This window comes from Vicinamibacterales bacterium (assembly GCA_035699745.1).
Classification (GTDB): Bacteria; Acidobacteriota; Vicinamibacteria; order Vicinamibacterales; family 2-12-FULL-66-21; genus JAICSD01.
Genome location: DASSPH010000099.1, coordinates 57,216 through 113,976 on the forward strand (window position 1 = coordinate 57,216; position 56,761 = coordinate 113,976).

Annotated in this window: 54 protein-coding genes and 1 tRNA gene (2 of these 55 only partly in view); 29 read left to right on the plus strand and 26 right to left on the minus strand. The window is 69.4% G+C overall.

The features are described from left to right. The 8 genes from VFK57_22750 to VFK57_22785 form a co-directional block, all read left to right on the plus strand. Positions 1–890, plus strand: the 3' portion of a protein-coding gene (locus VFK57_22750; protein HET7698553.1) for a histidine kinase. It extends 244 nt beyond the left edge of the window; 890 of the gene's 1,134 nt are visible here — the last part of the coding sequence; its start codon lies beyond the left edge, outside the window; it ends in the stop codon at positions 888–890. 7 nt (positions 891–897) lie between these two features. Beyond that, a complete protein-coding gene (locus VFK57_22755; GenBank protein ID HET7698554.1) occupies positions 898–1,677 on the plus strand; it encodes a LytTR family DNA-binding domain-containing protein in 780 nt (259 codons plus the stop codon). Positions 1,678–1,778: 101 nt separating this feature from the next. Further along, the gene (locus VFK57_22760) at positions 1,779–3,629 is read left to right on the plus strand and encodes a winged helix-turn-helix domain-containing protein (GenBank protein ID HET7698555.1); all 1,851 of its coding nucleotides are present in this window, start codon (positions 1,779–1,781) and stop codon (positions 3,627–3,629) included. A gap of 104 nt (positions 3,630–3,733) precedes the next feature. Continuing rightward, positions 3,734–7,126, plus strand: coding sequence for an acyl-[ACP]--phospholipid O-acyltransferase (locus VFK57_22765; protein ID HET7698556.1), 3,393 nt, complete (start codon positions 3,734–3,736; stop codon positions 7,124–7,126). Position 7,127: 1 nt separating this feature from the next. Then, positions 7,128–9,311 (plus strand): DUF2339 domain-containing protein, encoded by a 2,184-nt coding sequence (locus VFK57_22770; protein HET7698557.1) that lies wholly within the window; start codon positions 7,128–7,130, stop codon positions 9,309–9,311. Between the two features lie 105 nt (positions 9,312–9,416). Continuing rightward, complete coding sequence (locus VFK57_22775; GenBank protein ID HET7698558.1) at positions 9,417–10,049, plus strand: carboxypeptidase regulatory-like domain-containing protein; 633 nt, start codon at positions 9,417–9,419, stop codon at positions 10,047–10,049. After that, entirely contained in the window at positions 10,049–11,737 is a 1,689-nt protein-coding gene (locus VFK57_22780) for an HD domain-containing phosphohydrolase (GenBank protein HET7698559.1), read from the plus strand. Before VFK57_22775 ends, VFK57_22780 begins: the two co-directional genes overlap by 1 nt. After that, positions 11,734–12,780, plus strand: a complete 1,047-nt coding sequence (locus VFK57_22785; protein HET7698560.1) for a hypothetical protein — start codon at positions 11,734–11,736, stop codon at positions 12,778–12,780. The genes VFK57_22780 and VFK57_22785 overlap by 4 nt, the downstream gene beginning before the upstream one ends. Before the next feature lie 156 nt (positions 12,781–12,936). Here the strand turns inward: VFK57_22785 and VFK57_22790 are convergent, their stop codons facing one another. The 5 genes from VFK57_22790 to VFK57_22810 all read right to left on the minus strand — a co-directional run bounded on the left by VFK57_22790 (position 12,937) and on the right by VFK57_22810 (position 17,536). After that, a complete protein-coding gene (locus VFK57_22790; protein ID HET7698561.1) occupies positions 12,937–14,931 on the minus strand; it encodes a C39 family peptidase in 1,995 nt (664 codons plus the stop codon). Between the two features lie 3 nt (positions 14,932–14,934). Beyond that, the gene (locus tag VFK57_22795) at positions 14,935–15,321 is read right to left on the minus strand and encodes a PA2779 family protein (protein HET7698562.1); all 387 of its coding nucleotides are present in this window, start codon (positions 15,319–15,321) and stop codon (positions 14,935–14,937) included. Positions 15,322–15,355: 34 nt separating this feature from the next. Beyond that, positions 15,356–16,531, minus strand: a complete 1,176-nt coding sequence (locus VFK57_22800) for a PilT/PilU family type 4a pilus ATPase (GenBank protein HET7698563.1) — start codon at positions 16,529–16,531, stop codon at positions 15,356–15,358. A gap of 94 nt (positions 16,532–16,625) precedes the next feature. Beyond that, on the minus strand, positions 16,626–17,060 hold the full coding sequence (locus VFK57_22805) for a VanZ family protein (protein HET7698564.1): 435 nt from the start codon (positions 17,058–17,060) through the stop codon (positions 16,626–16,628). A gap of 44 nt (positions 17,061–17,104) precedes the next feature. Then, positions 17,105–17,536, minus strand: a complete 432-nt coding sequence (locus VFK57_22810; protein ID HET7698565.1) for a BON domain-containing protein — start codon at positions 17,534–17,536, stop codon at positions 17,105–17,107. Positions 17,537–17,606: 70 nt separating this feature from the next. Between VFK57_22810 and pdxH the strand changes: the two genes are divergently transcribed. Continuing rightward, the gene (gene pdxH, locus VFK57_22815; GenBank protein HET7698566.1) at positions 17,607–18,197 is read left to right on the plus strand and encodes a pyridoxamine 5'-phosphate oxidase; all 591 of its coding nucleotides are present in this window, start codon (positions 17,607–17,609) and stop codon (positions 18,195–18,197) included. Positions 18,198–18,279: 82 nt separating this feature from the next. Here pdxH and VFK57_22820 read toward each other — a convergent pair whose 3' ends face one another. From VFK57_22820 to VFK57_22830, 3 genes are all read right to left on the minus strand, one after another. Next, the gene (locus tag VFK57_22820) at positions 18,280–18,927 is read right to left on the minus strand and encodes a hypothetical protein (GenBank protein HET7698567.1); all 648 of its coding nucleotides are present in this window, start codon (positions 18,925–18,927) and stop codon (positions 18,280–18,282) included. A 106-nt stretch (positions 18,928–19,033) separates the two neighbouring features. Next, positions 19,034–20,473, minus strand: a complete 1,440-nt coding sequence (locus VFK57_22825; GenBank protein HET7698568.1) for a glycosyltransferase — start codon at positions 20,471–20,473, stop codon at positions 19,034–19,036. A 187-nt stretch (positions 20,474–20,660) separates the two neighbouring features. Next, positions 20,661–21,260, minus strand: a complete 600-nt coding sequence (locus VFK57_22830) for a zf-TFIIB domain-containing protein (protein ID HET7698569.1) — start codon at positions 21,258–21,260, stop codon at positions 20,661–20,663. A gap of 15 nt (positions 21,261–21,275) precedes the next feature. On the opposite strand from VFK57_22830, the gene VFK57_22835 reads away from it, so the two are divergent. Together VFK57_22835 and VFK57_22840 are read left to right on the plus strand one after the other, a co-directional pair. Beyond that, complete coding sequence (locus tag VFK57_22835) at positions 21,276–21,599, plus strand: hypothetical protein (GenBank protein ID HET7698570.1); 324 nt, start codon at positions 21,276–21,278, stop codon at positions 21,597–21,599. 12 nt (positions 21,600–21,611) lie between these two features. Then, on the plus strand, positions 21,612–22,043 hold the full coding sequence (locus VFK57_22840; protein ID HET7698571.1) for a hypothetical protein: 432 nt from the start codon (positions 21,612–21,614) through the stop codon (positions 22,041–22,043). Between the two features lie 27 nt (positions 22,044–22,070). Here VFK57_22840 and VFK57_22845 read toward each other — a convergent pair whose 3' ends face one another. Next, a complete protein-coding gene (locus VFK57_22845; GenBank protein ID HET7698572.1) occupies positions 22,071–22,361 on the minus strand; it encodes a hypothetical protein in 291 nt (96 codons plus the stop codon). 323 nt (positions 22,362–22,684) lie between these two features. Between VFK57_22845 and VFK57_22850 the strand changes: the two genes are divergently transcribed. Together VFK57_22850 and VFK57_22855 are read left to right on the plus strand one after the other, a co-directional pair. Beyond that, entirely contained in the window at positions 22,685–23,290 is a 606-nt protein-coding gene (locus tag VFK57_22850) for a hypothetical protein (GenBank protein HET7698573.1), read from the plus strand. A gap of 643 nt (positions 23,291–23,933) precedes the next feature. After that, positions 23,934–24,605 carry a site-specific integrase gene (locus VFK57_22855; protein ID HET7698574.1) on the plus strand — a complete coding sequence of 224 codons (672 nt, stop codon included), beginning with the start codon at positions 23,934–23,936 and terminating at the stop codon, positions 24,603–24,605. Between the two features lie 72 nt (positions 24,606–24,677). Here VFK57_22855 and VFK57_22860 read toward each other — a convergent pair. Continuing rightward, positions 24,678–24,764, minus strand: a tRNA-Leu gene (locus VFK57_22860). Between the two features lie 103 nt (positions 24,765–24,867). Here VFK57_22860 and VFK57_22865 point away from each other — a divergent pair. Next, a complete protein-coding gene (locus VFK57_22865; protein ID HET7698575.1) occupies positions 24,868–27,282 on the plus strand; it encodes an ADOP family duplicated permease in 2,415 nt (804 codons plus the stop codon). Here VFK57_22865 and VFK57_22870 read toward each other — a convergent pair. The 5 genes from VFK57_22870 to VFK57_22890 all read right to left on the minus strand — a co-directional run bounded on the left by VFK57_22870 (position 27,279) and on the right by VFK57_22890 (position 32,935). Beyond that, positions 27,279–28,853, minus strand: a complete 1,575-nt coding sequence (locus tag VFK57_22870; GenBank protein ID HET7698576.1) for an amidase — start codon at positions 28,851–28,853, stop codon at positions 27,279–27,281. The genes VFK57_22865 and VFK57_22870 overlap by 4 nt on opposite strands. A 21-nt stretch (positions 28,854–28,874) precedes the next feature. Next, complete coding sequence (locus VFK57_22875; protein ID HET7698577.1) at positions 28,875–29,543, minus strand: response regulator; 669 nt, start codon at positions 29,541–29,543, stop codon at positions 28,875–28,877. Between the two features lie 119 nt (positions 29,544–29,662). After that, positions 29,663–30,022, minus strand: coding sequence for a hypothetical protein (locus VFK57_22880; GenBank protein HET7698578.1), 360 nt, complete (start codon positions 30,020–30,022; stop codon positions 29,663–29,665). Positions 30,023–30,029: 7 nt separating this feature from the next. Beyond that, positions 30,030–30,800 (minus strand): enoyl-CoA hydratase/isomerase family protein, encoded by a 771-nt coding sequence (locus VFK57_22885; GenBank protein ID HET7698579.1) that lies wholly within the window; start codon positions 30,798–30,800, stop codon positions 30,030–30,032. Next, a complete protein-coding gene (locus VFK57_22890; protein HET7698580.1) occupies positions 30,797–32,935 on the minus strand; it encodes a thioredoxin domain-containing protein in 2,139 nt (712 codons plus the stop codon). The genes VFK57_22885 and VFK57_22890 overlap by 4 nt, the downstream gene beginning before the upstream one ends. Before the next feature lie 6 nt (positions 32,936–32,941). Here VFK57_22890 and VFK57_22895 point away from each other — a divergent pair, with 6 nt between their 5' ends. From VFK57_22895 to VFK57_22910, 4 genes are all read left to right on the plus strand, one after another. Continuing rightward, positions 32,942–33,724, plus strand: a complete 783-nt coding sequence (locus tag VFK57_22895) for an ABC transporter ATP-binding protein (GenBank protein HET7698581.1) — start codon at positions 32,942–32,944, stop codon at positions 33,722–33,724. Beyond that, the gene (locus VFK57_22900) at positions 33,724–35,409 is read left to right on the plus strand and encodes a hypothetical protein (protein HET7698582.1); all 1,686 of its coding nucleotides are present in this window, start codon (positions 33,724–33,726) and stop codon (positions 35,407–35,409) included. Before VFK57_22895 ends, VFK57_22900 begins: the two co-directional genes overlap by 1 nt. Before the next feature lie 59 nt (positions 35,410–35,468). Next, a complete protein-coding gene (locus VFK57_22905; GenBank protein ID HET7698583.1) occupies positions 35,469–36,815 on the plus strand; it encodes an ATP-dependent DNA helicase RecQ in 1,347 nt (448 codons plus the stop codon). A 298-nt stretch (positions 36,816–37,113) separates the two neighbouring features. Then, entirely contained in the window at positions 37,114–38,646 is a 1,533-nt protein-coding gene (locus VFK57_22910) for an FAD-dependent oxidoreductase (GenBank protein ID HET7698584.1), read from the plus strand. Here the strand turns inward: VFK57_22910 and VFK57_22915 are convergent. The 7 genes from VFK57_22915 to VFK57_22945 all read right to left on the minus strand — a co-directional run bounded on the left by VFK57_22915 (position 38,643) and on the right by VFK57_22945 (position 43,237). After that, positions 38,643–39,434 carry a M48 family metallopeptidase gene (locus tag VFK57_22915; protein HET7698585.1) on the minus strand — a complete coding sequence of 264 codons (792 nt, stop codon included), beginning with the start codon at positions 39,432–39,434 and terminating at the stop codon, positions 38,643–38,645. The genes VFK57_22910 and VFK57_22915 overlap by 4 nt on opposite strands. A 10-nt stretch (positions 39,435–39,444) precedes the next feature. After that, positions 39,445–40,347, minus strand: coding sequence for a YihY/virulence factor BrkB family protein (locus VFK57_22920; protein ID HET7698586.1), 903 nt, complete (start codon positions 40,345–40,347; stop codon positions 39,445–39,447). Positions 40,348–40,356: 9 nt separating this feature from the next. After that, a complete protein-coding gene (locus VFK57_22925; protein HET7698587.1) occupies positions 40,357–40,599 on the minus strand; it encodes a hypothetical protein in 243 nt (80 codons plus the stop codon). 17 nt (positions 40,600–40,616) lie between these two features. After that, a complete protein-coding gene (locus tag VFK57_22930; GenBank protein ID HET7698588.1) occupies positions 40,617–41,012 on the minus strand; it encodes a YtxH domain-containing protein in 396 nt (131 codons plus the stop codon). Between the two features lie 22 nt (positions 41,013–41,034). Further along, positions 41,035–41,421, minus strand: coding sequence for a hypothetical protein (locus VFK57_22935; protein HET7698589.1), 387 nt, complete (start codon positions 41,419–41,421; stop codon positions 41,035–41,037). Between the two features lie 13 nt (positions 41,422–41,434). Continuing rightward, positions 41,435–41,683 (minus strand): hypothetical protein, encoded by a 249-nt coding sequence (locus VFK57_22940; protein HET7698590.1) that lies wholly within the window; start codon positions 41,681–41,683, stop codon positions 41,435–41,437. A 174-nt stretch (positions 41,684–41,857) separates the two neighbouring features. After that, positions 41,858–43,237 (minus strand): sigma-54 dependent transcriptional regulator, encoded by a 1,380-nt coding sequence (locus tag VFK57_22945; protein HET7698591.1) that lies wholly within the window; start codon positions 43,235–43,237, stop codon positions 41,858–41,860. A 121-nt stretch (positions 43,238–43,358) separates the two neighbouring features. Here VFK57_22945 and VFK57_22950 point away from each other — a divergent pair, with 121 nt between their 5' ends. The 5 genes from VFK57_22950 (at position 43,359) to VFK57_22970 (ending at position 48,691) form a co-directional block, all read left to right on the plus strand. Further along, entirely contained in the window at positions 43,359–44,966 is a 1,608-nt protein-coding gene (locus VFK57_22950) for a carboxyl transferase domain-containing protein (GenBank protein ID HET7698592.1), read from the plus strand. Positions 44,967–45,121: 155 nt separating this feature from the next. Next, positions 45,122–45,895 carry an enoyl-CoA hydratase-related protein gene (locus VFK57_22955; protein HET7698593.1) on the plus strand — a complete coding sequence of 258 codons (774 nt, stop codon included), beginning with the start codon at positions 45,122–45,124 and terminating at the stop codon, positions 45,893–45,895. Beyond that, positions 45,883–47,382, plus strand: coding sequence for an acetyl-CoA carboxylase biotin carboxylase subunit (locus tag VFK57_22960; GenBank protein ID HET7698594.1), 1,500 nt, complete (start codon positions 45,883–45,885; stop codon positions 47,380–47,382). The genes VFK57_22955 and VFK57_22960 overlap by 13 nt, the downstream gene beginning before the upstream one ends. Next, the gene (locus VFK57_22965; protein ID HET7698595.1) at positions 47,352–47,765 is read left to right on the plus strand and encodes a biotin/lipoyl-containing protein; all 414 of its coding nucleotides are present in this window, start codon (positions 47,352–47,354) and stop codon (positions 47,763–47,765) included. The genes VFK57_22960 and VFK57_22965 overlap by 31 nt, the downstream gene beginning before the upstream one ends. After that, a complete protein-coding gene (locus VFK57_22970) occupies positions 47,762–48,691 on the plus strand; it encodes a hydroxymethylglutaryl-CoA lyase (GenBank protein HET7698596.1) in 930 nt (309 codons plus the stop codon). The genes VFK57_22965 and VFK57_22970 overlap by 4 nt, the downstream gene beginning before the upstream one ends. Here VFK57_22970 and VFK57_22975 read toward each other — a convergent pair. Beyond that, on the minus strand, positions 48,688–49,869 hold the full coding sequence (locus tag VFK57_22975) for a hypothetical protein (protein ID HET7698597.1): 1,182 nt from the start codon (positions 49,867–49,869) through the stop codon (positions 48,688–48,690). The genes VFK57_22970 and VFK57_22975 overlap by 4 nt on opposite strands. Positions 49,870–49,990: 121 nt before the next feature. Between VFK57_22975 and VFK57_22980 the strand changes: the two genes are divergently transcribed. Continuing rightward, positions 49,991–51,766 (plus strand): L,D-transpeptidase family protein, encoded by a 1,776-nt coding sequence (locus tag VFK57_22980; protein ID HET7698598.1) that lies wholly within the window; start codon positions 49,991–49,993, stop codon positions 51,764–51,766. Here the strand turns inward: VFK57_22980 and VFK57_22985 are convergent. From VFK57_22985 to VFK57_22995, 3 genes are read right to left on the minus strand one after another with little or no spacing between them, the layout of a single operon-like run. Further along, positions 51,684–52,049 (minus strand): response regulator, encoded by a 366-nt coding sequence (locus tag VFK57_22985; GenBank protein ID HET7698599.1) that lies wholly within the window; start codon positions 52,047–52,049, stop codon positions 51,684–51,686. The genes VFK57_22980 and VFK57_22985 overlap by 83 nt on opposite strands. A 5-nt stretch (positions 52,050–52,054) precedes the next feature. Then, a complete protein-coding gene (locus VFK57_22990) occupies positions 52,055–52,453 on the minus strand; it encodes a response regulator (GenBank protein ID HET7698600.1) in 399 nt (132 codons plus the stop codon). 32 nt (positions 52,454–52,485) lie between these two features. Next, entirely contained in the window at positions 52,486–53,454 is a 969-nt protein-coding gene (locus VFK57_22995) for a hypothetical protein (protein ID HET7698601.1), read from the minus strand. A 22-nt stretch (positions 53,455–53,476) separates the two neighbouring features. On the opposite strand from VFK57_22995, the gene VFK57_23000 reads away from it, so the two are divergent. The 5 genes in view from VFK57_23000 to murJ are tightly spaced (at most 50 nt apart) and all read left to right on the plus strand, a layout consistent with a single transcriptional unit that may run on beyond the window. Then, positions 53,477–54,193: a hypothetical protein gene (locus VFK57_23000; GenBank protein ID HET7698602.1), complete on the plus strand. Its 717-nt coding sequence runs from the start codon at positions 53,477–53,479 to the stop codon at positions 54,191–54,193. Positions 54,194–54,204: 11 nt separating this feature from the next. Continuing rightward, on the plus strand, positions 54,205–54,927 hold the full coding sequence (locus VFK57_23005) for a hypothetical protein (protein HET7698603.1): 723 nt from the start codon (positions 54,205–54,207) through the stop codon (positions 54,925–54,927). 50 nt (positions 54,928–54,977) lie between these two features. Next, a complete protein-coding gene (locus VFK57_23010; protein HET7698604.1) occupies positions 54,978–55,283 on the plus strand; it encodes a hypothetical protein in 306 nt (101 codons plus the stop codon). Further along, positions 55,280–56,710 carry a M20/M25/M40 family metallo-hydrolase gene (locus VFK57_23015; protein HET7698605.1) on the plus strand — a complete coding sequence of 477 codons (1,431 nt, stop codon included), beginning with the start codon at positions 55,280–55,282 and terminating at the stop codon, positions 56,708–56,710. Before VFK57_23010 ends, VFK57_23015 begins: the two co-directional genes overlap by 4 nt. A gap of 6 nt (positions 56,711–56,716) precedes the next feature. Continuing rightward, positions 56,717–56,761, plus strand: partial view of a murein biosynthesis integral membrane protein MurJ gene (murJ, locus tag VFK57_23020; GenBank protein HET7698606.1) — the 5' portion only. It continues 1,491 nt past the right edge of the window; the window shows 45 of its 1,536 coding nt (coding positions 1–45); it begins with the start codon at positions 56,717–56,719; the stop codon falls past the right edge of the window.

The window sequence follows — 56,761 nt, forward strand, 5'->3', positions numbered from 1 at the left end:
TGCTGGCGCACGCGGTCGGCGCCCTCACCTTTGCGTCCACGCACATTCTCGGCCTGATCGCGGTGCGCTTCCTGCTGTACGAGGCGGGGGGCAAGTCGCCGGTCGTGCCGTGGACGCGGTACTTCCAGAACCGGATCTTCGAACAGCTCGACGCGAGCCTGATGATCTACGCGGTCATCGTCGGCGTCAGCCATGCGATCGCCTACTACCACGAGTCGCAGGAACGGAAGCTGCGGGCGGCGCAGCTCGAGACGCGGCTGGTGGAGGCGCGGCTGAAGACGCTCGAGGCGGAGCTGCACCCGCACTTCCTCTTCAACACCCTGCACGCCATCTCCACGCTCGTGCATCGCGACCCCGAGTCGGCCGACCGCATGATCAGCCGGCTCAGCGATCTGCTGCGGATCACGTTCGATCGCACCGGCGAGCCGAAGGTCTCGCTGAAGGAAGAGATCGATTTCCTGCAGAAGTACCTGGACATCGAACAGACGCGCTTCCAGGATCGTCTCACCGTCAGCGTGACCGTCGATCCCGACGCGCTCGACGGCGAGGTGCCGCGGATGATCCTGCAGCCGATCGTCGAGAACGCGATCAAGCACGGCATCGCCGGCCGCAACGGCGGCGACAGCGTCCACATCACCGCCGGCTGCGAGAACGGGCGGCTGTGGATGCAGGTGCGCGACAACGGCGGCGGCCTGCAGGTGCGGACGCTGAAGGCGCTGCGCACCGGCGTCGGCCTGTCGAACACGCGCGCCCGGCTCGACTGCCTCTACGGCCGCCATTACCGGCTCGAGTTCACGGACAAACACGGCGGACTCTCGGTGCTGATCGAGATTCCTTTCCAGCGCGTCAACGTCGCCGGCCAGCCCGCCGCCGCGTTCCGCGTCGCATAGGACCAGCATGACGACCACACCCCGCACCCGCGTTCTCATCGTCGACGACGAGCCGCTCGCGCGCGAGCGCATCCGCACCCTGCTGGAAGACGAGCCCGCGTTCGAGGTCGTCGGCGAGGCCGCCGACGGCACCACCGGCGCGGAATCGATTCTGGCGCTGCAGCCGGATCTGGTGTTCCTCGACGTGCAGATGCCCGGCGCGGACGGGTTCGACGTCATCGATGCGGTCGGCGCCGACAAGATGCCGTTCGTGGTGTTCGTCACCGCCTACGACCGCTACGCGCTGCGCGCCTTCGACGTCCACGCGCTCGACTACCTGCTGAAGCCGTTCGATCGCGAGCGCTTCCGCGAGGCCCTGGCCCGCGCCCGGGCGCAGATCAGCCGCAGCAACGGCGGCGACATCGAGCGCCGCCTCGCCGCCATCGTCCAGGACCTGAAGCCGGCGCGCGCCCGCACCGACCGTTTCGTGGTCAAGTCCGGCGGCCGCATCTTCTTCGTCCGCACCGCCGAGATCGACTGGATCGAGGCGGCGGGAAACTACGTCAAGCTCCACGTCGGCGCCGACTCGCATCTGATCCGCGAGACCATGAACGCCGTCGAGGCGAAGCTCTCGCCCGACATGTTCGTCCGCATCCACCGCTGCCACATCGTCAACATCGAGCAGGTGCGCGAGCTGCAGCCCTGGTTCAACGGCGAGTACGTCGTGTTCCTGAAAAACGGCACGCGCCTCACCTTGAGCCGCGGCTACCGCGAGCGGCTTCAGGAACGAGTCGGCCGCACGATCTGATGGCCGGTAGCCGGTGGCCGGTAACCGGTAACCGGTAACCGGTAACCGGTAGCCGGCAGCCGGCAGCCGCAGCTGAATGCGGGACGCTTTAAAATGCCTCGTTGCCGCACACGTCACACCGGTTCGGTCCGTTCACGGTCGATCGCGCCGCCTATCGGGTCACCCGCGATGGCGCCCCCGTCGATCTCACGCCGAAGCTGCTCGATCTGCTCATCCATCTCGTCGATCACGCCGGCGAGCTGGTCACCAAGGAAGACCTGCTCGACGCGCTGTGGCCCGACGCCAACGTCACTGACAATGCGCTGACGCAGGCGGTCTCCGAACTCCGGCAGGCGCTGGGAGACGACGCCGCGGCGCCGCGCTACATCAAGACCGTGGCGCGGCGCGGATACCGGTTCGTGGCGCCGGTCGCGCCTGCCGAGACGACGCCGGCTCCGCCCGGCGCCGCGGCCGCGGCGATCGACGATCGCGGCATCGCGGTCCTCGACTTCACCAACGTGACCGGCGATGCCGATGCCGCGTGGCTGTCGGCGGGAATCGCCGAGACGGTGAGCGCGGATCTGCGCGCGCTCGGCACGTTCCGCGTGGTCGATCGCTGGCGCGTGCTCGAGGCGGTACGGACCGCCGGAGGATCGCTCCAGGCGGTCGCCGCGGCGCTGCAGGTGAGGCGCGCCGTCATCGGCAGCTTCCAGACCGCCGGCGATCGCATCCGCATCACCGCTCGCGTCGTGGACGTCGTCAGCGGCGAAGCCGTCGCCGACGCCAAGGTCGACGGCCGGCTCGACGCGATCTTCGCGCTGCAGGACGAAGTCGCGTCGCAGTTCGCGTCCGAACTCGGGCTCGCGGCCCGAGGCGCGGCGGCGCCGGCGCGGCGCGAGACGCCGAGCCTCGAAGCCTATCGCGCGGTGATGGAGGGCTGGCTGCGCGTCGAGACGCTCGACGTCCGCGAACTGCCGCGCGCGATCCGCGACTTCGAGCGCGCGGTGGCGATCGACCCGGGTTATGCGCTCGCCTACAACGGGCTCGCCAATGCGGAGTTCGCGTCCTACGAGGCGACGCGCGCCGACGCGGACCCGGCGCGCGACCTGCTCGATCGCGCGATCGCGCACGGCCGGCGGGCGGTGCAGCTCGATGACGCGCTGGCCGAGGCGCACGGCACGCTCGCGCTGATCCTGGTGAGCGCCCACGACACCGCGGGCGCGATCAAGGCGGCCCGCCGCGCCGTTGCGCTCGAGCCCGGCAACTGGCGCCATCTGTTCCGTCTCGGGCACGCGTCCTGGGGGGAAGAGCGGCTGCGCGCCGGAGCCGCGACCCTGGCGCTCTACCCGGAGTTCGCCTTCGCCTACTTCCAGTCCGCGATGGTGCACGTGGCCCGCGGACAGCTCACCGAAGCCGAGCGGGTGCTGCGCCATGGCGCCGCGATTCAGGATCGGCAGATCGGGCGCGGCGAGCGCTACCCCGCGCTCGGCCTGCACTGGCTGCTCGGGCTCGTCCGCCTCGCGCAGGACGACACGAGCGACGCCATCGTGGAGTTCGACCGTGAACGCGCCCTCGCCGCGCCGCACCGGCTGTACGGCCGCGAGTACACCATGCACGCGCACGTCGGACAGGGGGCCGCGCTGCTGCGCCTCGGGCGATCCGCCGACGCGGCCCGTGCGTTCGAGGCGGCGCTCGCCCACTACCCGCACGAACCGCTCGCGGAAACCGGTCTGGCGGTGGCGGCCGGCAGACCGTTCGATCCGGCAGCGATCGCGCGGCCGCTCACGCGCGGCATCGCCCTCGCCGCGCTCGGCCGCGTCGACGAGGCGGCGTCTCTGCTCGACCGAACCGTCGACGCCGCGCCGCCGGGGTTCACCGGATGGTGGCTGCCGGCGGAGCCATTTCTAAGGCAACACACTGAACACAAGGCACTTAGCGCCGTCATGAAGCGCCTGGCCGACCGCGCCCGATAACTCCTCAGGGTTTCTCACGCTTCGCTCAGGACAGCGCGTACCGGAAGGCGGACGATAAGCCAGTCTTGTTTCCGTCTTCCGACTTCGTCCTGGCAGGAGTGCTCATGCACGGTTATCGACATACGCTCGGACGCCCGGGTCTGCAGCCGTTCCTGTGGACGCAGTTCCTCGGCGCGTTCAACGACAATCTGTTCAAGATCGTCGTGTCGATGCTCGCCGTCCACGCGGCCGGCGGGGCTCACGCCGGACGGCAGCTGTCGCTGGTCGGCGTGGTCTTCATCCTGCCCTTCCTGCTGTTCTCCGGTTATGCGGGGCAGCTCGCCGACGTCTACAGCAAGCGGCGCGTCCTCGTGGTGACGAAGTCGCTCGAGGTGATGGCCGCCGGCCTCGGGCTGATCGCGTTCGTCAGCGGCCGGCTGGAGCTGACCTACGCCGTCCTGTTCCTCATCGCGGTGCAGGCGACGTTCTTCAGCCCGGCGAAGTACGGCATCCTGCCGGAGATCCTGCCGGACCGCGATCTGTCGCGCGCCAACGGCATCCTCGAGATGAGCACGTTCGTCGCCATCGTGGCCGGCACCGCGGCAGGCGGCTTCCTCTTCGACACGCTGCGCGATCGTCTGTGGGCGATCGGCGTCATCGTCGTCGTCGTGGCGATCGCCGGCACGGCGCTGAGCCTGCGCATTCCGCACGTCCCCGCCGCCGCTCCGGCGGCGCGGCTCGCGCGCAACCCGTTCGGCGAGATCGCCGCGGGCGTTTCACGCCTGAGGGAAAGCCGCGTGCTGTGGCTGACCGTGGCAGGCCTGTCGTACTTCTGGTTCCTCGGCGCGCTGCTCCAGCTCGTGATGATCCTTTTCGGGACCGAGGTCATGGGCCTGAGCGACACCTGGACCGGCATTCTGACGACGTTCGCCGCGATTGGGATTGCCGCGGGGAGCCTCGCCGCCGGGCGGCTGTCCGGCGACAAGGTCGAACTGGGACTCGCGCCGATCGGCTCGATCGGGATGGGGCTGTTCGCGATCCTGCTCGCGAAGTCCACGGCCTCGTTCGCGCTCGCTGCGTTCAACCTGACCATGGTCGGATTCTTCGGGGGCCTCTTCGCCGTGCCGCTGAACGCGCTGCTGCAGCAGAAGAGCGGCGCCACGGAGAAAGGCCGGCTGATGGCGACCAACAACTTCCTGAACATGGCGGCGATCGTCGGTGCCTCCGCCGCACTGTGGCTCGCGCGGGACATCGCCGGCCTCACGGCGGATCGCATCGTGCTGGTGTTCGGCGTGCTGACGCTGGCGGCCAGCGTCTACGTCCTCACCGTCGTCCCCGAGTTCCTCCTGCGCTTCTGCCTGTGGCTGCTGACGCACACCATCTACCGCATCAGGATCGTCGGCCAGGAGCACGTCCCCTCGCGCGGACCGGCGCTGCTGGTCTGCAATCACCTGTCGCACGTGGATGGCGCGCTCGTCGGTGCGTGCATTCAGCGCTTCGTGCGGTTCCTCGTCTACAAGCCTTACTACGAGCATTGGGCGGTGAACCCGCTGCTGCGCATGCTGCACGCCATCCCGGTCGCGGGCGGACGCGACGCGGTCGGCGCGATCGAAGCGGCGCGGCGCGAACTCCGCAACGGGCACGTCGTCTGCATCTTCGCGGAGGGAGCGATCAGCCGCACCGGGAATCTGCTCCCCTTCAAGCGGGGCCTGGAGCGGATCGTCGACGGGCTCGACGTGCCGATCGTCCCGGTGTACCTGGATCGGGTCTGGGGCAGCGTCTTCAGCTTCAAGGGGGGACGATTCCTCTGGAAATGGCCCGCGCGCCTTCCCTATCCGGTGACGGTCGCATTCGGCCCGCCGCTGCCGCCGGCGACGCCTGCCGCCGAGGTGCGCGTGGCGCTGATGACGGTGGGGGCGCAGGCGACGTCGCTGCGGCGCCGATCGCGCGAGACCCTCGGCCGCGCGTTCATCGCGTCCGCGAAACGCCGCTGGGGCGCCTTCTGCATGGCCGACTCCGCCACGCGTGAGCTGACATACGGCCGCGCCCTGACGGCCGCGCTCCTGCTCTCGCGCTGGCTGCGGCGAACCAGGGAGGCGGAGCCCAACGTCGGCGTGCTGCTGCCTGCCTCGGTGGGCGGCGCGCTGACCAACATCGCGATCGCGATCGCCGGCAAGACGTCGGTCAACCTGAACTTCACCGCCGGCCCTGCTGCGATGAGCGCGGCGATCGAACGCTGCGGCATCCGCACCATCGTGACCTCACGCACGTTCCTCGCCAGGGCGGATCTCGCGCCGATGGCCGGCATGGTCTTCCTCGAGGATGTGATCGCGGGCGTCCCGGCCTTCAGAAAAGCGGCGGTCTTCGCCGCCGCGCGCGTATTGCCCCCGGCGCTGCTCTCGCGCATCTACTCGCGCGACGGCGACTCCGGGGCGCTCGCCACGATCGTCTTTTCGAGCGGCAGCACCGGCATGCCGAAAGGGGTGATGCTGAGCCACGCCAACATCCTCGCCAACACCGACGCCGTCGCGCAGGTCTTCCAGTTGCGCGAGGACGACGTCATCGTGGGTGTGCTGCCCTTCTTTCATTCGTTCGGCTTTTCGATCACGCTGTGGCTGCCGATGGTCCAGGGGTTCGGCGCGGCGTATCACCCCAACCCGATGGACGGGAAGGCCGTCGGCGAGATCGCCGCGAAGCACCGCGGCACGATCCTCGTGAGCACGCCGACCTTCTACGCGTCCTACGTCCGCAAGTGCCGGCCGGAGCAGTTCGCCCACGTGCGGTACGCGCTCGCCGGCGCCGAGAAGCTGCGTGAGCCGATCGCGGCCGCGTTCAAGGAGCGCTTCGGCATCACCCTGCTGGAAGGCTACGGCTGCACGGAGATGTCGCCGGTCGTCGCCGTGAACGCGCCCGACGTGCACGACGACGGCCAGCACCAGCGCGCGACGCGCGCCGGGACCGTGGGGCATCCGCTGCCCGGCGTCGTCGCGAAGGTCGTCGACCTCGAGACCGGCGAAGGGCCGCTGATCGGGCGCGACGGTCTGCTGCTGGTCGCCGGCCCGAACCGGATGCAGGGCTACATCGGCGAGGCCGAGCGGACCGCGGAGGCGATCCGCGACGGATGGTATGCGACCGGGGACATCGCGTGCATGGACGAGGACGGGTTCATCCGCATCACGGATCGCGTGTCGCGGTTCAGCAAGATTGCGGGGGAAATGGTGCCGCACATGAAGCTCGAGGAGCAGATCCAGGCTCTGCTGGATCCGCAGTTCGCCTGCGCGGTGACCGCCGTGTCCGACGACGCCCGCGGCGAGCGGCTGGTCGCGTTCTTCACGGATCCGGCGCTGGCGGCCGCGGAGCTGTGGGAGCGGCTGTGCCGGAGCGAGCTGCCCCGGCTGTGGATCCCGAAACGCGAAGACCTCCGGTTCATAGACGCGATCCCGACGCTCGGGAGCGGCAAGGTGGATTTGCGCGCCGTGCGGCAGCTCGCCGCCGGCGCCGGTGAAGCGGTGGCATGACATGGAAATCCTGATTGCGCTGTTGATCGCCGCGCTGGTGATGATCGCGCCGCTGATCGCCGCGGTGATCTCGTTCCTGCGGATCCGCGCGCTGCGCGGAGAGGTGGACGGGTTGCGCGCGCGGATCGGACGGCTCGAGGCGCGCGCCGAGGGAGAGGCGCGGGGAGCGAGAGAGGAAAGGGCGGCTGCACCCGTCGCGCGGGTGCCCCCTCCGCCACCGCGTGTCGACCCGGTGGCGCCCCCCGTACGCCCCGCCCCCGTACGGCCCGTCCCCGTACAGCCGGCAGCGCACGAGCCGGCGCTTCCCGAGTCCGAGCCCCCGGACTCCCTCGAGGCTCGCATCGGCGGGCGCTGGCTGTTGAACGTGGGGATCGCCGCGATCGTCATCGGCGTCGCCTACTTCGAGAAGCTCGCGATCGACAACAACTGGATCAGTGAGACCGCGCGCGTGATTCAGGGGGGCGTGTTCGGCGCGCTGCTGGTCGCCGCCGGCGGCTGGTTCGTGCGCCGCGGGTACCGCACCTACGGACAGATGATCACGGGCGGCGGCGTCGCGGTGATGTACGTGTCGATCTACGCCGCGTTCAACTATTACCGGTTGATCGATCGCCCGGCCGCCTTCGTCATGCTCGTCGCCGTGAGCGCGCTCGGCGCCTGGCTCGCCGATCGGCACGCGTCACAGGGGCTTGCGATCTTTGCCGTCGGCGGCGGCTTTGTCACCCCGTTCCTGCTGCCCGGCAACACCGACGCGCAGGTCGCGCTGTTCACCTACGACGCCATCCTGATCGCCGGCACCGTCTTCCTCGCCGGACGCCGCGACTGGCCGTTCCTGCACGTCGTCAGCTACCTGTTCACGCTGATCACGATCGCGGCGTGGGCGGATCGCTTCTACAACCCGTCCACGTACGCGCATTACGTCCGTACCGAGCTGTTCTTCACGCTCTTCTGCGGCATGTTCGTCGCAATCGCGCTGCGCTGCAGAGGCGAGGACGCGCCGGCGGCGCGGTTCGCGGCGCTGTTGTTGTGGACGGCGCCCGCCGCGTACTACCTCGCCTCGCTCGTCGTTCTCTCGTGGCACGCCGTGCCGTTCCTGGTCTGGTTGATTTGCGTGATGCTCGCCGGCGCCGTTCTCGCGGTGCGCCGGGCTCCCTGGATCGGACTTGCCGTGTGGACCGCCGTCGCGGTTCCGCTCCTTGGATGGACCCAGGCGTACGGCGGCCTCGAGTGGCTGACGCCTGGCCTCGCCGCGATCGCCGGGATCTACACCATCGCGCTCGCGGCGCAGCTCCGCATCATGGACGGCAGCCGGCCGATCGGTCCCGCTGAAATCGCCTGGCTGCACGGCAACGGGCTGGTGATGTTCGCCGCCGCGTACCTGCTGCTCGAAGAGACGCACCTCGCCGTCACCGGTCCCCTGGCCGCCGTCTTTGCCGTCTGGCAGGGAGTGCTCGCCGCATCGCTGCCCGGCAGATCGCGCGATCACGCGCTCCATTTCGCCGGGCTGGCGTTCTCGCTGCTGACCGTCGCCGTGGCGCTGCAGTACGACGGCCCGGCGGTGACCGTGGCGTGGGCCGCAGAGGGGGCGGCGCTCGTCGCGCTCGGTCTGCAGGAGCGGCGCGACTGGCTGCGCGCGGCGGGCGCGGCGCTGCTCGGCATCGCCGTGGTTCGCGCGCTCGAACTGCTCGTCACTCCGCCGCCGGCCAACTACGCGGTCATCCTGAGTCCTCGCGCGGCAAGCACCGCGTTCGTCGTCGCGCTCTGCTACGTCACCGCCTGGCTGCACTGGAGATACGCCGACCGCCGCGGCAGGGACGCCGGCATCGGCGCCGGCCTCCTGGTAGCGCAGTTCGTCACCGTTGCGCTGCTGACCCACGAGATTCGCGCGTTCTTCGCCGTCCGCCACATCCCGTTCCGCGGCGAACTGATGACATCCGTGACGTGGGGCGGGTACGCGACCGCGCTGATCCTCGTGGGTCTTTACCGGCGCTATGCGCCGTTCCGCTACTTCGGGATCGCGCTGTTCGGGATCACGATTTTGAAAGTGTTTTTCGGGGATCTGGCCGGACTGCAGCAGATCTACAGGGTCCTGAGCTTCATCGGCCTCGGCGTTCTGCTGCTGCTGACGTCCTACCTCTACCAGCGGATGCGGGGCGCGATTCTCGGAGGGAAGGGTCCGGACGGGTGACGTTTGCCGGAGCTCTGCCAGAGGGTTCATACTACCTGCCACGTGTCGAAACCGCGCGGTGGGTATCCTCTGGCAGCTGCTGTCGCCGCCGCGGTCTGCCTCGGCATGGCCCCGTCCCGGGGCTCCGAGCCGCAGACCGGCCGGCTGCAAGGCCGCGTCACGATTACGGTTCCGGTCACGAAGGCGCCGCCGTCCGCCGCGTACGGCGCGCGGCGGGTGGAGAAAGGACCGGCTGAGACGGCCTCCGAGCTGACCAACGTCATCGTGTTCCTGGACGATGCCCCGAAGCCGGCGGCTCTTCAGCCGACGCGGGCGCGGATCGTTCAGGAGAACGAGACCTTCGTCCCGCGCGTGGTCGCCATCACCCGCGGATCCACGGTCGATTTCCCCAACGCGGACCCCTTCTTTCACGACGTCTTCTCGCTGTCTCGCGCCGGAACGTTCGACCTCGGGTCGTATCCCCGCGGCCAGACCAAGTCGCAGCAGTTCCGCCGCGCGGGCCTCATCAAGGTCTACTGCCATATCCACTCGCACATGTCGGCGAGCATCATGGTGTTCGACCACCCCTACTTCACCATCCCCCGCGCCGACGGGACGTTTTCGATCGACGACGTGCCGCCCGGGACCTACAAGGTCAGCGCCTGGCACGAGCGGATCGGAGAAAACACGCAGCCGGTCCGCATCGAGCCGGGGCGCCCCTCGGAAATTCACTTCGCGCTGCCGATAGCCTCCAGATGATGGCGCCGCGCACTCCGCGCTTCGTGGTCCGGACGATGGCGACGACGTTTGCGACCGTCGTCTTCATTCTCGGCGCGGTGCTGCTGGTCGTGACGCTCACCGTCCGCGAGCGGATGCGGACCACGGTGATCGAGCACCTGTCGACGCAGCAGGGGGTGCTGCGGACGCTCGAGCAGCGGCGCCTGGCGGAGATGCAGTCGCAGGCGCAGATGCTGGCGGAGTCCCCTACCGTCAAGGCGGCGATGGACACCTACCACTCGGAAGCCCGCATGGCGGACGGCGACGGGCGCACGCAGCTGCTCGTCACCGTCAGCCGCGAGCTCGAGGAGCTGGCGTCGCGGATCCGGCCCGACATCATCGCCGTCACCGACCCGGCCGGCCTGGTGATCGCCGCGTCGGGCCGCCGGCGGGCGGACTGGCCGCGGGAACTGCCCAACAGCGCCGCGGCGGAGTTCGTCACCACGCCCGGCGGAATCTTCCGCGTCGCCGCGGCGCCCTTCGTCGTGCAGCAGACGCTCGTCGGCTACCTCCAGCTCGGGAGCGCGCTGGACGGCGACTATGCGGCGCAGATCACCTCGCTCTCCGGGACCGGCACCCTGATCGCGGCGAACGGCGCGGTCGTGGCGAGCACGCTGCCGCCGCGCGCCACCCGGGCGCTGACGCCGCCGGTGCTTGCCGCGATGCCCGACGCCGACATCGTGGATCTCGACGGCGAGCAGTACGCGGTCCGCACGCTGCTGCGGCATGGCGATCTCGCCGTCTACACGATGGACTCGATTGAAGCCTCGGCGCGTGCGATCCTCGGCACGACGGTGCGCGCGCTCGGCATCATCGCCTTGTGCTCGCTGGCGCTGGCGGCGATTGCCAGCATGTGGCTCGCGCGCACGCTGGCGCGGCCCATCGACACGCTGTCGCGATCGCTGACGGCGCTCGCCTCGTCGCGCGACTTCGACCGTCCGGTGGCGCGCACCGGATCGAGCGTCGAAGTCGATGCCCTGACCGACACGTTCAACTCGCTCATGTCGACCGTCGCCGCCGCCGAGGAGGAGACCCGCAGCACGTACGTCGGCGCCATACGGGCGCTCGCGCTGGCGCTCGACGCGCGCGATCCGTACACGGCGGGGCACTCCGAGCGTGTCAGCACGATCTCCGTGACGGTCGGCCATCACATGGGGCTGGGCGAAGACGACCTCGACACCCTCCGCCTCGGCGCGCTGCTGCACGACATCGGCAAGATCGGCATCAGCGACGACGTGCTGCGCAAGGCGGGACCGTTGACGGCGGTCGAGTACGAGGCGATCAAGCAGCATCCCGTCACCGGAGCGCGCATCCTGCGGTCGGTCGCGTTCCTGGCGCGGCACCTGCCGATCGTCGAGCTGCACCACGAGCGGCCCGACGGCAAGGGCTACCCCTACGGCCGCCTCGCCGACGAGATCCCGGTCCTGGCGCGGATCGTCCACGTCGTCGATGCCTTCGACGCGATGACGAGCGCGCGCGCGTATCGTCCCGCGCGCAGCGCCGCCGAAGCGCTGCAGGAGCTCTGGCGGCACGCCGGATCGCAGTTCGACGCCGACGTCGTGCAGGCGCTGGCCGCGGTCGCGCCGACGCTGCGCCTCGAGCAGGAACGGCACGACGTGGCTCACGCCCACGCGCCGCGCTCGACCCTGGTCACCTTCCCACGCGCATGACGACGCTCCGCTACGTGTCCTTCCCGGTCGCCGCTCTCCTGCTTGCGGGCGGGACTGCGGCGGCGCAGGAGGCGACGGGCGCGCGGGTCTCGGCCGAGACCGTCGTCTCGGCGTCCATGCTGTCGGGCAACGATCGTCCGGGCGTCGTCTTCGACGCGACCGGCCGCATCGACCTCGGGCGGGGCGCGACGATCGTGATCCGGCCGTGGGCGTGGCGCCGTCCGGACGCGACGTGGTCGACGCAGTGGTATCAGCTGCAGCTTCGGTATCAGACCCGCACTCGCGTGCCGCTGCGGTTCGACGCGGGCATCATCACGTCGCCGCTCGGCCTGAATACCCTGCAGATGCGCGCCGACATCAATCCGACGATCGCGCCGGTGTTCTATTACGTGGCCGCGCTGCCGCGCTTCGAGGCCGCGTTCGAGCGGCTGAATGCGATCACCGCGGGCTATCCGATCGGCGCCATGGTCAGCGCGTCCGGCGCGCGGTGGGACCTGCGCGGCGGCGTGACCGACGCGACGCCGGCGCGGCCGCGCGCCCCGGGCAGGACGGACCAGCCGCCGGCGATGCCGCAGGCGATTCTCGGCGGCGGCGTCTCGCCGCTCCCCGGCGTCCGCGTCGGGGCAGGGTTCGCGCACGGCGGCTACCGCCGCGCGACCGCCGCCGCCCCGCGCGGCACGGCGACGGTGGTCAACCTCGAAGGAGAGTACGCCTTCAACCAGACCCGTCTCAGCGGCGAGTGGGTGCAGGATCGATTCCGCGCGGGAACGGCGACGTTCACGTCACGGTCGTTCTATGCGCAGGCCGTGCAGACGATCACGCCGAGGCTGTTCGGCGCCGGCCGCATCGTCCGCACGCAGTCGCCGCCCTTCTTCGTCTCCGGCCTCGTGGCACACCGCACGACGCTGGAGGTCACCGCCGGCTACCGGTTGACGACGGAGTGGACGATCCGCGGCGGCTACATTCAGGAACGTCCCTACACGGGACCGGACTGGGAGCACCAGGCCGCGGTCTCGATCGTCTGGGCGAAGCGCTGGTACTAGCGGCGGCGGCTGCCGCAGGCCAACTTGCGGCGCGACGAGCGGCTTGCGGGCAGCACGCGAACCGCGCCGGCGTCGAGGTGCAGGACTTCGTGAACCTTGCGCCCTCTGTGCGTCACGACTGCAGCCTCTGTGTTTTTGGGTCGACGCTGCAGCCGGTCACCGCTGCCACCCCACTGAGAACGCGGTCCGGCCGTCACGAAGGCCGCGCGCGACGTCCGCGCGCAGCACGCCGAAGCCGAGCAGGGCGATCCGGAGACCGGCGCCGGCGTCGGCATGGAGGCGCGTGTCGGACGCCGGCAGGCCGCGCGCCGCGCGCGCGAGATCGATGAACACCGCCGGCGCGATCCGCAGCAGCCGCTGTCCCTTCGGCTCCACCCACCGCTGCACTTCCGCGGAGGCGAACGCGATCCGGCGGCCGAACACGCGGCCGTTCACCACGCCGTCGTCGAGCAGCGGGTGCGCGCGCAGCAGCACGTCGCGCGCGTGCCCCGTGTCGGCGCCGGGCCAGAGCGAGGCAGGCGCCGACGCGCTCGCGAATTGATAGCCGCCGCCCGCCATCCACAGCGTCCCGGACGTCGCGGCGTTCGATCGCCAGACTGCGCGCGCGTCGGCGGTGGCGAAGCGTTCCGGCGATCCGCGCCAGCCGCGGATGCCCGCCTCGACGCGCAGCCGATCGAGCACCGGCCAGAGTTGCACGCGCGCGGATGCCGAGGCGGCGCGGCCGGCGCCCCTCCAACGATCGATCGCCGCGCCGCCCGCGACCCTGAACCGCGGCGTCAGCCAGTTGCCGACGCCCGCGCCGACGCTCGTCCGCGTCTCCTCGAACCGCGTCGCCGACGCGAACGTTTGCGTCTCGCGAAACGCGTCGATCGTCCAGACGCCTCCCGGACCGGGCGCCGAGTAGGACGCGCCGACGCGGGGACGGTGCTCCCACCATCGCCATGCGATCTCCACCGCATCGCCGCCGCCGCTCACGTTGGAGAACGCCGCCGCGGCCTCGCTGTTGGCGACCGCGCCGAGTCCGAGCCCGATCCACGCGGGATAGGTACGCGGCGCGCGAGCGCGCTCGACCACCGTGGCGTCCACCTGCGCGCGGCCGTTCTCGACGGGATGAAAGGTGACGCGCGCCGTCGAGACGGCCGGCAGATCGCGCACGCGCTTCTGCGCGAGCCGCAGCGCGTCAGGCGTCAGCAGCGCCCGCGGCTCGACGCCGATCGCGCTCGCCACCACCATGTAGCGCGTGTGCGCCAGCCCCTGGATCTCGACGAGATCGACCCGCGGTTCGCCGAGCGCGTTCCACGCCCTGAGCGCGTCGAGATCGCGGTGGCGCACGTACTCCGCGGTCGCGAGCACGCGCCACGCGTGCTGATCGCCGGGGTCCGCGGCGGTCGCACGCCGCGCGAAGCGGGCCGCGCCGTCCCAGTCCCTGGCGAGCGCCGCGAGTCCCGCCAGCTCGCGCCAGGGCGCGGCGGCGCCGGGACATGCCGCAGCCGCGGCTTCGAACGCGGCACGCGCCGCACGCGTGTCCCCTCGCTCCGCGCTCGTCAGCCCATCGGTCATCGACGACTGGCACGCGGGAGTGAGGCGGGGATCGATCCTGGCGTCAGAGGCGGGCGGAGTCTCCGGCGCGGGCGCCGGAGCGGACGGCGGCGGCGGCTGCACGACGGCCATCCAGCGGTCCGCCTTGCTCCAGCGGGCGTCGAATGCGGACGCCGACAAGGATCGCGACGGCGCACGCGCGGGATCGTGGTGGACGACCGGCCCTCCGTCCGCCGCCGACACCACCACGACGTAGTGATAGCGTCCCGGGCGATCCTCGATCAAGGCGATGACCGGGCGGCCGAGCGTCAGCGCCGCGCGCAGGCGCGGCAGGTCTCCGGCGCCCGCGAGCAGGCGCCAGCCGCGCTCCTCGAGCGCGCGCGCGAGCACCGACGTGCGGATTCCGCCCGCCGACCAGTCCACCAGCGGCGCGAACGCGTCCGCGTAGACGTCGCGCGCGCCCCAGAAGCGCATCACCATCGCGGCGGCGGCGCCGCCGCAGAGCGCTTCGGTCTGCGGAAGGTAGGGAACCTGTAAGGGAGGCTGCGCGAGCGCGGGGGACGGACCGGCCGCCGCGCAGAGCGCGACGGCCATGACGACCCGTTTCAGCAAGGACTAGTCGATGGCGACGATGATCAGGATGATCAGCAGGATGATGATGATCGTCGTCGTCGTGATGACGACCGTCGCACCACCCGCGAGGTCCTGGTTGACCGCGCGCGCCTGGCTCGCCGCCGCGCGGAGGTCATCCCCCTGCAGCGTCGCCAGCGCCGCTTCGGCGCGCTCGGTCGACAGCCCCGCCTTCGCGGCCACCTGCTTCACGGTCGGATCGTTCAGGAAGCTGCGGAGCGTTTCCCGGTCCGCCTGATCCTGGCTGATGCGCTGCTGGACCGCCTGGTCGAGCGCCGACTTGTTGATGACGTGGGTCTGCTGCGCCCACGCCGCCGGTGCGCAGAGCATCACCGCGAGCGTGGTGGCGAGGATTCGACGAAACATCTGCATGAGCTGCCTCCTGAAAAGTCACGACGGACGAACACTACGCCCCGTGACTAGCATCTTTTGTACCCATGTCGCGCGCCAGCAACTGTTCGAGTTCCTCGGCATGGGGCGCGCGCGCCAGCGCCTCGCGCCGCTCGATCAGGCCCTGGCGCACCAGTTGCGCCAGCGACTCCTCGAACGTGAACGAGCCCTGCTTGCGGGTGATCGTGATCTCCTGATGCAGATGCTGCAGCGCGTTCTTGCGGACGTGCTGCCGCGCGCCGTAGCTCACCATCAGCAGCTCCGCCGCGGGCACGAGGCCGCCGCCCGTGCGCGGCAGCAGGGTCTGCACCATCACCGCCGCCAGCGCCATCGACAGCTCCTGCCGGATGGTGTTCTGCCGCTCGTCGGGAAACGAATCGGCGATCCGTCCGACCGTCGACGCGGCGTCGGTCGTATGGACGGTCGACAGCACCAGGTGGCCGGTCTCGGCGGCCGCCAGCGCGATCCGCATCGTCTCGGGATCCCGCATCTCGCCGACGACGATGATGTCGGGCGCCTGCCGCAGCGAGGCGCGCAGCGCCGTCGGGAAATCCGGCGCGTCCACGCCGATCTCGACCTGCTCGACGACGCCGGCATGATGCTGGTGCTCGTACTCGATCGGGTCTTCGATGGTGACGATGTGCCGCGCGTCCCGGCGGCTGATCTCGTCGACCAGCGCGGCAAGCGTGGTCGTCTTGCCCGAGCCCGTGGGACCGCCGATCAGCACCAGTCCGCGAGGCAGGTGCGTCAGCAGCTCGACGCTCGACGGCAGCCCGAGCGAGGACAGCCGCGGGACGCGGGTGGGCAGCGCGCGCAGCGCGGCGGCCGCCCGGCCGCGCTCGCGATGCAGGTTGATCCGGAAGCGTCCCAGCCCCTGGACGCGGAACGAGCCGTCGGCGATCTGCGACTGCCGGTAGATGCGGCGCGCGTGCGGCGGCAGCGCCGGCAGCACGGCTTCCTCGATGTCGATGCCGTCGATCGGGCCGTCCGCGAGCGGGCGGACGCGGCCGTCGACACGGATCGACGGCGGCGCGCCGGCGACCAGCAGCAGGTCGCTGCCCCCGGCGTCCGCGAGCCGCCGCAGCCATCCCTCGACCCGCGCGGTATCGCCGAGCGCCGATCCCCTGGGCGCCGACGTCGAGGCGTGCAGTTCGGCGATCAGCCGGTCGATGTCCTCGGAGTCGCGTCCCACCGGTCCATCCTATGCCAACCTGCCTGCCTGCGTGGTCGACGATCGCCGCCGCGAGCTGGCGATCCGTCTCGCGCTCGGCGCCCAGCCCGGAGCGCTAGCCGCTGCCGGGCTGCTCCTGCTGGCGGCGGCCGTCGCCTGTCTCGCTCCGGCGTGCAGGGTCCCCCGCGCCGCCCCGGTAGAAGGACTGCGCGGCGAGCGAGCCGGCCGCCGCGCCGCACAGCGCCATCAGCACGTCCGTCGCCGAGGGATCCCGCAGTCTGAAGAACAACTGCGGGATCTCGACCGCCATCGAGACAGCGGCTGCCGCCGCGATGGCGCCGAGGACGCCCCTCATCCCGGGCCGGGACTTTGCGAACGACCAGCCGAAGGGCACGAACAGCAGGACGTTGACCAGCATGTCGCGCGGCCGGTCCTCGAACCCGTGAAACGGGATCCACGTGACGCGCGACCACTGCGGTTCGGGCGCGATGCCGAACCACGGGCCGCTGGCGACGGCGATGACGATGATCCAGAACGGCCACGATCGCATCTGCTACAAGCTCGCGGCTGTTTGCCGGATCAACGGAGCCCGGACTACCGGACGACGGTCAGGCGGTCCACCACCTGCGCGACCCCGGCGGTCTCACGCGCGAGCTGCACCGCGCGCGTCCGCTCGGCTTCGGAGGCCACGGTCCCCGTCAACGTCACCACCTGTCCCGAGGTCGTCACGTCGATGCTGCGGGCGCGCACCAGATCGTCCAGCGCCATCTTCGATTTGATTTTCGCCGTCAGGGCCCCTTCGTTGAGCATCGCGCCGGCGCGGTTGGCGGCTTCCGCGGTCTTGGCGCCGACCTCCGCACCGACCTCTTTCGCCTTCTGTGTATCGACGCGTCCCGTGGTCCCGACGGCAGGCCCGGACACCTGCGGCCCGTCGGCGCGATTGCTTCCCCACCACCCGAGGAAGAATGCCCCGGCCGCGACCAGCAGGACGAGGACGACGACCAGCCTCAGCAGTGCGCGGAACATAACAACCCCCTTAATACCAAGGATCCAGTGCACCTTCCGTGCCCGCCGGGAATGTGTGAAGATCGCGCAAATGTCAACCGCTGCGCCCGAGATTGACCCGATCGCGTTGTACTTGCGCCTCGCCGAGCGCGCGAGAGTGGAAGGGCTCGACACCGCACCCATCGCGCTGGCCACGGCCGACGCCGCCGGCCGGCCATCGGTGCGCATCGTCCTGCTGCGCGGCGTGGACGCGCGGGGCTTCGTGTTCTTCACGAATTACGAGAGCCGCAAAGGACGCGAGCTGAAGGAGAACCCGCGCGCGTCGCTGTGCCAGTACTGGCCGACGCTGGAGGAGCAGATCCGCATCGAAGGCCCGATCGAGCTGATCGACGCGGCCGAATCGGACGCCTACTTCGCCGACCGTCCGCGCGAAAGCCAGCTCGGAGCGTGGGCCTCGCAGCAGAGCGCCCAGCTCGAAGGGCGCCAGATGCTGGATGCGCGCCTCGAAGAAGTCGAGCAGCGCTTCGCCCACGGATCCGTCCCGCGTCCGCCCTACTGGGGCGGCATCCGCGTCATCCCCGAGCGGATCGAGTTCTGGTACGGCCGTTCCGGCCGCCTGCACGATCGGCTGCTCTACACGAAAGCCGGCGGCGGCTGGGAAACGAGCTGGCTGTATCCGTGATCGGCCGACCCTCGACCCTCGAACCTCGTCTCGACTCTCACGTCGGCCGCGGGCCCGGCGGCGCGCGGTCGCGGCGGCGCGACTAGTCGGTCCCGCTGCCGCGAAAGTGATCGTCCTCGTCGGCGAACAGGATGTTGAAGCTGGTGAGGCTGCCATAGCAGCCGGTCACGTATCCCTGCAGCTTCAGCTTGGCGTCTTCCGGCAGGTCGGCGGCGTTGATCTGCTGCTCCAGGGTGCGCAGCCGGTTGCGCAGCATCACCACCTTGTGGAAGAAGGTCTCGATCGGCCAGCTCTTCTCCTGGAGCCCCTCGGTCCCGGGGCGCAGGATCAGCTGGCCGTTCCGCCACTTCTCCGCCGGCGCGACCGGCGTGAGTCCCGTCTCTTCGCGGATGATGCGCCGCAGCAGCAGCTCGATGTCGACGTCGCCCGGTTGTTGTGCGCTCACGCGGGGAACCGTCCTTTCACGATCGCTGACCAGCGGGAACGGGTCGCGGGATGGCTTCGTCTCACGCCGAACCACCGGCGCCTGCCCTCCGGAGCCCGGCGTCTTCTCGGCCCGAGCGAAGGAGGGACCGCCGCGATAATTGTGCTCGCTCGAGCAATAGCCGCACGAGACGCGCAGCGGGCGCCCTTCGGTGTCGGTGACGATGACCGTGTGCATCCGATCGATCTTGCAGACGCGGCAGAGATCTTCGATCGAATCGCCGGCGCGGTATTTCCGATCCGCCATCCGGTGATTCTATCCGCGCCGCGGTCTCCCGGCGACGTTCCCACGCGCGCAGCACGGTGTGCGACGAGACCGCGCTTCGTGATCGGCGCCCGGCGGCGCCCGGCCGCTACGCCGGCTTGCGGCCGACGCCGATCAGGCTGAGGCCGCGGCCGATGCGCAGCGCTTCCATCCCTTTGGCGACCGGCAGCAGGCGCTCGAACCAGCGCATCTGCCGCGGATTCAGATCGCGGCGTCCCAGCTGCTTGTTCATCCACCAGCCGGGGACCCCCATCCGGTTGAACTCGTCCATCTTCACCAGCTCGAAGCCCGCCGCCTGCATCTTGCCGCGCAGCTCCGGCTCGGTGTAGCGGCGCACGTGGCCCAGCGCCTCGTCGCAGGCGCTGTACAACGACGGATGCGCCGGCACGAGGATGATCGCGTGGCCGCCGGGCTCGAGCAGATCGTAGTAGGCGCGCAGCACCTGTTCGTCCGGCCCGATGTGCTCGAGCACGTTGAGGCAGACGATGGTGTCGAGCCGCTCCGGCTTGAGCTCGGCGTACACCGCCGGATTCGAGAGATCCCCCTTGATCGTGATCACGTTCTCCAGGTGCCCGAGCCGCCAGTTCGCCATCTCGACGTAGAGCGGGTCGTTGTCGACGCACACCAGCCGCTCGCGATCGAGCAGCAGCTCGGTGAAGTTGCCGATGCCACAGCCGGCCTCGAGCACCCGGCCGCCGAGGTAGTGGCGGAACTGCTGCAGGATCCAGCGGTTCAGCCCGCGCGCCCGCCGCATGCTCTGGAGCACGTAGTAGCCGTCGTGCGTGGTGAACCGATCGTCGACGAAGCGGTACTTGATCAGCGTCCAGATCGCCGACACCGCGTCCTTCCAGCCGATCTTCTTGCCCTCGGCCACGCTGCGCCCGTGATAGCTGATCGGAACTTCGTAGAGGCGGATGTTCCACTGCGCCAGCTTGGTCGTCAGCTCGGGCTCGATGCCGAAGCGGTTGCTGTAGAGGGGCGTCTGCTTCAGGATGTCGGCACGGACGGCCTTGTAGCAGGTCTCCATGTCGGTGAGGTTGATGTCGTTGAGGATGTTGGTGAGCCAGGTGAGGAAGTGGTTGGCGACGCCGTGCCAGTACAGCAGCACCTTGCGCTGCCCCGCCGACGCGAACCGCGAGCCGAACACCGCGTCGGCCTTCCCCTGGAGAATCGGCCCGACGAGCGCCGGGTAGTCGGCCGGATCGTATTCGAGGTCGGCGTCCTGGATGAGGCCGATGTCCCCGCGCATCTCCCGGATCGCGCGGATGATCGCCGCCCCCTTGCCCATGTTGTGCGGCTGGCGGAACACGCGAATCCGCGGGTCCGCCGCCGCCAGCCCCTCGAGGATCTCGGCCGAGCGGTCGCGGCTGCCGTCGTCCACGCAGACCAGCTCCATCGGCAGCGCCACCGGGCTGGCCAGTACGCGCCGGATGATGGTGCGGAGCGTGCGGGCTTCGTTGTAGACGGGGATGAGGATGCTGAGCAGCGGCTCTGCGGATGTCGGCGACTCGGCCATCGTCTGCGGCAAAACACAAGAGCGTATCATGGCGCGGATCGGGCCATCGGGCCATCGGGCCATCGGGCCATCGGGCCATCGGGCCATCGGGCCATCGGGCCATCGGGCCATCGGGCCATCGGGTGATCGGGCGATCGGGTGATCGGGTGATCGGGTGATCGGGTGATCGGGTGATCGGGGGCTGGCGGCGAGCGGCCGGCTACCGCCGGCGGTCCCGGCCTGGTGCGTCGATGGCGCGTTGCAGTTCGCCGGCGTCGAGCCAGACGAGGTGGCAGGGCGGGCAGGTGTCGATCACGATGTTGCCGGGGCCGTAATACCAGTCGGTGATCATCGCGTTGCCGCAGCGCGGGCAGGCGGTCTGCCGATCGAGCTCGCGGCGGTCGGCGGGGCTTGGGGTCACGCTCGGCGTGTCTGCCGCGCGGCGCTTGGCCGTCAGCGTCTCGGCAAAGGCGCGGAGCGGCATCAGGATGCCCTTGCAGCGCTCGCAGATCTCGAGGTGTTCGCGATCGTCCATCACGGCGCGCAGGAGATGCTGCCGGCAGATGGGACACTCGTGCCCCGGTTCGCTGGTCATCCGCAGGCCGTCGGCAGCGGGCTCGGGACAGACCACGGTGCTGCAATGCCCGCACTGCCAGCAGGGGCGAGTCGCGAGGAGGGCCATCGGGGCGCCGCAATTGGGGCAGTTCATGTCAGTGTCGGCGATGCTGTTCGCGTGGCGCTGTCCGCGCAGCGCACGCCAGCCGCCTCGGCAAACTTCAATCGTGCCACAAGCGTACGAAGGTGAGAAGATGCCATCCATCGATCACCCATCCCGATGGAGAACACCATGGGCGACTCGTCGGATGAGGAATTCGCGGCAGAACTCGTGGGAACGCACCTGCTGGTCGGCGTGACCCACGTCGATCACGGCGGCAACGTCGTCCGGCAGGAGCAGTTCCACGGCACGGTGCTGCGGGCGAACGCCACCGAGGGCGTCGTGATCGTCGATTCAGCCGGCGAGGAGCACTGGGTCCCGCTTGATCGTGAAGCCTTCCGCCTCGCCGATCCCGGCACCTACCGGCTGCGCTCGACGGGGGAAGAAGTCGTCGATCCCGAATGGCTGAGTACCTGGACCGTCTACCCGCCCGACCACCACTAGAGGGAGATGAGCATGATCAAACGACTCGCGCTTCTTACGCTGGGAGTGGCAGTCCTGCACGTCAGTGCGGCGGGCGCCCAGCAGTGCGTTCCCGGCGCCACGCTGACGCCCGAGCAGGTGGCGAGGCGTCAGGAGGGCGTGCGGGCGGCGCGCACGATCAACAACCTCGAAGCCAATCAGCCGGGGAGTGCATCGAAGAAATACCTGAGCCAGGGTGAGCTGCCTTCGTCACCCTTCGCAGCCACGCAGACCGGTGCCGCCGCCGCGTTCCTCGAGAAGCTCAACTTCGCGCCCGGCGCAGAGTTGATGCCCGGGTGGGAGTTGACGCTCGACGTGACCGCGACCGGCTACTGGTTTTCGATCCGCGACAAGACGGACCCGTGCGGTTTCACGTTGATCAGCAACCACAACGGTCTCATCCTGCAGGCGCAGCCTCTTCGATAGGAGGGCGTTCGCGCTCCCGGGCCGGCTCTACCTCTCTACGCGCCTGTCGATCCGCGCGACCACCAGCCTGAGGTTGAACCAATGCTCGACCGCGGGGCGCCCGACTCCCGGTGACGGGGCCTGACATCCGATGAAATCCCCGCGCACGTCGATGACCGTGCAGTCGCGGCCGCCCCCGTTCGCCTCGAACGCCACGCTGATCGTCTCACCGACCGTGATTCCGGCGTGCGGGCTCTGCGCCTGTGCGGACGCCCGGGACGACGCCACCACGCTCAACACGATCCCGACGAGAACCAATAGCGGAAGCCACGTGCGCATCTCCACACCTCCATGTCGTTCCCCATTCTGACGACGGGACGGCAGGCGGAGTTGGGGAGAAGGGAAACGCCGACTGTTCCCGCGCCGGAGTTTCGGCACGGCTGCCAGCCGAACCTCGCTCGCGCGGCAACGCGAGCGAAGGCTGGTGCCGGGGGTGGGCACGGGCCGTTGGCCCTCCGGAGTTCAAGTTGGCCAGGCCAGTGAGAATCCCGTGCGCCTCGCGCACGGATGTTCGACGGTTGGTGGAGTGGACATCGGGTGGCCAGTGTCGGCGGCGCGCGGCGGTGGTAGGCTCCAAAAGCGTTCTGTGAGGGAGACCTACTTTGGCAAGAAGCCTGATACTGGCGTTGATAATGCCCTGGAGCCAAGTCGCCGCCCCGACGAACGAGGATTGGACTTGGCTCAGTGATCATCGCAACAAGGCGTTCGAGATGGTGCTGCCGTTGCGGCTTGATGCCGGGGAGATCGTGGCATACCGAAGCTACCGCGACCTGTATCAGAGCGTACCGGAATCGCACTTCACCATCGCGGTCATTCGTGACCCCGGGGCTCGCGGCGACCGGTTGACTGCAACGCTGACCCTGCCCTCGGCCGGATCCATTCAAGATCAGCTGCTGAAGTTGCACATGGCGGATCGAACGGCTGCCTTCGAAACCCTTGTCCCTCGTGTCGTGGTCAATCGGCAGACATTCACCGAAGAGAGCTGCCCGGCCCTGCGCCCTCGCGTGAAGGCTCTGTCGAGAGCACGCATCGACATTCCGGATCCAAACACAATCGTCATTCATCCGGTAGTCCATGACATCGTCGTTGACACGCCGACCGGTCGGATCAAGGCGCATCTCGTCAACGGCCGGGACTTGATGGTGCGCTGGTCGGTGGACACTCTGAAGGCGCTCAAGGCATGCGGAACCGCTGGGAAGAGCCGGTAGACGACGGAAGGAGGCACGACCCTTCCGCCCTTCCCCAACTATTCCGAAGGGACGGCCGCAACCTTCCGCCCCTTAAGGGGGGAACGGTTCGCGGCCTCTCGCGTCCTCTCCGTCATCACTGCATCCCCGGCGCGCCAAACTCGCGCACCGTCGGCGGCACTGGCTCATCGCCGCCCGCCGCCCAGAACTTCGCGTTCACGCTCCGGCCCATCGCCTTCGCGTCACCGCCGGTGCAGTAGCGCACCAACCGTTCGCTGTGCAGCTGTTCGAGGCTGTGACCGACGGCCTAGCGTTGCAGCTTGGCGCCCTTGGCAACTTCGTCAGTCGCCTACCACGCGTCACGCTTCAGCCACAAGAACGTCAGGATTTTCTTTGCCGTCGCGCCGTTCTCAACGTCGTGCTCGTCCTTGGGTACAAGATCAACGGTAAGCGGTCGCTCAATTCGACGGTGATCCGGATCAAGAGGCACCTCTTGGCGGATGGGATGGCTGGAAGCCGGAGACGCGAATGGTCACGATTGCGACCGATACCGTCCACGCGTACACGCTTCATCGGCTCGAACAGGGCGCGGCTCCGGCTAGCGTGAATCGCGAACTGGCGATCATCCGCCGCGCGTTTCTCGCTCGCGGTGAAGGGTGGCACGTTGACCGCGAAGCCGCACGTGTCGATGCTCGCGGAGGATAACGTCCGGACCGGATTCCTTGAGCAAGCGGAGTTTGAAGCCGTGCGCGAGGCGCTGCCGGCCCACCTTCGAGGCGTCGTCACCCTCGCCTACTTCACCGCGATGCGCGTCAAATCAGAGACTCTGACCATGCAATCGTCGCAGGTAGACCGCGAGGCAAAGGTGATCCGACTCAATCGCGGCACGACGAAGAACAAGAAGGGACGCGTGCTCCCTTACGGCAAGTTGCCGGAGTTGGTCACGGTGATTGATACGGCGTGGCAGGCACACGAGCAGTTGAAGGCGGCTGAGATTGTCTCGCCGTTCGTGGTCGAGCGTGACGGGGAGCGGGTAAAGGACTTCCGAGGCGTTTGGGAGACGGCGACGGAAACGGCCGGATATCCCGGCAAGCTGCTCCACGACTTCCGCCGCACGGCCGTGCGCAATCTCGTGCGTCGTGGCGTGCCCGAAAAGACCGCGATGCAGATCACCGGGCATAAGACGCGCAGCGTGTTCGACCGCTACGACATCGTCACCGAGCGCGACATCGAGGCGGGACTCGCCAAGCTCACCGATCGACCGGCCGCAGTCGAGCCGAAGCGTCAACGCGGGAAGGTCCGCCAGTTCCCGAAGCGCACCGGGACGGACGGTTAAGGTAGGTTAAAGTCCGGCCGTTTCGAGCCGACCGCGCCGAAGGACGAACGGCGGTAAGTGGTTGGTTCTAACTGCCGGGGGTGGGAATCGAACCCACACGGGCCTTTTGGGCCCTTCGGATTTTAAGTCCGATGCGTCTGCCAGTTCCGCCACCCCGGCTCACTCTGATTCTGACAGAACCGGTTACCGGTTACCGGTGACCGGTCACCGGTCACCGGTAGCAGCTCGAACCTCGCCCCTCGCTCTTCCGTCTAGCTCTCAGATGGACGCCGTCCTCGCCGATCTTCGCTACGCTCTGCGCAACATCGCCCGGCGGCCCGGCTTCTCCGCTCTCGCCGTGCTCACCCTCGCCGTCGGCATCGGTGTGAACGCCGTCGCTTTTACCGCCGTCAACGCGCTCCTCTTCCACCCGTTCGTGTTCAAGGGGGTGGACCGTCTCGGCTGGATCATGCTCGCCTCACCCGGGAATCCCTACGGGCAGCTCTCCTACGCCGAACTGGCGGAGATCAAGCGGAACGCCCGGGTCTTCGACGCGTTCTCGGGACAGGGGCGGATACCGCTGGCGATGTCGGTCGACGGGGGCGCGGAGCAGATCTGGACGCTGATGGTGTCCGACGACTACTTCCGTGCGCTCGGCACGCGCGCCGCCGTCGGGCGGCTGATCGACGCGTCCGACGCCGCCGGCACGGAACTGGTCGCGGTGGTCAGCCATCAGTTCTGGCGCGCGCGTCTCGAGGGCGGCTCGATTGCCGGGCGCACGATCGTGATCGCCAACCGGACGGTGAACGTGATCGGCGTCCTGCCAGACGGATTCCAGGGGCCGGGCGGGTTGTACGCGCCGGATATCTGGCTGCCGCTTGAGAAGGCATCGGCCTTCGCGCTGCCCGCGCGGATGCTGAACCACGAGGAACGCTGGCTCGGCGCCTTCGCGCGGCTCGCGGACGGGGCCGGGACGCCGCAGGCGCAGGCCGACCTGGCAGCGCTCTCGGCGCAGCTTCCGCCCGCCGCCGATGCCAAAGACACACGGGAGCGCAGGCTGGGATACTTCCCGATGCGCGACGGCCATCCCGAGGTGCGCGGCCTGGCGCCGTTCGTCTGGATCGCGATGTCGATCGTCGGCATCGTGCTGGTGATTGCCTGCTTCAACGTCGCGGCGCTGCTGCTCGCCCGCGCCGCGGAGCGGCAGCGCGAGATCGCCATTCGTTCCGCGCTCGGCGCCGGTCGCGGCCGCATCGTCCGCCAGTTGATCACAGAAGGGCTGGTGCTCGCCGCCCTCAGCGGCGGGGCGGCGCTGGTGCTCGCCGCGTGGAGCGGACGCCTGCTCGACGCCTTCAGCCTGCCGGCGCCGATTCCGCAGCGGCTGAATCTCGTCGTCGATCGGCGGCTGATCGCCTTCACCGGCGTGATGGTGCTGGTCGCCGGCGTTCTGCCGGGACTGCTGCCGGCGCTGCAGGCGACGCGCCGGAGCCTGGCCGGATCGATGCGGCTCGGCACCTTCGGCGACGGACGGCGATCGCGCGCGCGCGGCGCGTTCGTCACCGCGCAGATCGCCGGCTCCACGCTGTTTCTCGCCACGTCGATCCTGTTCGTCCGCAGCTTCTGGAACGCGGCCGCGATCGATCTCGGCTTCCAGGCCAATCAGCTCGTCGTCGCCGAGCTGAACCCGTCCATGCACGGCTTCGAAGGGGCGCGCGCGGCCGCGTTCGCGCGCGACCTCGAGACGCGGCTCACGGCGATCCCCGGCACGACGGTCGCGCTCGCGGATCGTGCGCCGTTCGCCGTCGGCTGGCCCCGCGCCGCGGTGGTGTCGAGCCGCACGCTGGACTGCGCCGTCACTGCCTGCAAGCCGACCGTCTTCTACGCGGTCGGACCGCGCCACTTCGCGGCGCTCGGCCTGCCGCTGCGCGCCGGCCGCGAGTTCACCGCCGGCGATCTGGAGAAGCGCGACGCGGTCGTCGTGAACGAGACGCTGGCGCGCCGGCTGTGGCCCGGTGAATCCCCGCTCGGGCAGGAAGTGAAGATCGGAGCCGAGCGCGCGTCTGCCCAGGTCGTCGGCGTGGCCGGCGACGTGGCGCCGGGCTACGTCGGAGGTGCGGCGCAGCCGCTGTTCTACCGTCCGATGGCGGCCGCGGACTTCGGCGGTTTCTCGGTGCTCGTCCGCACCACCGGATCGGAAGCGGCCGCAATGGCGGCCGTACGCGAAACGGTGCATTCACTCGCCCCGCTGATGCCCTTCGCGTCGCTGGCGCCGATGAACCAGAAACTCGAGCTGCAGATGTGGCCGCGCCGCACGGCGGCGGCCTTCCTGGTGATCTGCGGCACGCTCGCGCTGCTGCTCGCGACCGTCGGGCTGTTCGGGGTGACGTATTTCACCGTGCGGCAGCGGACGCGCGAGTTCGGCATTCGCGTCGCGCTCGGCGCGCGTCCGGTGGACGTCATCCGGCAGGTGATGCTGGAAGGGGCGCGGCTCGCCGTTCCGGGCGCCGCGCTGGGGCTGCTGCTCGCCGCGCTCTCCGGGCGCCTCACGGCACGGATGCTTCTCGGCGTCACGCCCGCCGATCCGGCCAGCTTCGCGGCGGCAACGGCGATCGAGATCGCGGTCGCGCTCGCCGCCTGCGCGCTGCCGGCGCGCCGCGCCACGCAGGCCGATCCGATGATCGCGCTCCGCGACGACTAGCGATCCAGCGACGGCCGGAAGGCGGGCGGGCGACGATGCTTCGTGGCCTGCTCGTAGGCGTAGGCCAGGGCGATCAGCTTCGGCTCCGACCAGGCGGTGCCGATGAACGAGAGGCCGACGGGAAGACCGTGCGCCTGTCCCGCAGGGACGGTGATGCTCGGGTAGCCCGCCACCGCCGCCGGTGTCGAGCTCGCGCCGAGGAAATGATCGCCGTTGACCGGATCGGTGGTCCACGCGGGGCTGCCGGTCGGCGCGACGATCGCGTCGAGGCGATGGCGCCGCAGGACGAGGTCGATGCCCTGCTCGCGCGCGAGGCTGCGGCACTGCGCGCGCGCCGTACGGTATCGCGGCGCCGTCAACGGCCCTTTCTTCTGCGCCGAGACGAACAGCTCCTGTCCGAAGAACGGCATCTCGCGCTCGCGCTCCTTCTCGTTGAACGCGATGAGATCCTGCAGTGAACGGACGCGCGATGCCGGCCCGCGCGCGGCGAGATACGCGTTCAGGTCGGCCTTGAATTCGTGGAGCAGGACCTCGATCTCGCAGCCGTCCATCTTCGCCGCGGTGGGAATGTCCGCCGGGTCCACGATCACGGCCCCCTGCGCCTTCATGTCCGCGATCGCCCGATCGACGAGCCGGTCGGCGGCCGGGCTGTAGCCGAAGTATTGCTTGCGCGCGACGCCGATGCGCGCCCCTTTCAGCGCGGCGGCGTCGAGGTGGCGCGTGTAGTCGCGAGCCGCGTGCGGACGGCTGCCGCGCGTCGCCGCGTCCCGCGGATCCTCCCCCGCGATGGCGCCGAGCAGCAGCGCCGCGTCGGCGACGGTGCGGGTCATCGGTCCCGCGGTGTCCTGGCTGTGGGCGATCGGGACGATGCCCGCCCGGCTCACCAGACCCAGCGTCGGCTTGATCCCGACCAGGGCGTTGGCGCCCGACGGGCAGACGATCGATCCATCCGTCTCCGTGCCGACCCCGAGCGCACCCAGGTTCGCGGCAATCGCCGCGCCCGTGCCGGAACTGGAGCCGCAGGGATTCCGGTCGAGCACGTAGGGGTTCTTCACCTGACCGCCGCGCGCGCTCCATCCGCTGGTCGACTTGGTCGAACGGAAGTTCGCCCACTCGCTGAGATTGGTCTTGCCGAGAATGACGGCGCCGGCGGCGCGCAGCCGCTCGACGATGAACGCATCCTTCGCCGGACGCGATCCCTCCAGCGCGAGCGACCCCGCGGTCGTCAGCATCCGATCGGCCGTGTCGATGTTGTCCTTGATCAGCACGGGAATGCCGTGGAGCGGCCCGCGCGCCCCCTTGGTGCGGCGCTCCGCGTCGAGCGACTCGGCGATCGTCAGGGCCTCGGGGTTGACCTCGATCACCGCGCGCAGCGCCGGGCCCTGTCGATCGATTTCCTCGATCCGCCGCAAGTACAGTTCGGCGATCTGGCGCGCCGTGTAACGGCCGGACGCCATCCACTCCTGCAACTGCGCGGCGCTGACTTCCTCCAGCGGGAATGCCGGCGGCTGCGAGGCGAACAGCGAGGCAGTCAGGGAGAGGAGGAGGACAGCGGCGGCGCGGCGGAGCACGCCGCTAACTTACCAGATCGCCTACGCGCTCAGGCGATCGACGATGGCGCGCCAGGTCTGCGCGGAGGCGGAGTGCTCCGCCGCCAGGGTCGCGCCGATGAGCGTGCCGTTGGCGTCCTGCGGGTGCGACCACACCGGCTGCACTTCGAGCTGCAGGCCGATGCCGGTGACCTCGACGTCGAAGCGATCGGGCAGCGGCACCGATTCCGCCATTTCCAGCCGCAGGCCCCCGTACGACACGTCCACCACGGCGGCGGGCCGTCCCTTGACGAACACGCGGAAGCCGCCCTGCACGCGCTTGCGCGGCCAGCGGCGCTGGCGCCGCACGCCCGAGAGCACTTCGTTGACGAGCGCGACGAACTCCGCCGGCTTGATCGGCTTGCGCACCAGTTCGGCGTGGTAGCGATGCGCCTCGAGATCGATCAGCGGGTTCTCGTAGCCGGTGACGATGATGACCGCCATGTCGGGGTAGTCGACGCGCGTCTGCATCACCAGGTGCAGGCCGTTGAACGAGCGCAGGCGGACGTCCGAAATCAGCAGGTCGTACGGGCCGACCGCGAGCAACTGCTTCGCGGCGTCGTAGGTGGCGGCCTCGGTGACGTCGTGGCCCGCCGAGCGCACCAGCTCCCCCATGCCGGTCAGGGCATGCTCGTCGTCGTCCAGGACCAGAACGCGGAACGGCAGTTTCATTCCGTTCCCGCGGAGGGCAATTGCAGTGCCGGGGGAAATGGGCGGATTTCCGAACGAAATCGCGCCGGCGCGCGCGAATGAGACGACGACTTTGTCATCGCCGCCACGGATCTGGCTCGCTAGTGAACGGTGGACCCAGGGGGCGCGGCGGCGGCGATGACCCGGCGGATCATCCGATCGAGGCGCTCCTGATCGATCTCGAACGGACCGGCGACCGCCGCCCCCATCGGGATCTCGATGGCGATCACTACCTCGTGGCCGGCCGAGCCGAGCGGCTCGACGATCCAGCTGAAGCCGCGCAAGGCGACGTGGCGGGCGCCGTCGGTGGGATTCTTGACGCGATCGATCGCCAGGAGGATCTGCTTCAGGACCGTTTCGACGTCCAGCTCGCCCCAGGCGCGGGGCTCGGTGCCGTGGGCGATCCGCTCGGTGACCGCGTTGTTCGTCTCGCGGAGCACGATTTCGACGTCGAATTCCATCAGCCCCTCACCGATCGGTCCAGCGCGGCGCCCGCCTGGCAAGGAAGGCGGCGATGCCTTCGGCCGCGTCGGCAGTGCCCATCAACTCCCCCAAGTATAGCCGCTCGAGCTCCGGCAGCAGGGCTCCGGCGTGCTGCCGCAACGCGAGTCTGGCGGCGGCCGTCGTGTGGCGCAGTGCGGACGCGGACCGTGCGCGCAGGTGGCGCTCGAACCAGGCGTCGACATCGGCCGCGACGCGGCCCGGCTCCGACACCTGCTCGACCAGACCGCCGCGAAACCACTCGTCCGCCGATCGCTCGGCGCCGGTGAGAATCGCGCTGGTGGCGCGCGCGAGCCCGACGCGTGCCGGCAGCAGCGCGGACGCCGCCGGCGGAAACACGCCGAGCGCGATCTCGGGCAGGCCGAACACCGCGGTCCGCTCGGCGAAGACGAAGTCGCACGCGAGCGCCAGCTCGAAGCCGCCGCCGAGGCAGCGGCCGCGGACGATGGCCGCCGTGACCGCGGGAAAGTCGAGGAGCGCGAAGAGCAACGCGTGCATCTGCGGCAGCACCCGGTCGATCTCGCCGGGGGCATGCTCGGGAATGCTGGCGCCGAAGCTGAAGTCCGTGCCTGCCCCTTCGATCGTGATCAGTTTCAGGTGCGGGCTCCCGGCCAGCGAATCCAGCGCCTGGGTCAGCGCCGCGACCATGTCGGCGGTGATGATGTTCCCTTTCGGGTGCGACAGCCGGAAGGCGGCGCGGGTCTGATCGTCGGTGAGCGAGACCTGCAGCGGGGTCATGCCGTCCGCCGGAGCTGCTCGGCGAGCGCGCCGGAGTCCGACACCGGCTCGCGGCAGGTGAAATCGCGGCAGACGAACGCGGTCGCGGCTCCCTCGAGCGGGCGCATGGCGGCGACGAACGGCAGCGCGCGCGCGAGCGCCTGCTGCTGCGCCCCCGGCCGCACCGGGATCGTCAGCGCGAACGGCAGGTAGTGGCGCGCGATCTCGCGCGTCAGATCGCTGCCGTCTTCGCCGACGATCACGATCTGCGTCGCGCCGGCGTGCCACGTCGACAGCCCGGCGAGCATCATCGGGATGACGCGGGCCGCGCGTCCGGCGCGTTCGCCGTAGCGCGCCAGCGTGCGCTCCGCCTTCCGCCGCGCCTCCTCGTCGTCCCGCAGATGCGCGAGCGTGAGCAGGTTGAGCACCGACACGGAGCTGGCGGAGGGCTCGGCGCCGTCGTAGTCCTCTTTCAGCCGCAGCAGCACCGACGGATCGTGTCCGGTGGTGCTGAACCAGCCGCCTTCCGCGTCATCCCAGAAACGCGCGTCCTGCTGCTCCTGCAGCTCGCGCGCCCAGTCGAGCCACGACGGATCGCCGTCGGTCTGGAACAGCTCGAGCAGCCCCCAGACGAGCGCCGAATAGTCTTCGGCGTAGCCCTCGATCGAGGCCTCGCCGTCGCGCCAGCGCCGCAGCAGCGTGCCATCCGCCGCGCGCCACATCGTTTCGCGAATGAACTGGGCGGCGCGGCGGGCCGCCTCGAGCCATGCGCCGGCGTGCGGACGCTCCGGGAGCACCCGCGCCGCGCGCGCGCACGCGGCGATCATCATGCCGTTCCACGACGTCAGCACCTTGTCGTCGAGATGGGGACGCGGACGCCGCGCGCGCGCGTCGAACAGCACCTGCCGCGCGCGGCCGAGGACGTCGACGACCTCCTGCTGCGAGCGCCCCGTCTCGGCGGCGATCTCGTCGATCGACGCCGCGGTGTACAGGATGTTCTGCCCCTTGAACTCGTCGTGCGGGTCGTTCGGCGCGTTTCCCTCCGGCCTGATGCCGAACCTGCGCCGGACGACGCCGGCGTCGCCGCCGAGGAGCGACGCGATTTCGGCGTCGCTCCACGCGTAGAACGCCCCTTCCTTCTTCACGCCCGAGTCGGCCGGGGCGGCACCGGCGAGGTCGAGCGGCACGCTGTCGGCGTCTTCGGCCGAATAGAATCCGCCGCGCGGATCGCGCATGTCGCGCAGCACGTAGGCGAGCGTGTCCTCCGCCACCGCGGCGAACATCTGGTTGCCCGACGCCTGCGCCCCCTCGAGATATGCCAGGACGAGCTGCGCCTGGTCGTACAGCATCTTCTCGAAGTGCGGCACGCGCCACTCCGCGTCCACGGAGTAACGGTGGAATCCGCCGCCGACATGGTCGCGCATCCCGCCGGTGGCCATCGCGCGAAGCGTCTCGACCGCCATCGCCAGCGGCACGTCGGCGCCGGTGCGCGCGTGCTCGCGGAGCAGGAACAGCAGCTCGGACGGACGCGGGAATTTCGGCGCCTCCCCGAACCCGCCGTGGCGGCGATCGAAGGCGGCCTGATACTGCTGGACCGCTTCGGCGAGCGCGTCCGGCGGGGCCAGCGCCGTTTCCGCATGCGCGCGGCCGTCCGCGCCGGTGACGGCTCTCAGCCGGTCGAACAGTTCCGCGGCGGCGAAGTCCACTCTCGCGCGATCGTGCTTCCACACGCGCGAGATCTCGTGCAGCAGATCGAGGAACCCGGGACGCCCCCACTTCGACGCCGGCGGAAAGTACGTGCCGCCGAAGAACGGCTTGAGATCGGGCGTCAGCATCACCGTCATCGGCCAGCCGCCCGACCCGGTGGTCGACTGCACGAACGACATGTAGACGCGGTCCACGTCCGGCCGCTCCTCGCGATCGACTTTGATCGAGACGAAGTCGGCGTTCAGCGCGTCGGCCACCTCGCGGTTCTCGAACGATTCGTGTTCCATCACGTGGCACCAGTGGCACGTCGAGTAGCCGATCGACAGGAAGATCGGTTTGTCTTCGCGGCGCGCCTTCGCGAACGCTTCCTCGCCCCACGGGTACCAGTCGACCGGGTTGCCCGCGTGCTGCAGCAGGTACGGGCTCCGCTCGCGTGCCAGACGGTTCATGGCCCCATGCTGACATACAATCGCGAAGTCATGGAATTCGCCGTCGAGACCCGCGGGCTCTCGCGCACGTTCGGATCGAAGCGCGCGGTGGACGGGATCGACCTGCGGGTGCCGGTGGGCAGCTTCTACGGCTTCCTCGGACCCAACGGCGCCGGCAAATCGACGACGATCAAGTGCCTCACCGGCCTGCTCCGCCCGTCGGGCGGCGAGATCCGGATCCTCGGTCTCGATCCCGCGGGCGACGCAGTCGAGATCAAGCGCCGGGTCGGGGTGGTGCCCGAGGATCTCGCGCTCTTCGATCGCCTCACCGCGAGTGAAACGCTCAGCTTCGTCGCGCAGGTGCACGGCATGCCCGCCGAGACCTACAAGACCCGCTCGTCCGATCTGCTCTCGCTCATGGATCTGATCGGCGCCGCGACGACGCTGGTCGCCGACTTCTCGCACGGCATGCGGAAGAAGCTGTCGCTGGCGGCGGCGCTGCTGCCGGCGCCGCGGCTGTTGTTCCTCGACGAGCCGTTCGAGGGGATCGACGCGGTCGCCTCGCGCCAGATCAAGGATCTGCTGCACGCCTTCGTCGCCCGCGGCGGCACGGTATTCCTCACCTCCCACATCCTCGAAATCGTCGAGCGGCTCTCGACGCATATCGGCGTCATCGCCGACGGGCGGCTCGTCGCGCAGGGGCGCATCGACGAGGTGCGTGGCGGTGCCCAGGGCACCGCGACGCTCGAGGAGCTGTTCATCGAGCTCGTCGGCGGCGAGCGGCCGGCGGCGGAGCTGAACTGGCTCTGATGGGACGCATCTTCCGCGCGTTCCTGTGGATGCGCTTCCGCGTCCTGGTCAACTCGCTGGAGCGCACCGGCGCGCGCGACACGCTCGAGCGCTTCTCGGTCGCCACCGAGAAGCTCGGGCCGATCATGGCGATGGTGCTGCTCATCCCGACCAGCATCTTCCTCCTCATCCTCGGCATGACCGCCGGGTTCGGTCTCGCCACCGGCGACTGGCTGGTGACGATGGAGCTGATTCGCTACTTCCTGCTCCTGGCGCTGGCGCTCACGCTCATCGGCCCGATCGTCCTGCCGACGCGCGACAGCGGCAGCGTCATCCGCCTGCTGCTCCTGCCGATTCCGCGGCTCGGGCTCTACATCGGCCAGATGGGCGGCGCCATCGCCGACCCGTGGATCGTGCTGATCGTTCCGGTCGTGATCGGCGTGCCGATCGGGCTCGCGGTCGGGTTGAAGTTCGCCGCCGCCGCCATCGCGCTGCTCGCCGGCGTGGCGTTCATGCTCTTCGTGATGGGGCTCACCTCGCTCGCCTCGTCGTTCGTGCACCTGCTGCTGCGCGATCGCCGCCGCGGCGACATCGTCATGCTGGTCGTGGTGCTGATCATTCCGCTGATCGCGATGGCGCCGCAGTTCCTCCTGCGCCAGGAGCGCGAAGGCGGGCGGCGGTTGACGCGGGCCGAGCGCGCCGCGCTGCCGCCGACGCGGCTGGAGCGCCTCGCCGTCCGATCGCTGCCCTACATTCCCTCCGAGATGTACCGCCACGCCACCGTCGGCGGCACGCGCTCGCCGCTGGAGGGATTTCCGCCGCTGGCGTCGCTCGTGCTGATCGCGTTCGGGGTGCAGGCGGCGGGGTTCGTCGCCTACCGGCGCGTGCTCGACATGCCCGTCTCGCTCGGCGCGCGCCGCGCGGGATCGTTCGGCGGCTTGTGGGATCGCGTCGTCCCGGGGCTGAGCCCCGGCGCGTCCGCGGTGGCGATGACGCAGCTGCGGCTGGCGCTGCGGACGCCGCGCGGACGGGCGTCGATCGGATCGGCGCTGCTCATGCCGCTGCTGCTCGGCGGCCTCGCGTATCGCAGCGGCCGCATGCCGCTCCCCGGCCTCGACGGGCAGAACGGGCTGGGTCTCGCGGCCTTCGGCACGTTCGCGTCGCTGCTGGCGCTCATCCCGCTGGCGATGAATCAGTTCGCGATCGACAAGGCGGGATTCACGCGCCAGATGCTGCTGCCGCTGAGCGTCCACGAGCTGCTGCTCGGGAAAGCGGTGGGCAACGGGCTCACGGCAGCGATTCCCGGCGTCTTCTGCCTGCTCATTCCGGCGCTGATGTTCTCGCCGGGACCGCTCGGGCCATGGGCGGCGCTCGTGCTGGCGGTGATCGCCACGTACGCGCTGATCGCCCCGGCGGCCGCGGCGCTCTCCGCCGTGTTTCCCAAGACCGTCGACCTGAACAGCATCGGCAACAGCAGCAATGCCCATCAGGCGGCGGGCCTGCTCGGCATGCTGGCGTTCGCCGCCGCGATCGCCCCACCGGCGCTCTTCACCGTCCTCGCGCTGCGGCTCATGCAGCGGCCGGATCTCGTGCCGCTGCTCATGCTCGGCTGGTGCGTGCTCGCGCTGTGCGTCAGCTATCTGCTCTTCATCCCGGTGCGCCGCCTCGTCGAGAGCCGGCGCGAGACGCTCGCGCAGTACTACTGATCGGCACAGCCGTTGCTCGATCGGGCAGCGTGCCGCGCGCCAAGTCTCTCGAGCGCCTCATGCACGGGACCTTCGGACTCTCCGAGTTCCGTCCCGGGCAGCGCGAAGTCATCCAGTCGATCGTTGCCGGCCGCGACACCGTCGCCATCATGCCGACCGGCGCCGGCAAGTCCCTCTGCTACCAGCTTCCGGCGCTTCACCTGCCCGGCACGACGATCGTCGTGTCGCCGCTCATCGCGCTGATGAAGGATCAGGCCGACAAGCTCGCCGAGCTGAACGTCCGCGCGCGGGCCGTGAACTCGACGGTTCCCGCCGCCGACGTGGAAGCGATCCTCGAGGAGATTCGCGGCGGCGGCGTCGACTTCGTGTTCGCCACCCCGGAGCGGCTCGAGGATCCATCGTTTCTCGAGACGCTGCGCGCGACGCAGGTGGATCTGTTCGTCGTCGACGAAGCGCATTGCCTGTCCGAGTGGGGGCACGACTTCCGCCCCGCGTTCCTGTCGCTCGGCGCGGCCATCACGCGGCTGAAGCATCCGCCGGTCCTGGCCTTGACGGCGACCGCGACGCACCGGGTGATCGACGATATCGCGCGCCAGCTGCGGCTGCGACGTCCGGCGATCATCAACCTCGGTGTGTACCGCGAGAACCTGCGCTACTCGGTCGAGCACACCGCGTCGGACATCAAGAAGCAGCAGACGCTCGTGAACCTGTTGAGATCGCTGGACGGCAGCGGCATCGTCTATGTCGCCACGGTGAAGCACTGCGAGGAGGCCGCGCGGCTGCTGGCGGCGGAAGGGCTGGCGGTCGAGCAGTATCACGGCCGCCTCGCGGCCCGGACGCGCCACGACACGCAGGACCGCTTCATGGCCGGCGACCTGAAAGCGATCGTCGCCACCAACGCGTTCGGCATGGGGATCGACAAACCGGAGATCCGGTTCGTGGTGCACTACGACATGCCGGGCTCGCTCGAGTCGTACTACCAGGAGTCCGGACGCGCCGGACGCGACGGCGATCCCGCCTCGTGCGTGCTGCTCTACAAGGTCGAGGACCGCCGCACGCACCAGTTCTTCAACGGCGGCAAGTATCCCGGCCGCGATGCCGTCGCGGCCGTCTGCGCGGCGGGGGACGCGGACGAGGTGGCCGGCGTCCCCAGGACAAAGGTGCGCTCGATCCGGGCCATGGCGAGGGAACTCGGTACTGCTGACGTGGACGCCATCGCCGCCGAGTATCTCGCGCGGCAGGACGCCGATCGGAACAAGCTGGAACGCATGGCCCGATACGCACAGAGTGCGGCCTGCCGGTGGAAGCTCCTGCTGGAGAACTTCGCCGAGGCGGACGGGTTCGACCGCTGCGGCACCTGCGACAACTGCGTCACGCCGCTCGACGAACGTCTCAAAGCCTCCTAGCCGAGAGGTTGAGGTAGATCGGGACTCACGTGTGGAGCCGGCTACCCATCAGAGAGTCAGCCGCGTGCTATTGACGAGGCTGTACTCCCGATTCCGCCGCATTTCCCCGCGTTTCGACTTGGCATTCCGAATGCTCTATAGAACAGCGTCCGGTCGTCACAAGCGGCCGGGCCCGCCGCCCAGGTGTTCCGCCGGGGCAACCACCTCGCCAACAACTGCCTGCCACAAGGCTGCAGGGAGCGTCTTCGGACCTCCCTGTCCTGCCGTACGGAGCCTGTTTTGCTACGGCTGGTGAGCGATGCCCAAGAGCACGTCCCTGTGGATAGAGACCAGCCATCGTCCGTCCACGTCGCCGCTGACGCGCGACGCGAACGCCGACGTCTGCATCGTCGGCGCCGGCATCGCCGGGCTGACGACGGCGTACCTGCTCGCGCGCGAGGGGGCGTCGGTGGTGGTGATCGACGCGGGCGCGGTGGGCAACGGCCAGACCGCGGTGACGACCGCGCACCTCTCGTCGGTGATCGACGACACCTTCAAGGAGATGCTGCGGCTGCACGGTCCCGACGGCGCGCGGCTCGCCTGCGAGAGCCACGCCAGCGCCATCGACGCGATCCAGCGCATCTGCGTCGACGAGCACGTCGACTGCCGCTTCGAGCGTCTCGACGGCTATCTGTTCCTCGGCCGCGAGGACAAGGAATCGACGCTCGACGAGGAGCTCGAAGCGGCGCGGACCGCGGGGGCCCGCGTCACCCGGCTGCCGCACGCGCCGGTGACGGGCTTCGACAGCGGCCCCTGCCTGCGCTTCGCCGCGCAGGGACAGTTCCATCCGCTCGAGTACCTCAACGGCCTCGCCACGGCCGTGCAGCGGCGCGGCGGGCAGATCCATTCGGAGTCGGCGGCGCGTGAGGTGATCGGCGGCGAGCGCGCCTGCGTCAGGACGGCGGCGGGTCACGCGGTCCGGGCGGCGTCGATCGTGATCGCGACGAACTCGCCGTTCAACGATCTCGTCGCCATCCACACCAAGCAGGCGCCGTATCACACCTACGCCGTCGGCGCGCGCGTGAAACCCGGGACGGTGACGCCGGCGCTGTACTGGGATACCGAGGATCCCTATCATTACGTCCGCCTGCACCGCACCAGCAACGCCGAGCTGGGCGGCGACAACAGCGAGCCGGTGGACATCCTGATCGTCGGCGGCGAGGATCACAAGGCCGGGCAGGCGCAGGATGCCGACGCGCGGTTCGCCGCCCTCGAGAGCTGGATGCGCGAGCGCTTCCCATCCGCCGGCACGGTGGAATTCCGCTGGTCCGGCCAGGTGATGGAGACCGTGGACGGCCTCGGCTACATCGGCCGCAATCCGCTCGACGCGGACAATGTCTACGTCATCACCGGCGATTCCGGCATGGGGATGACGCACGGCACGATCGGCGGCATGCTGATCGCCGATCTGATCCTCCGGCGCGAGAACCCGTGGACCGAGCTCTACGATCCCGCGCGCGTGCGCACCGGTGCCGTGGTCGAGTGGGTGAAGGAGAACCTCAACGTCGCGCTCCAGTACAAGGCCTGGCTCACGCCCGGCGACGTGCCCTCGGTCGATCAGATCACGCCGAACAACGGCGCGGTGATCGTCGAATCGGGGCGGAAGCTGGCGGTGTACCGCGACGAACGCGGCACGCTGCACCGCCGTTCCGCCGTCTGCCCCCATCTCGGCTGCATCGTCGCCTGGAACCCGGCGGCCTCGAGCTGGGACTGCCCGTGCCATGGATCGCGGTTCGACAAGTTCGGCGGCGTGTTCAACGGACCATCGCCGCGCGATCTCGATCCCGCCTAGCGCGGCATGCGCGGCGCCGGCGGCATTCTGCCGAGCGTGGCGCGGACGCGTTGAAACGCGGCGCTGTCGCGGCGGCCGCCCCGCTTCACGCGCGCGAGCTGCGCCCGCAACTGCTGGACGCGCTCGGCCGGCGACGGGTGCGTCGAGAGGAAGACTTCCACCGAGCTCGGATCGCGTCCGCCCTGTTCCCGGAGGATCTCCATGAACTCGAGGAGTCCGCGCGGGTCCCACCCGGCGCGGCGGAGGATGTCGACCCCCGCCTTGTCGGCGTCACGCTCGTCGTCCCGGCTGAACTTCATCAGGTAGCCGCCGGCGATCACCTGCGCGCCGGTCTGCGCGGTCCGCGCGCCGCCGGTGTTGCCGAGCACCGCGCCGAGCAGGCCGAGGAGGCCGTTGGCGATCATCCCCTTCGAGATCTGCTGCGCCGCATGCCGGCGCGCGACGTGCGCGATCTCGTGCGCGAGGACACCCGCCAGCTGCGACTCGTTCCGCGCCGCCTGCAGGACGCCGCGATGCACCCAGACCGGTCCGCCGGGAAGGGCGAACGCGTTCAAGTCGCGGTAGTTGGCGACGGAAAAGCCGTAGGGATACTTCGGCCCGCCCGCCCTGGCGGCGAGCTGCCGGCCGAGCGAACTGACGTACGACGCGGTGCTGCCCTGGACCTGCGGCGTGGAGGCGCGGACCTGCTTCTGCGCCTCGCGTCCCAGCTTGATCTCGTCGGCGACGGAGATCAGCGTGATCGCGGACGCCGGCAGCACCGCGAGCACCAGCCACATCATGCGAACCATGGAACCCTCGTCACACGCGTGGCGCCGGAGCCGCCGGAATCTCGTCGGGACGGTGGCGCCGCAGCCGCGCGTTGGCCGCCGTCACTTCGACGCCGTAGAGCAGCAGTACCGCCGAGATGTAAATCCATACGAGGAACACCACGACTGCCGCGATCGATCCATGGAGCCGGTTGAACCGCGCCATGTCGTGGACGTACCAGGAGAAGCCGGACAGCGCCCCGCGCCACAGCAAGCCGGTGACGACGGCGCCGACCCACACGTCGCGGAAGCGGACCTTTGCGTTCGGCACGAAGTAGAAGATCAAGCCGACGACGAGGATGAAGACGACGGTCGTCGCCCACCGCACGGCGAAGTGGTGCAGCACCGACAGTTGCGGCGCGCGGGCGGCGACGACGGCAAACCACCGCGCTTCGACGACGTTGACGGCGCTCACCAGCAGCAGGCCGATCAGGAGCAGGAGGCTGGCGGCGACGAGCATCACGAACGAGATCAACTTGTGCTTGAGATAGCTGGGCTGCTTCTCGACGCCCCACGCGTGGTTGACCGCGGAGGTGATGGCGCCGAACACGCCCATCGCCGCCCAGATCATGAGCAGGGTGCCGGCGATGCCCAGCCGCACGGTGTTCTGCTGCATCGCGTCGAGCTGCTGCGTGACGAACTCGAACTGCCGCGGGAAGTAGCGCAGGACGAACTCGAAGATCCCGGCGCGGTCCGCCGGATCCGAGGTGACGCTGCCGAGCACCGAGAATGCGAGCAGGAAGAAGGGGAAGAGGGAGAGCAGCGTGTAGTACGCGATCGAGGAAGCGAACGTCAGGTCTTCGCTGTTGTACACCCCGACGACGCCACGCCAGATGGCGAGCAGGGTCAGGCGGATCTCCGCGTACAAGCGGAGAACCGCGCGGCGCGCGATCACGCCGCCATTCTAGCCCGCGAACGTGGACGGCACGTTCGCCGGCTGGTCCGCGGCGGCGCGCGGACGGCTGGCGTCCCAGGCGTCGCGAACGGTAGTGGCCGTCCAGGCGGCGAGCGGCCCGGCGGCGTACTGCCGCGCGAGCTGCCAGGCCATCCGGCGGAGCCTCGGCGTGCGCAGGACGAAGACCGCGGCCCCGAGGGCCGCGGCCGCCATCACCACGTTGGCCACCTGGCGTGCGCGCTGTTCCGTCATGTCACAGCCGACCGCTGCTACGCTCCGTAGTTGCCGGTCGAGCCGATATTGCCGGTCGAGCCGAGGTTGCCGGTCGCGCCGGTGCCGGTGTTGCCGCCGGCGGTGCGGTCGGTGCCGGTCCCGGTCGTGCCTGCCGCCGCCATGGTCCCGCGCGCGCGGTCATAGGCCTCGCGGCCGCGATCGACGATCTGGCTCACCTTCTCGCTCGCCTGCTGGTAGCCCTGGTCCGCGACCTCGCGGAGACGGCCGGTCGAATCCGAGATCTGGGTGCCGAGCTGCGAGCGCAGCTCCGAGCCGGACTTCGGGGCGAACAGCATGCCCAGGCCCGCGCCGAGCACGGTACCGGCGAGCAGGCCCATCAGGAACGAGCCGCCGCCTTCTTCCCTCTCGAATCGATCGTATTCGTACGCCATGTGCTGCCTCCTGAAAGAAAACTTACGCGTGTGATTCCCGCTGCAGGAGCGACATGATCACGGCGCGCACGCCGCGAACCACGCCGACCGCCTGGCTGACTTTGTCGTGCACGCCGGCGCGGACGCGCGACGCGGTGTCGTCCACCCGGTCGATCGTGCCGGTGATCGCGTGATCGACCCGCTCGGTCTGCTGGCTGACCCGGGCGGTGATCGATTTGACGTCCACCAGGATCGCGTCCACCTTCTCGCGCAGCGGCGCGATCTGCCGCGCTTCGAGATCGTTGACGAGGGTCATGACGCGCGAATACGCGAGGTAGCCGGCGACGCCGACGCCGATCAACACCAGCGCCTGGAGCACGCTCACCACCGCCATGATCCACAACGGAACGCTCAGAGGCTGCAGGTCCATGATTCGTGTCCCCCTAGGCCGACCAGCGCCCCTGGGCGCCGCCGGTGATCTCGTTGAGCGAGCGCCAGCCCTCGTTGGCCGCGGTCCGGGCCTTGTCGACGGTGCCGCGCACGTTCCCCAGCTCCCGGATGAAATCGTCGAGCTTGGGTTCGATCTGCGTCCGCACCCGGGCGCCGCCCTCGGTCAGATACAGCCAGCCCCACACGCCGCCGGCGACTGCCCCGATGAGGGTCGCCAGCAATACACGCGATCGTTCTTCCACGTCGCCTCCTTGTCCACTGGGGGTGTTTCAAAACGGGTGCCACGGGACACGCGCCGCTTTCGCTTCGGCCGGAACGTTCACGCCGCTCCCGGCCGGGCAGGCGGCAGGCGATCGCCGAGAGCCGAATCCCCGCGGCAAGGATGAGTAGCGGACCCCGACAGCGGCGCGCCGCGGCTACGCGCCAGCGCTGGCGGCGCGACGCGCGCCCGACTTCCCGCCATCCTGGATCTCGTGCTTCTTCATCTTGCTGTAGAGCGTCGGGCGGTACAGCCCGAGGATCTGTGCCGCCTCCTGCTTGTTCCAGTTCGTGCGCTGCAGCGTCTGCAGGATCGCCATCTTTTCGATCTCCGCCAGCGTGCGGTGCGGCGGGATGACGAACTCGGTGGTGGTCGCGCTCTCGGTGCGCAGCGACTCGGGCAGGTCGTTGACGGTGATCTCCGTCCCCTTCGCCACGAGCACCCCGCGCTCGATCACGTTCTCCAGCTCGCGGACGTTGCCCGGCCAGCGGTGGCGGATCAGCACGTGATACGCCGCCGGCGCGATCGACTTGACGTTGCGCTGATGGCGCGTCTTGTACTTCTCGAGGAAGTGCTCGCAGAGAAGCGGAATGTCTTCCGTGCGCTCGCGCAGCGCCGGGACGCGCAGGGTGATGGTGTTGATGCGGAAGTAGAGATCCTCGCGCAGCTTCCCGTCGCGCAGCGCCGCGTCGAGGTCGATGTTCGTCGCGCAGACCAGCCGGAAGTCGACGCGGACGATCCGATCGCTGCCGATCGGCCGGTACTCGCGCTCCTGCAGCACCCGCAGCAGCTTCGTCTGCAGGTACGGCGGCATTTCCCCGATTTCGTCGAGGAGCAGCGAGCCCCCCTCCGCCATCTCGAACAGCCCTTCCTTGTCGGTCTGCGCCCCCGTGAAGGCCCCCTTCTTGTAGCCGAACAGCTCCGACTCGATCAGGTCCTTCGGGATCGCGGCGCAGTTGATCTTGATGAACGGCCCCTTGGCCCGCTTGGAGTTGTAGTGGATCGCGTTGGCGATCAGCTCCTTGCCGGTGCCGTTCTCCCCCTGGATCAGAATGTTGGCGTCGCTGCCGGCGACGCTCTCCACCAGCTCGAGCACTTCGTGCATCTTCTTGCTCTTGCCGATGATGTTGCCGAACCGGAACTGCCCTTCGAGCTTCTGCTTCAACAGCAGGTTCTCGCCGACCAGGTCCCGCCGCTCGATCGCCCGCTCGAGCATCGCCAGGAGGGTATCGGGCTCGATCGGCTTCTCGACGAAGCTATGCGCCCCCCCTTTCATCGCCTCGACCGCCTTCGGCACGCTGCCGTGGCCGGTCACGACGATCACTTCGGTGTCGCCGTGGGTCTGCTTGAACTTCCGCAGCAGCTCCAGCCCGTCGATGTCGGGCAGCAGCATGTCGGTGATGACGACGTCGGGCTTCCAGGTCTTGAAGATCTCCTCGCCCCGCGTCCCGATCATCGCGGTGCGCACCTCGTAGCCCTCGTGTTCGAGCAGAATTTTCAGCCACTCGATCATGGCCGGCTCGTCGTCAATGGCCAATACGCGATACCGCTTCTTCGGTGTCGTCATAATCGGGATAAATATATACACATTGCGTGCAGACTGTCCAGATACCAGACATTTGTTCAAATTCCCATCACGGCTATAATCCGAGGCATTGATGGACAGGCTCGAGACCCGCATCGATCCCACCAGCGAGGACTTCCGGCGCAATCAGGACCGCATGGCGGCATTGGTCGCCGAGTTACGGCAAAGGACCGAACTGACCCGGCAGGGGGGTGGCGAGCAGTACGTCCAGCGCCATCGCGATCAGGGCAAGCTGCCGGTCCGCGACCGGATCGCGCGGCTGCTCGATCCGGGGTCCCCCTTCCTCGAACTCTCCCCGCTGGCCGCCTGGGACCTGTATGACAACGACGCCCCGGCCGCCGGCATCGTCACCGGCGTGGGCCGCGTGGCCGGCCGTGAGGTGCTGATCGTCGCCAACGACGCGACGGTCAAGGGGGGCACCTACTATCCCGTCACCGTCAAGAAACACGTGCGCGCGCAGGAAGTCGCGCTGCAGAACCGCTTGCCGTGCGTCTACCTGGTCGACTCGGGGGGCGCGTTCCTGCCGCTGCAGGCGGAGGTCTTTCCCGATCGCGATCACTTCGGACGGATCTTCTTCAACCAGGCGCGCATGTCGGCGGAGCGCATTCCGCAGATCGCGGTGGTCATGGGCTCCTGCACGGCCGGCGGGGCGTATGTGCCGGCGATGTCGGACGAGACCATCATCGTGCGCGGCACCGGCACGATCTTTCTCGGCGGGCCGCCGCTCGTGAAGGCCGCCACCGGTGAAGAAGTCAGCGCCGAGGACCTGGGAGGCGCCGACGTGCACACGCGCCTCTCCGGCGTGGCCGACTACCTCGCCGAGGACGACGAGCACGCGCTGCACCTGGCGCGGACGATCCTCACGACGCTGAACAGCGGCAAGCGGCTGCCGGCCGACGTCGCTACGCCGGAGGAGCCGGCGTACGACCCGCACGAGATCTACGGCATCGTCAGCGCCGACACGCGCAAGGCGTACGAGGTGCGCGAGGTGATCGCGCGGCTGGTCGACGCCTCGCGCTTCGACGAGTTCAAGGAGCGCTACGCCACGACGCTGGTCACCGGGTTCGCGCGCCTGCACGGCTTTCTCGTCGGCTTCGTCGCCAACAACGGCGTGCTGTTCTCGGAATCGGCGCTCAAGGCGACGCATTTCATCGAGCTGTGCAACCTGCGCGGCGTGCCGCTGATCTTCCTGCAGAACATCACCGGGTTCATGGTCGGCCGGCAGTACGAGCGCGGCGGGATCGCGAAGGACGGCGCCAAGATGGTGCACGCGGTGGCCAACTCGGTCGTGCCGAAGTTCACCGTCGTCATCGGCGGCTCGTTCGGCGCCGGCAACTACGGGATGTGCGGGCGCGCCTACGAGCCGCGCCTGTTGTGGATGTGGCCCAACGCGCGCATCTCGGTGATGGGGGGCGAGCAGGCCGCCGGCGTGCTGACGGCGGTGAAGCGCGATCAGCTCGCCCGCCAGGGGAAGACCTTGAGCGCGGACGACGAAGCCGCCATCCGCGAGCCGATCCTCGAGAAATACGAGCGCGAGGGGTCGCCGTACTACTCCACGGCGCGGCTGTGGGACGACGGCATCCTGGATCCGGCGGAGACGCGCCAGGCGCTGGCGCTGGGCATCTCCGCGGCGTTCAATGCGCCGATCCCCGAGGCGAAGTTCGGCGTGTTCCGTATGTGAGCGCGCGCTGCCACGAGGTTGCGCTCCGGCACGAAGATCACAAAGAACACTAAGATCACAAAGGAGTCTTTGTGGTCTTCGTGGTCTTTGTGACCTTTGTGCCGGAGCGTAAGCCGCAGGCCGGAGCGTAAGCCGTAAGCCGCAGGCCGGAGTGTATGCCGCTACAAGTTCAACTCGACGGTCCCATCGTTCGCGTCACGCTGAACCGGCCTGACGTGCGCAACGCCTTCAACGAGGAGCTGATCGCCGAGCTTCGGGGGTGGGCGGAGTCGGTGTCCGCCGGGGGCGCGGCGCGCGTCGCGGTGCTCTCGGGCGCGGGAAAAGTGTTCTGCGCCGGGGCGGACCTGACGTGGATGTCGAAGATGGCGGCGTACACGCACGAGGAGAACGTGCGGGACGCACGGGAGGCGGCACGGATGTTCGCGGCGCTCGATGCGCTGCCGATTCCCTTGATCGGCCGCGTGCACGGCGCCGCGCTCGGCGGCGGCGTCGGCCTCGCGGCGGTCTGCGACATCGTCGTCGCCGCCGACGATGCGGCGTTCGCGCTGACCGAGGTGAAGCTCGGCATCATCCCGGCGGTCATCTCGCCGTATACGATCGCGAAGATCGGCCGGTCCGCGGCGCGGGAGCTGTTCCTGACCGGCGCGCGCTTCTCGGCCGCCCGCGCCAGGGAAATCGGTCTGGTTCACGCCGTGGCCGACCCGGGCGACCTCGATCGCGTGGTCGCGAAGTACGTCAACGATCTGCTCACCTCGGGGCCCGAGGCCGTCGCCGCGGCGAAGCGGCTGATTGCCGCGGTGGCGGACGGGGCGCGGACGAGCGCCGTCGAGTATTCGATCGAGGCGATCGCCGAGCGCCGCGCGTCGAAGGAAGGCCAGGAAGGGATGGGCGCGTTCCTGGCGAAGCGCCCACCGTCATGGCTGCAGTGACGCGTCCGATCCGGCGGCTGCTGGTCGCCAACCGCGGCGAGATCGCGATCCGGATCTTCAGGGCCTGCCGCGAGCTCGGCATTGAAACGGTCGCCGTCCACTCCGACGCGGATACGGACGCGCCGCACGTACGCGCCGCCGACCTCGCGATCCCGATCGGTCCCGCCCCCGCCGCAGAGAGCTACTTGAAGGTGTCCGCGCTCATCGACGCGGCGCGCCGCTCGGGCGCCGATGCGGTTCACCCGGGCTACGGATTTCTCTCGGAACGCGCCGCCTTCGCCGACGCGTGCGCGTCGGCCGGGCTGCTGTTCGTCGGTCCGCCCGCCGCCGCGATCGAGCGCATGGGCTCCAAGATCGGCGCGCGCGCGCTGATGGAGCGGGCCGGCGTTCCGGTCGTGCCCGGACGCACACCGAGCGACCAGAGTGACGGCGGCGTCGCCGCCGCCGCGCGCGCGATCGGGTTTCCGGTGCTGATCAAGGCGTCGGCGGGCGGCGGCGGCAAGGGCATGCGATCGGCCGACGGCGACCGCGCGCTCGCCGAGGCGATTCCCGCCGCGCGCCGTGAAGCACAGGCGGCGTTCGGCGACGGCACGCTGTACGTCGAGCGGCTGGTGCGCCGGCCGCGGCACGTCGAGATCCAGGTCTTCGCGGACGCGCACGGACACGTCGTCCATCTGTTCGAGCGCGAGTGCTCCGTGCAGCGCCGCCACCAGAAGATCGTCGAAGAAAGTCCGTCGACGGCGCTGACCCCGGCCGTGCGCCGGCGGATGGGCGCGGCGGCGATCGCGGCGGCGCGGGGGGTCGGCTACCAGAACGCCGGCACGATCGAGTTCCTCCTCGAGGGGCAGGGAGATGACGCGTCCTTCTATTTCCTCGAGATGAACACGCGCCTGCAGGTCGAGCATCCGGTCACCGAACTGGTGACGGGCACCGATCTGGTGCGCGCGCAGCTGCTGGTCGCGATGGGGCATCCGCTCCCGTGGGCACAGGACGACCTCGCACAGCGCGGCCACGCAATCGAGTGCCGCGTTTACGCGGAAGATCCGGGCGCCGGCTTCCTGCCCCAGGCAGGCCCGCTGCGCGTCTACCGCGAACCCGCCGGTCCCGGCATTCGCATCGACAGCGGCCTCGTCGAAGGGATGGACGTCCCGGTGCAGTACGATCCGATGCTCGCGAAGCTGATCGCCGCGGGGGACTCGCGCCAGGCGGCGATCGCGCGCGCGATTTCGGCGCTGCGCGCCTTCCCCATCCTCGGCGTCCGCACGAACGTGGCGTTCCTGATCAACGTGCTGCGGCATCCGGCCTTTGCAGCGGGAGATGTGCACACCGGGTTCGTGGACGAGCATCTGTCCGCGCTCCTCGAGGTCCCGCCTCCGCCGGAAATCGTCGTCACCGCCGCGGCGTACGCCCGCGGTGCGCGCCCCGCGGCGGCCGCGACGACGCCCGCAGTTGATCCATGGACGACGCTCCACGGGTGGGGCCGCTGATGGCGGAGGTGCGTCCGGGATCGTCGCCGGGGGAGCTGATCGTCCGCGACGGCGACCGCATCACGCGTCTCCATGCCGTCGAGGCGGGGGGCACCGCGTGGGTGTTTCACGACGGCGTGACGTACGAGATCGCGGAGCAGCACTCCGCGCGGGCCCGCTCGTCGGCCCCGGCGGGCTCGCTCACGGCGCCGATGCCGGCCACCGTCATCGACGTGAAGGTCAAGGCCGGCGACGAGATCAAGCACGGCGACATCCTCATCGTGCTCGAGGCGATGAAGATGGAGCTGCCGGTCCGCGCGCCGGGCGACGGCCGCGTCGTGGCGGTACACTGCCGCCCTGGAGAGCTGGTGCAGCCGGACACCAGCCTGATCGAGATCCTATGATTCCGCCCCGCGTGCGGATCGTCGAAGTGGGCCCGCGCGACGGACTGCAGAACGAAGCCGCGTCCATCCCGACCGCGGGCAAGATTGCGTTCGTCGATGCGCTGTCGGCGGCCGGGCACTCGATCATCGAGGTATCTGCGTTCGTCAGCCCGAAGTGGGTGCCGCAGATGGCCGATGCGGCGGAGGTGTTCGCCGGCATCGCGCGCCGTTCCGGGACGCGGTACACCGCGCTCGTGCCGAACGTGGAAGGGCTGGAGCGGGCGATCGCGGCGCGCGCCGACGAAGTCGCCGTCTTCGCCGCCGCCTCGGAATCCTTCAGCCGCCGCAACATCAACCAGGGGATCGACGCCTCGCTCGAGCGCTACCGCGACGTCTGCGATCGCGCGCGCGCCGCCTCGCTTCCGGTGCGCGGCTACGTCTCGACCGCGTTCGGGTGCCCGTTCGAAGGGGCGGTGGATCCGTCGGCCGTCGCGCGCGTGGCCGCGGCGCTGATCGAGATGGGCGCGTACGAGGTGGCGATCAGCGACACCATCGGGATCGCGCATCCCGGCCAGGTTCCCCGCGTCCTCGAGGCCGTGATGGCCCGCCTGCCGCTGAAGCAGATCGCGCTGCACTTCCACGACACGCGGGGCACCGCGCTCGCCAATGTGCTCGCCTCGCTGCACCTCGGCGTCGCCGCCTTCGACGCGTCCGCGGGGGGCCTCGGCGGCTGCCCCTACGCCCCCGGGGCGACCGGCAATCTGGCGACCGAGGATCTGCTCTACATGTTGAACGGGATGGGAATCGAGACCGGCGTGAACATCGACGGTGTGGCCGCCGCGTCACGGGCGATAGGCGACAAGCTCGATCACCCGCTGCCGTCCCGCTACCTTGCGGCGGCCTTCGGAAAGAAGGCACCAGGGCACGAAGGCACGAAGCCCGATTAGGCTTTTGTTTTTTTCTTCGAGTTGTTGGCTTCGTGCCTTTGTGCCTTCGTGCCTTTATTGCGAAGCTGCTTCGTGACTTGGCCGCTGCGTTCTCTCAGCCAGTCGTCGAACTTCCCTTCGTCCCAGCAGTTCACCACGCGATCAGCGGGCACCTGCGCAATCCGGGCGTGGGCGATGGCGTAGTCGGTGAACGGGAACTCGGCGATGCTGTGGGCGTCGCTGTCGAGCGCGAACAGGCAGCCCTCCTCCAGCGCCACGGCGGCGAGCTCGTAGTCGACGTCCTGGCGGTGCCAGTTGCCGTCGATTTCGATCGCCACGCCGCGCGCCGCGGCTTCGCGGAACACCTTCCGCCAGTCCGCCGTGATCCCGGGACGGCTGTTGTACATCCGGCCCTGCGGATGGCCGAGGATCGCCACGCCGGGCGCCGCCACCGCGGCGAGCATCCGCGCGGTCTGATCGGTGTCCTTTCGCAGCTGTGAGTGCGGCGAGGCGAGCACGTACTCGAACACCGAGCGCTCGCCGGGCTGCAGATCCAGCGTGCCATCGGCGAGGATGTTCGCCTCGACCCCCTTGTAGACGCGCACGCGCCCCGCGAAGCGCGCGTTCACCTCGTCGATCTCGTGATGCTGCCGAATGGCGGCGTCCATGCTCATGCCGCGAGCGATCGGCAATCCGTACGAGTGGTCGGTGACGCCGATGCGCGCCCAGCCGAGCTCATAAGCCGCCTCCGCCAGATCGGCCACCGACTCGACACCGTCGCTCCAGGTCGAGTGCATCTGCAGGTCCCCTCGATACGCCCGCGGCGAGACCACCGATTTCGCCAGCGGCGCGTCCAGCGCCAGACGCAGCGCGTGGCGGCTCAAGTACGCGCGGCGGAAGCGCCGGCGCTTCTCCACTTCTCCCCGCTTCGCCGACGCGCTGACCGCCGCGTCCACCGACGCCGACCCGCCGGTGCGGACCAGCTCGGACACGACGCGCTCGCTCGACGCGCCGACATACGGAACGTCCCGCAGCGTGCCTTCCTCGATCAGGTCGACGACCGAGCGATCGACGCCGGCGGCGAGCGCCCGCGCCGCGCGCTTGTATCCGAAAGCGCTGCGCTCCGAGCTCTGCAGGATCGCCAGATCCGACAGCAGGCCGGCAGCGACGATGTTGCGGTCGCGCCGGACCTCTTCCAACAAGCTCCGCGGTTGGCGTCTGGACTGGGTAGCCACCTACACACATCCACGAAAATCGGACGTTTTCACCAGCGCGGCCGCAGGCACTTCGCTTGCTGAAACAAAGAAGCGGAGGCCGAGGATGCGAAGCACACGGCTCGCGGCGGCAGCGATCGCCGCCGCGCTGATCGCCGGCTGCGGCGATCGCGGCAAACGCGCGGACGAGGGCGCCGCCGGAACGTCCGGGAGCGACCCGAGGACGGTGACGTCCGTGCTCGCCGAAGGTACGCCGGCGTTCGTCGGGCGCGACGCCGAAGGCGGACGGCTCTGGAAGCTCACGCGTCAGTTCTATCAGAAACGCGGCGACGCCTTCGCGTGGATCGAGGATCGCAAACCTCGGCGCGAGATGGATGAACTGATCGCGGTCCTGCAGGCGGCGGACCGCGAAGGACTCGATCCGGCGCTGTACAACGTGCAGCTGCTCACGTCACGGCGGCAGGAGGCGGGCCGCGGCTTTCTCACCACCAAGGGCTTCGACGAAGCCGAGGCCGCCGATCTGGACGTCTGGCTGACGTACCTCTACCTGCGCTACGCCTCGGACGTCACCAACGGGATCGCGGGCCTGTCGCACGCCGATCCGAGCTGGAAGCTGCGCGACAAGCGCACCGATCCGGGTCCGCTGCTCGAGAAGGCGCTCGCCGAGCATCGCGTCGGGCAGTCGCTCCAGGAACTGACGCCGGCGCATCAGCAGTACACGCGGCTGCGCGAGGCGCTGGCGAAGTACCGCGACATCGCGCAGCGCGGCGGCTGGCCGTTGGTGCCGCAGGACATCAAACTGAAGCCGGGCCAGCGTCATCCTCACGTGCTGGCACTCGCGCGGCGGCTGGCCGCGACGGGGGACTACGCCGGGCCGGTTCGGGAGGACGATCCGAACCCGGAATACGGCGCCGACCTGCAGGAGGCGGTGAAGCGGTTCCAGCGGCGCCACGGCCTCGAGCCCGACGCCGTCGTCGGCCGCGCCGCCGCGGCGCAGATGAACGTGCCGGCGGACGCGCGCGTGCAGCAGATCGCGCTGAATCTCGAGCGCTGGCGCTGGCTGCCGCGCGAGCTCGGCGATCGGCACATCCTCGTCAACCTGCCCGAGTACCGGCTGGAGGTGTGGGAGAACGGCCAGGTGCCGCTGTCGATGCGGGTGGTCGTCGGCAAGAAGGACACGCCGACGCCGATCTTTGCGGACGACATGACCTACGTCGTGTTCTCGCCGTACTGGAACGTCCCGTCCGGGATCGCCAGGAACGAGACGGTGCCGTCGGCGCTGCGCGATCCGGCGTTTCTCCAGCGCACGAACATGGAAGTCCTCGACAAGCGCGGCGAGGTCGTCGATCCGTCGTCGATCGATCTCGCGTCGGTGGGCGAATACCGGTTCCGGCAGCGGCCGGGCTCCTCGAATTCGCTCGGCCTGGTGAAGTTCATGTTCCCGAACCAGTTCAACGTGTACCTGCACGACACGCCGGCGGACTCGCTGTTCGCGCGCGCGACGCGGTCGTTCAGCCATGGCTGCGTGCGCGTGGAACAGCCGCAGAAGCTCGCGGAGTACGTGCTCGGCGACCAGCCCGACTGGACGCCCGAGCGCATCGCCGAGGCGATGCACGCGGGAACCGAGAGGTCGGTGAAGCTGCGGCGGCCGCTGCCGGTGTATCTCGGCTACTGGACCGCCCGCGTCTCCGCCGACGGCATCCTGCAGTTCCGCGACGACATCTACGGCATCGACGCGCGCCAGACGACGCTGCTGGCGAAGACCATCGAGCAGTTGAAACTGCGAGCCGCGGCGGCGGCTATGACTTACGACAGAGGGAATCGATCGTCGCCAGCAGCCGATCGAAGTCAACTGGCTTCGATAGCCATGCGTCAGCGGTGATCTGCGGGATATCCTCGCGCGGGCCGGCGGCGGTGACCACCACGACGGGAATCTGCGAGAAGCGCGGGTCGCGCGCCTGGCGCTCGCGGAACTGCCAGCCGTTCATCACCGGCATCATCAGGTCCAGGAGAATGACGCTCGGCACGCTGCCCACTTCGCGCAGCGCCTCGAGCGCGATCTGCCCGTTCGCCGCGGTGTGCACCTCGAACCCTTCGAGTTCGAGAAATCGCCCGAGCATCTCCCGCGTATCGCGATCGTCCTCGACGATCATCACCGACGCCATCCCGCTCAAGCGGTCCGCCGGCCCCGCGCCTGCGTGATCAGGCCGGTGAGCGTGGCCTCGAGATCGTCCGGGAGACACGGCTTCGGCAGGATCGCGTCGCAGCCGGCGCGATCGGCGCGCGACGGGTCGTTGGTGAACGGCGCATAGCCGGTCACGGCCAGAATCGGAATGTGCTGGGTGCGCGGATCGGTTTTCAACCGGCGCGTCAGCTCGTACCCGTCGATCCCCGGAATGTTCAAGTCTGTGAGGATGGCGTCCGGCAGCAGGTCGAAGGCGCGCTCGAGCGCCTGCAGGCCGTTGTGCGCCTGCTCGACGTGAAACCCGGATTGCTGCAACCACTCCGCGTACATGAGACGGCCCTCCGGGTCGTCTTCCACCAGCAGCACGACAGGGCGGTCGGGCACCAGAGACACTCGGAATTCCCGAGGCGAGTATATCAACGCCCCTGTGTCGCAAGTGCCACCAACGCGAGGTAATCACCGGCTGGGCTTACCGCGAGACGCGAGACCCCGTTCAAGCTCAGCTTTTCGAGCGCCGCGACTTCCTTCCAGCCCTGCTGTCCGCGCTTCCACCCGTAGAGCACGCCGTCTTTCGCCATCAGCAGCGTGCCGCCGGGTGTCCACGCGAGGTCGGCCTCCCGCGCGCCGTCGACGGCGGGCGTGAGCGGCGTCACCTGTCCCGAGGCCGCGTCGAGCTGGTTGATCGTCAACGTCATCTTGTCCCCGTCGCGCGTGCGCTGCACGAAGCTGATGTGCCGCGTCGCACCGGTGCCGGGCATCCGCTGAAGCGAGCGGCCGATGTCGGTGGCGATCAGGCGCGCGCTGCCGGTGCGCGTGTCGGCGACCTGCAGCGTGGCGGGCGCCCCGCCGGCGCCGAGGATGAACATCGCGACGGTGTGCTCGTCGGCCCACGCGTGATAGCCCACCGGCTTCACGTCCGGCAGGATCACGTCCACCTGGATCTTCGGGCCGCTGGGCGCGATGCTCGCCAGGCGCTGCGTGCCGTCTGCTTCCACGCGGATCACCGAGATGCGCCGGCCATCCGGCATGACCGTCGGCGAATACTCCCCTTCCGCCGTCTGCGTCACGCGAGCGACGGTCTTCGAGGCAATGTGGTAGCGGTAGATGTCCGTCTGCGTCAGCGAGCCGCCGCCCGCGGGTGCGGCCGGACCTCTGATGGACGTGAACAGGACGCTCTTGCCGTCCGGCGTGAAGAACGGCTGGTTGTCGTAGCCGGGGTTGACGGTGATGTTGACCGGCGTGCCGACCTCCAGCAGGCCGCCCGCGCTCTTCAGCGGCGCGAGGAAGATCTCGGTGTCGGGCGGCGCCTGCGCGGCCTGAAAGGCGCCGGCCGCGAGGATCGGCACGAGCACGAGCGCGCCACAGCACGGAAGGACGGGTCTCATGGGCGGAGTATATTCCCCGGCGATGGGTCCCGCGCTGGTTCCGGCCGCAATCGTCGGCGGCACCGCCCTGTCCTACGTGGCGGCCGCGGCGGTTGGCGTACCGGCGCTGGTGCCGTTCCTCAACGTCGTGCCCGCCTTCCCCTTCATGATCGCCTCGCTGCGGCGCGGCCGCATCGGCGAAGCCGTCTGGAGAATGCTCGTCTGGGCCGCCGCGCTCGGGGTCTGCGCGACGGTCTACTCGTACCTCGACACGCCGGCAGCCGGGCGCCTCTTCCTGCGCGGCGAGGCGTACCGCAAAGAGATGTTCGAGTACCTGAACACGGGCATCGGACCCGAGGGAGATCCGCGCCTGTTCGTCATCACCCATCTGGCGCACGCGTCCGTGTTCTGCCTGCTCGCGCTGGCTACCGGCGCCAGCCTGGCGATGGCGCTCGGCGCCGTGCTCATGAACTACATGGCGTATTACGCCGGCGCCCTGGGGGCGGCCAGCTCGAACCCGTGGCAGGCGATGGCACTCGCGTGGGTGCCGTGGGCGCTGATTCGCATCGCCTCGTTCGTCACGCTCGGCGTGGTGCTGGGCGGCCCGTTTCTCGGCCGCGTCCTCGGCTTCCCCTTTTCCCTTCGCGCGCACACCCGATGGCTGGTACTCGCTGCCGCCGGTCTGGCCCTCGATATCGTCCTGAAATGGACCCTGGCGCCCGCCTGGCGTGAGATGATCCGGAGCGCCGCCGGGTGGTGATAATGAAGATAATGAACCGCATGCTGCCGCTGCTGATCGTGCTCGCCGGCGCCCCCGCGCCCGCCGCCGCGCAGGCGGTCGAGAAGCAGCACGTGCTGACGATTACGGCGGCGGACATCGATGGCGGCATCCTGGCCGAGATCACCTGGGACAACGGCGCCCTCCTGCTGCAGGGGGTGATGGCCAATCCGGATGGCTCGCTGTCCGGCCGTTACCTCCTCGTTCCCGCGCAGGGCACCGAGCTGCGCAGGCTCAAGGCGCACACCGAAGCGTCGGAGAAATACTGGGAGCGGAAAGCGCGCCGCAGCAGTCCCACGGGTCTCGGTTCGATCACCAGTGCGACCGACGCGAAGATGCCGATGTACGGCATCGCCAGCCTGGAAACGCGGATGGGCGACGCCCACAACATGGGCGGCATGCAGAAGAAGCTGGTGTTCCGTCTCGGCCGGCTCGTGCTCCACGAGCGAAATGACGGGCGCGAACCCTACGACGGCGAGTTCTGGGGATGGTCGCCCGCCGAACTGAACCGCGTCGCCTACGTCGACGGCGAGGGAGATCTGTGGATCGCACGCGCCGACGGCCGCGACCCGCGCCGCATCCTCAAAGGAGACTTCACGCTGCCGGCCTGGTCCGACGACGGCAAGGCGATCGCCGTCGCCGAACGAAAGGATGGCGGCCGCCGATGGGACATCAGCGTGATCCTGCTGCCGGAGGCACTCCGATCAGTTCGATAGATCCGATTGCGAGATTTCCAAATTTCCAAATTCCCAGATTTCCAAATCCTATGTCTGATTCCCCAAAGAGCGCGATCGAGCTGGCGATGGAACGGCTTCGCAAGAAAGACGCAGAAGCCGGTGTCGTGGAGCAGAAGCTCACTGACGCGCAGAAGGCGGCCATCGCGGAAGCGCGATCCGTCTACGAGGCACGGGTGGCCGAGCGTCAGATCCTGCACCGTCAGACACAGTTGACCACCATCGACCCGCAGGAGGCCGCGCGGCTCGACGAGGAATACCGCCGCGATCTCGATCGCTTCGCCACCGACCGCGACGCGAAGATTCGCCGGATCCGGCAGGAGACGGAGACCGAATGAGAGCGGCGCTGCTCGCGCTCGCCGTCCTCCTCGCCGTACCGCCGCAGGACGATGCGCTGACGCGCATCCGGCGGGAGGGACTCGAGCGATCGAAGGTCTTCGAGCTGTTCTCGACCCTGACCGATCAATTCGGCCCGCGGCTCGCCGGAACGCCCGCCTACAAGCAGTCCGCGGAGTGGGCGCGCGATCGCCTGCGCGAGTTCGGACTCGCCGGCGCGGCGCTGGAACCCTGGCCGTTCGGACGCGGCTGGGTGCTCGATCGGCTGGTCGTCGAGATGGTCGAGCCGCGCTACATGCCGCTCATCGGCTACGCCGAGGCCTGGTCGGCGCCGACGCGCGGCGCGATCGTCGCCACGCCCGTGTTCCTCGGATCGCGCACCGCCGCCGAGATCGCGGCGATGAAGGACCGTTTGAAAGGGGCGATCGTCATGGTGGCCCCGCAGACGCAGTTCACGAGGGAGGACCGGCCGCAGCCGAGCCTCGCCGACGGTCCGGTCCGGATCGGCCAGCCGCCATGGGTCACGCCGCGGCCGAGCCAGGCCGACGCTCGCGCCATCACACAGACCGTCCGTGACGCCGGCGCCGCGGTGCAGATCAGGACGAGCGAGGGAGAGCACGGCACCGTGTTCGTGCTCGGGCGCGATCAGGGAGAGAACGCGCTCCCCTCCGTGGTCCTCGCCGGCGAGCACTACAACATGATCGCCCGGATGCTCGCGCGCGGCATTCCCGTCAAGCTGCGGGTCGACGTGCAGGCGCGCTTCCTGACCGACGATCCCAACAGCTACAACGTCGTCGGCGACATCGCCGGCGCCGATCCGCAGCTGAAATCAGAAGTCGTGATGATCGGCGCACACCTCGACTCGTGGCACACCGGCACCGGTGCGACGGACAACGCCGACGGCGCCGCGGTGGTCCTGGAGGCAGCGCGCATGCTGAAAGCGATCGGCCTGCCGGCGAAGCGAACGATTCGGGCGGCGTTGTGGGGAGGCGAGGAGGAAGGGCTCCTGGGATCGAAGGCATACGTGGCGGCCCACTACGCCGGCGATGCCAACAAGGAGGCGCGCGACAAGCTGTTCGCCTATCTGAACCTGGATCCGGCGAGCGGCCCGATCTACGGCTGGTACATGGAGAAGAGCGCCCCCGCGAAGACGCTGTTCGATGCCTGGCTGGAACCGCTGAAGGATCTGGGCGTCCGCAAGAACGTCATCGAAGGGATCGGCAACACCGACCATCTCAGCTTCCGCGCCGCCGGCATCCCCGGGTTCAACCCGATCCAGGAATACAAGGACTACGACGTCCGCACGCACCACACCAACGTGGATCTCTACGAGCGCGTCCGCGAGCAGGACCTGAAGCAGAACGCGGTCGTCCTGGCGTGGTTCGCCTGGCAGGCGGCGAACGCCGCCGAGCGCATTCCCAGGCCCTGACGGCGAGTGGCGGCCACCGCGGTCGGCGCCGGCATCCTGATCAGCCGCCTC

What these genes read in the sequence shown, in the direction of transcription:
- VFK57_22755 (HET7698554.1), top strand. Translation starts at nt 898, where the DNA reads ATGACGACCACACCCCGCACCCGCGTTCTCATCGTCGACGACGAGCCG.
- VFK57_22765 (HET7698556.1), top strand. Translation starts at nt 3,734, where the DNA reads ATGCACGGTTATCGACATACGCTCGGACGCCCGGGTCTGCAGCCGTTC.
- VFK57_22770 (HET7698557.1), top strand. Translation starts at nt 7,128, where the DNA reads ATGGAAATCCTGATTGCGCTGTTGATCGCCGCGCTGGTGATGATCGCG.
- VFK57_22775 (HET7698558.1), top strand. Translation starts at nt 9,417, where the DNA reads ATGGCCCCGTCCCGGGGCTCCGAGCCGCAGACCGGCCGGCTGCAAGGC.
- VFK57_22780 (HET7698559.1), top strand. Translation starts at nt 10,049, where the DNA reads ATGGCGCCGCGCACTCCGCGCTTCGTGGTCCGGACGATGGCGACGACG.
- VFK57_22785 (HET7698560.1), top strand. Translation starts at nt 11,734, where the DNA reads ATGACGACGCTCCGCTACGTGTCCTTCCCGGTCGCCGCTCTCCTGCTT.
- VFK57_22795 (HET7698562.1), bottom strand. Translation starts at nt 15,321, where the DNA reads ATGCAGATGTTTCGTCGAATCCTCGCCACCACGCTCGCGGTGATGCTC.
- VFK57_22805 (HET7698564.1), bottom strand. Translation starts at nt 17,060, where the DNA reads ATGCGATCGTGGCCGTTCTGGATCATCGTCATCGCCGTCGCCAGCGGC.
- VFK57_22810 (HET7698565.1), bottom strand. Translation starts at nt 17,536, where the DNA reads ATGTTCCGCGCACTGCTGAGGCTGGTCGTCGTCCTCGTCCTGCTGGTC.
- pdxH (HET7698566.1), top strand. Translation starts at nt 17,607, where the DNA reads ATGTCAACCGCTGCGCCCGAGATTGACCCGATCGCGTTGTACTTGCGC.
- VFK57_22820 (HET7698567.1), bottom strand. Translation starts at nt 18,927, where the DNA reads ATGGCGGATCGGAAATACCGCGCCGGCGATTCGATCGAAGATCTCTGC.
- VFK57_22830 (HET7698569.1), bottom strand. Translation starts at nt 21,260, where the DNA reads ATGGATGGCATCTTCTCACCTTCGTACGCTTGTGGCACGATTGAAGTT.
- VFK57_22835 (HET7698570.1), top strand. Translation starts at nt 21,276, where the DNA reads ATGGAGAACACCATGGGCGACTCGTCGGATGAGGAATTCGCGGCAGAA.
- VFK57_22840 (HET7698571.1), top strand. Translation starts at nt 21,612, where the DNA reads ATGATCAAACGACTCGCGCTTCTTACGCTGGGAGTGGCAGTCCTGCAC.
- VFK57_22845 (HET7698572.1), bottom strand. Translation starts at nt 22,361, where the DNA reads ATGCGCACGTGGCTTCCGCTATTGGTTCTCGTCGGGATCGTGTTGAGC.
- VFK57_22865 (HET7698575.1), top strand. Translation starts at nt 24,868, where the DNA reads ATGGACGCCGTCCTCGCCGATCTTCGCTACGCTCTGCGCAACATCGCC.
- VFK57_22875 (HET7698577.1), bottom strand. Translation starts at nt 29,543, where the DNA reads ATGAAACTGCCGTTCCGCGTTCTGGTCCTGGACGACGACGAGCATGCC.
- VFK57_22880 (HET7698578.1), bottom strand. Translation starts at nt 30,022, where the DNA reads ATGGAATTCGACGTCGAAATCGTGCTCCGCGAGACGAACAACGCGGTC.
- VFK57_22885 (HET7698579.1), bottom strand. Translation starts at nt 30,800, where the DNA reads ATGACCCCGCTGCAGGTCTCGCTCACCGACGATCAGACCCGCGCCGCC.
- VFK57_22890 (HET7698580.1), bottom strand. Translation starts at nt 32,935, where the DNA reads ATGAACCGTCTGGCACGCGAGCGGAGCCCGTACCTGCTGCAGCACGCG.
- VFK57_22895 (HET7698581.1), top strand. Translation starts at nt 32,942, where the DNA reads ATGCTGACATACAATCGCGAAGTCATGGAATTCGCCGTCGAGACCCGC.
- VFK57_22900 (HET7698582.1), top strand. Translation starts at nt 33,724, where the DNA reads ATGGGACGCATCTTCCGCGCGTTCCTGTGGATGCGCTTCCGCGTCCTG.
- VFK57_22905 (HET7698583.1), top strand. Translation starts at nt 35,469, where the DNA reads ATGCACGGGACCTTCGGACTCTCCGAGTTCCGTCCCGGGCAGCGCGAA.
- VFK57_22910 (HET7698584.1), top strand. Translation starts at nt 37,114, where the DNA reads ATGCCCAAGAGCACGTCCCTGTGGATAGAGACCAGCCATCGTCCGTCC.
- VFK57_22915 (HET7698585.1), bottom strand. Translation starts at nt 39,434, where the DNA reads ATGGTTCGCATGATGTGGCTGGTGCTCGCGGTGCTGCCGGCGTCCGCG.
- VFK57_22925 (HET7698587.1), bottom strand. Translation starts at nt 40,599, where the DNA reads ATGACGGAACAGCGCGCACGCCAGGTGGCCAACGTGGTGATGGCGGCC.
- VFK57_22930 (HET7698588.1), bottom strand. Translation starts at nt 41,012, where the DNA reads ATGGCGTACGAATACGATCGATTCGAGAGGGAAGAAGGCGGCGGCTCG.
- VFK57_22935 (HET7698589.1), bottom strand. Translation starts at nt 41,421, where the DNA reads ATGGACCTGCAGCCTCTGAGCGTTCCGTTGTGGATCATGGCGGTGGTG.
- VFK57_22950 (HET7698592.1), top strand. Translation starts at nt 43,359, where the DNA reads ATGGACAGGCTCGAGACCCGCATCGATCCCACCAGCGAGGACTTCCGG.
- VFK57_22955 (HET7698593.1), top strand. Translation starts at nt 45,122, where the DNA reads ATGCCGCTACAAGTTCAACTCGACGGTCCCATCGTTCGCGTCACGCTG.
- VFK57_22960 (HET7698594.1), top strand. Translation starts at nt 45,883, where the DNA reads ATGGCTGCAGTGACGCGTCCGATCCGGCGGCTGCTGGTCGCCAACCGC.
- VFK57_22965 (HET7698595.1), top strand. Translation starts at nt 47,352, where the DNA reads ATGGACGACGCTCCACGGGTGGGGCCGCTGATGGCGGAGGTGCGTCCG.
- VFK57_22970 (HET7698596.1), top strand. Translation starts at nt 47,762, where the DNA reads ATGATTCCGCCCCGCGTGCGGATCGTCGAAGTGGGCCCGCGCGACGGA.
- VFK57_22980 (HET7698598.1), top strand. Translation starts at nt 49,991, where the DNA reads ATGCGAAGCACACGGCTCGCGGCGGCAGCGATCGCCGCCGCGCTGATC.
- VFK57_22985 (HET7698599.1), bottom strand. Translation starts at nt 52,049, where the DNA reads ATGGCGTCGGTGATGATCGTCGAGGACGATCGCGATACGCGGGAGATG.
- VFK57_22995 (HET7698601.1), bottom strand. Translation starts at nt 53,454, where the DNA reads ATGAGACCCGTCCTTCCGTGCTGTGGCGCGCTCGTGCTCGTGCCGATC.
- VFK57_23000 (HET7698602.1), top strand. Translation starts at nt 53,477, where the DNA reads ATGGGTCCCGCGCTGGTTCCGGCCGCAATCGTCGGCGGCACCGCCCTG.
- VFK57_23005 (HET7698603.1), top strand. Translation starts at nt 54,205, where the DNA reads ATGAACCGCATGCTGCCGCTGCTGATCGTGCTCGCCGGCGCCCCCGCG.
- VFK57_23010 (HET7698604.1), top strand. Translation starts at nt 54,978, where the DNA reads ATGTCTGATTCCCCAAAGAGCGCGATCGAGCTGGCGATGGAACGGCTT.
- VFK57_23015 (HET7698605.1), top strand. Translation starts at nt 55,280, where the DNA reads ATGAGAGCGGCGCTGCTCGCGCTCGCCGTCCTCCTCGCCGTACCGCCG.